Source organism: Stenotrophomonas sp. YJH_SMC_36 (assembly GCF_059369935.1).
The window spans coordinates 56,834-112,436 of sequence record NZ_JCAFTD010000010.1 but is presented as its reverse complement, the minus strand read 5'-3'; the positions used below and the strand labels follow the sequence as shown (position 1 = coordinate 112,436).

Annotated in this window: 54 protein-coding genes and 1 pseudogene (2 of these 55 cut by a window edge); 36 read left to right on the top strand and 19 right to left on the bottom strand. The window is 66.4% G+C overall.

The window, feature by feature from the left end; all coding sequences use genetic code 11:
* Together aceF and lpdA are read left to right on the top strand one after the other, a co-directional pair.
* Positions 1–475, top strand: partial view of a dihydrolipoyllysine-residue acetyltransferase gene (gene aceF / locus AC5P76_RS18020; protein WP_253120374.1) — the end only. The gene continues 1,232 nt to the left of window position 1, outside the view; only the last 475 of its 1,707 coding nucleotides appear in the window; its start codon lies off the left edge, out of view; its stop codon occupies positions 473–475.
* 107 nt (positions 476–582) lie between these two features.
* Positions 583–2,391, top strand: coding sequence for a dihydrolipoyl dehydrogenase (lpdA, locus tag AC5P76_RS18015; RefSeq protein WP_111186219.1), 1,809 nt, complete (start codon positions 583–585; stop codon positions 2,389–2,391).
* Positions 2,392–3,482: 1,091 nt separating this feature from the next.
* On the opposite strand, the gene AC5P76_RS18010 is transcribed toward lpdA, so the two are convergent.
* Entirely contained in the window at positions 3,483–4,301 is an 819-nt protein-coding gene (locus AC5P76_RS18010) for a hypothetical protein (RefSeq protein WP_053518741.1), read from the bottom strand.
* Positions 4,302–4,761: 460 nt separating this feature from the next.
* Here AC5P76_RS18010 and AC5P76_RS18005 point away from each other — a divergent pair, with 460 nt between their 5' ends.
* The 9 genes from AC5P76_RS18005 to AC5P76_RS17965 all read left to right on the top strand — a co-directional run bounded on the left by AC5P76_RS18005 (position 4,762) and on the right by AC5P76_RS17965 (position 11,962).
* Entirely contained in the window at positions 4,762–5,127 is a 366-nt protein-coding gene (locus AC5P76_RS18005) for a hypothetical protein (protein WP_180876808.1), read from the top strand.
* 30 nt (positions 5,128–5,157) lie between these two features.
* On the top strand, positions 5,158–5,958 hold the full coding sequence (atpB, locus tag AC5P76_RS18000) for a F0F1 ATP synthase subunit A (RefSeq protein WP_053518739.1): 801 nt from the start codon (positions 5,158–5,160) through the stop codon (positions 5,956–5,958).
* Between the two features lie 73 nt (positions 5,959–6,031).
* Positions 6,032–6,337 carry a F0F1 ATP synthase subunit C gene (gene atpE, locus AC5P76_RS17995; protein ID WP_005411133.1) on the top strand — a complete coding sequence of 102 codons (306 nt, stop codon included), beginning with the start codon at positions 6,032–6,034 and terminating at the stop codon, positions 6,335–6,337.
* Positions 6,338–6,443: 106 nt separating this feature from the next.
* The gene (locus AC5P76_RS17990) at positions 6,444–6,914 is read left to right on the top strand and encodes a F0F1 ATP synthase subunit B (RefSeq protein WP_053518738.1); all 471 of its coding nucleotides are present in this window, start codon (positions 6,444–6,446) and stop codon (positions 6,912–6,914) included.
* A gap of 2 nt (positions 6,915–6,916) precedes the next feature.
* On the top strand, positions 6,917–7,444 hold the full coding sequence (locus AC5P76_RS17985; RefSeq protein WP_053518737.1) for a F0F1 ATP synthase subunit delta: 528 nt from the start codon (positions 6,917–6,919) through the stop codon (positions 7,442–7,444).
* 44 nt (positions 7,445–7,488) lie between these two features.
* A complete protein-coding gene (gene atpA / locus AC5P76_RS17980; RefSeq protein WP_053518735.1) occupies positions 7,489–9,036 on the top strand; it encodes a F0F1 ATP synthase subunit alpha in 1,548 nt (515 codons plus the stop codon).
* An 81-nt stretch (positions 9,037–9,117) separates the two neighbouring features.
* Positions 9,118–9,981: a F0F1 ATP synthase subunit gamma gene (atpG, locus tag AC5P76_RS17975; protein WP_053518734.1), complete on the top strand. Its 864-nt coding sequence runs from the start codon at positions 9,118–9,120 to the stop codon at positions 9,979–9,981.
* Between the two features lie 38 nt (positions 9,982–10,019).
* Positions 10,020–11,426 (top strand): F0F1 ATP synthase subunit beta, encoded by a 1,407-nt coding sequence (atpD, locus tag AC5P76_RS17970; protein WP_049429233.1) that lies wholly within the window; start codon positions 10,020–10,022, stop codon positions 11,424–11,426.
* Between the two features lie 113 nt (positions 11,427–11,539).
* Positions 11,540–11,962, top strand: a complete 423-nt coding sequence (locus AC5P76_RS17965; protein WP_005419509.1) for a F0F1 ATP synthase subunit epsilon — start codon at positions 11,540–11,542, stop codon at positions 11,960–11,962.
* A 67-nt stretch (positions 11,963–12,029) separates the two neighbouring features.
* Here the strand turns inward: AC5P76_RS17965 and AC5P76_RS17960 are convergent, their stop codons facing one another.
* Entirely contained in the window at positions 12,030–12,413 is a 384-nt protein-coding gene (locus AC5P76_RS17960; protein ID WP_053518733.1) for a GtrA family protein, read from the bottom strand.
* Between the two features lie 80 nt (positions 12,414–12,493).
* On the opposite strand from AC5P76_RS17960, the gene glmU reads away from it, so the two are divergent.
* Complete coding sequence (gene glmU, locus AC5P76_RS17955; protein ID WP_065175197.1) at positions 12,494–13,861, top strand: bifunctional UDP-N-acetylglucosamine diphosphorylase/glucosamine-1-phosphate N-acetyltransferase GlmU; 1,368 nt, start codon at positions 12,494–12,496, stop codon at positions 13,859–13,861.
* Entirely contained in the window at positions 13,830–14,381 is a 552-nt protein-coding gene (locus AC5P76_RS17950; protein ID WP_253120372.1) for a GNAT family N-acetyltransferase, read from the top strand. Before glmU ends, AC5P76_RS17950 begins: the two co-directional genes overlap by 32 nt.
* Before the next feature lie 100 nt (positions 14,382–14,481).
* On the opposite strand, the gene AC5P76_RS17945 is transcribed toward AC5P76_RS17950, so the two are convergent.
* The 7 genes from AC5P76_RS17945 to AC5P76_RS17915 all read right to left on the bottom strand — a co-directional run bounded on the left by AC5P76_RS17945 (position 14,482) and on the right by AC5P76_RS17915 (position 22,274).
* Positions 14,482–15,834 carry a sensor histidine kinase gene (locus AC5P76_RS17945; protein WP_253120370.1) on the bottom strand — a complete coding sequence of 451 codons (1,353 nt, stop codon included), beginning with the start codon at positions 15,832–15,834 and terminating at the stop codon, positions 14,482–14,484.
* Positions 15,831–17,177 carry a sigma-54-dependent transcriptional regulator gene (locus tag AC5P76_RS17940; protein ID WP_253120368.1) on the bottom strand — a complete coding sequence of 449 codons (1,347 nt, stop codon included), beginning with the start codon at positions 17,175–17,177 and terminating at the stop codon, positions 15,831–15,833. Before AC5P76_RS17940 ends, AC5P76_RS17945 begins: the two co-directional genes overlap by 4 nt.
* A gap of 123 nt (positions 17,178–17,300) precedes the next feature.
* Positions 17,301–17,693, bottom strand: a complete 393-nt coding sequence (locus AC5P76_RS17935) for a PDZ domain-containing protein (RefSeq protein WP_180876814.1) — start codon at positions 17,691–17,693, stop codon at positions 17,301–17,303.
* A gap of 1 nt (position 17,694) precedes the next feature.
* Entirely contained in the window at positions 17,695–18,918 is a 1,224-nt protein-coding gene (locus AC5P76_RS17930) for an ABC transporter permease (RefSeq protein WP_053518725.1), read from the bottom strand.
* Positions 18,919–18,934: 16 nt separating this feature from the next.
* Positions 18,935–20,239 carry an ABC transporter permease gene (locus AC5P76_RS17925; protein WP_253120387.1) on the bottom strand — a complete coding sequence of 435 codons (1,305 nt, stop codon included), beginning with the start codon at positions 20,237–20,239 and terminating at the stop codon, positions 18,935–18,937.
* A 10-nt stretch (positions 20,240–20,249) separates the two neighbouring features.
* On the bottom strand, positions 20,250–20,972 hold the full coding sequence (locus AC5P76_RS17920) for an ABC transporter ATP-binding protein (protein WP_053518723.1): 723 nt from the start codon (positions 20,970–20,972) through the stop codon (positions 20,250–20,252).
* 24 nt (positions 20,973–20,996) lie between these two features.
* The gene (locus AC5P76_RS17915; protein WP_253120366.1) at positions 20,997–22,274 is read right to left on the bottom strand and encodes an efflux RND transporter periplasmic adaptor subunit; all 1,278 of its coding nucleotides are present in this window, start codon (positions 22,272–22,274) and stop codon (positions 20,997–20,999) included.
* A 203-nt stretch (positions 22,275–22,477) separates the two neighbouring features.
* Between AC5P76_RS17915 and glmS the strand changes: the two genes are divergently transcribed.
* The 4 genes from glmS (at position 22,478) to AC5P76_RS17895 (ending at position 27,708) form a co-directional block, all read left to right on the top strand.
* Entirely contained in the window at positions 22,478–24,316 is a 1,839-nt protein-coding gene (gene glmS / locus AC5P76_RS17910; protein ID WP_253120364.1) for a glutamine--fructose-6-phosphate transaminase (isomerizing), read from the top strand.
* A 250-nt stretch (positions 24,317–24,566) separates the two neighbouring features.
* Positions 24,567–25,028, top strand: a complete 462-nt coding sequence (locus AC5P76_RS17905; protein WP_053518720.1) for a DUF2846 domain-containing protein — start codon at positions 24,567–24,569, stop codon at positions 25,026–25,028.
* A 416-nt stretch (positions 25,029–25,444) separates the two neighbouring features.
* Entirely contained in the window at positions 25,445–25,876 is a 432-nt protein-coding gene (locus AC5P76_RS17900; RefSeq protein ID WP_053518718.1) for a CBS domain-containing protein, read from the top strand.
* A gap of 137 nt (positions 25,877–26,013) precedes the next feature.
* Complete coding sequence (locus AC5P76_RS17895) at positions 26,014–27,708, top strand: hypothetical protein (protein ID WP_253120362.1); 1,695 nt, start codon at positions 26,014–26,016, stop codon at positions 27,706–27,708.
* 64 nt (positions 27,709–27,772) lie between these two features.
* Here the strand turns inward: AC5P76_RS17895 and AC5P76_RS17890 are convergent, their stop codons facing one another.
* Together AC5P76_RS17890 and gloA are read right to left on the bottom strand one after the other, a co-directional pair.
* Entirely contained in the window at positions 27,773–28,201 is a 429-nt protein-coding gene (locus tag AC5P76_RS17890; RefSeq protein ID WP_065175190.1) for a VOC family protein, read from the bottom strand.
* Positions 28,202–28,281: 80 nt separating this feature from the next.
* Entirely contained in the window at positions 28,282–28,800 is a 519-nt protein-coding gene (gene gloA, locus AC5P76_RS17885; RefSeq protein WP_065175189.1) for a lactoylglutathione lyase, read from the bottom strand.
* 123 nt (positions 28,801–28,923) lie between these two features.
* Here gloA and AC5P76_RS17880 point away from each other — a divergent pair, with 123 nt between their 5' ends.
* Positions 28,924–30,036 (top strand): PLP-dependent cysteine synthase family protein, encoded by a 1,113-nt coding sequence (locus AC5P76_RS17880; RefSeq protein WP_253120138.1) that lies wholly within the window; start codon positions 28,924–28,926, stop codon positions 30,034–30,036.
* Between the two features lie 166 nt (positions 30,037–30,202).
* Here the strand turns inward: AC5P76_RS17880 and AC5P76_RS17875 are convergent, their stop codons facing one another.
* Entirely contained in the window at positions 30,203–30,607 is a 405-nt protein-coding gene (locus AC5P76_RS17875; protein ID WP_065175187.1) for a hypothetical protein, read from the bottom strand.
* A gap of 169 nt (positions 30,608–30,776) precedes the next feature.
* Here AC5P76_RS17875 and AC5P76_RS17870 point away from each other — a divergent pair, with 169 nt between their 5' ends.
* Positions 30,777–32,807, top strand: coding sequence for a M3 family metallopeptidase (locus tag AC5P76_RS17870; RefSeq protein ID WP_253120136.1), 2,031 nt, complete (start codon positions 30,777–30,779; stop codon positions 32,805–32,807).
* 83 nt (positions 32,808–32,890) lie between these two features.
* Here the strand turns inward: AC5P76_RS17870 and AC5P76_RS17865 are convergent, their stop codons facing one another.
* Entirely contained in the window at positions 32,891–33,694 is an 804-nt protein-coding gene (locus AC5P76_RS17865) for an SDR family oxidoreductase (RefSeq protein ID WP_053519823.1), read from the bottom strand.
* Positions 33,691–34,257 (bottom strand): DUF1415 domain-containing protein, encoded by a 567-nt coding sequence (locus AC5P76_RS17860; protein ID WP_053519826.1) that lies wholly within the window; start codon positions 34,255–34,257, stop codon positions 33,691–33,693. The genes AC5P76_RS17865 and AC5P76_RS17860 overlap by 4 nt, the downstream gene beginning before the upstream one ends.
* Before the next feature lie 193 nt (positions 34,258–34,450).
* On the opposite strand from AC5P76_RS17860, the gene AC5P76_RS17855 reads away from it, so the two are divergent.
* The 3 genes from AC5P76_RS17855 (at position 34,451) to AC5P76_RS17845 (ending at position 38,276) form a co-directional block, all read left to right on the top strand.
* Entirely contained in the window at positions 34,451–35,917 is a 1,467-nt protein-coding gene (locus tag AC5P76_RS17855) for a benzaldehyde dehydrogenase (RefSeq protein ID WP_253120134.1), read from the top strand.
* 17 nt (positions 35,918–35,934) lie between these two features.
* Positions 35,935–37,062 (top strand): NAD(P)-dependent alcohol dehydrogenase, encoded by a 1,128-nt coding sequence (locus tag AC5P76_RS17850; RefSeq protein ID WP_053519821.1) that lies wholly within the window; start codon positions 35,935–35,937, stop codon positions 37,060–37,062.
* A gap of 116 nt (positions 37,063–37,178) precedes the next feature.
* Positions 37,179–38,276, top strand: a complete 1,098-nt coding sequence (locus tag AC5P76_RS17845) for a helix-turn-helix domain-containing protein (protein ID WP_253120132.1) — start codon at positions 37,179–37,181, stop codon at positions 38,274–38,276.
* Between the two features lie 35 nt (positions 38,277–38,311).
* On the opposite strand, the gene AC5P76_RS17840 is transcribed toward AC5P76_RS17845, so the two are convergent.
* Positions 38,312–38,794: a YajQ family cyclic di-GMP-binding protein gene (locus tag AC5P76_RS17840; protein WP_053519819.1), complete on the bottom strand. Its 483-nt coding sequence runs from the start codon at positions 38,792–38,794 to the stop codon at positions 38,312–38,314.
* A 119-nt stretch (positions 38,795–38,913) separates the two neighbouring features.
* Here AC5P76_RS17840 and AC5P76_RS17835 point away from each other — a divergent pair, with 119 nt between their 5' ends.
* The 3 genes from AC5P76_RS17835 (at position 38,914) to AC5P76_RS17825 (ending at position 41,711) form a co-directional block, all read left to right on the top strand.
* Positions 38,914–39,810: a DMT family transporter gene (locus tag AC5P76_RS17835; protein ID WP_180876831.1), complete on the top strand. Its 897-nt coding sequence runs from the start codon at positions 38,914–38,916 to the stop codon at positions 39,808–39,810.
* A gap of 207 nt (positions 39,811–40,017) precedes the next feature.
* A complete protein-coding gene (locus AC5P76_RS17830) occupies positions 40,018–41,025 on the top strand; it encodes a methionine ABC transporter ATP-binding protein (protein ID WP_065181774.1) in 1,008 nt (335 codons plus the stop codon).
* A complete protein-coding gene (locus AC5P76_RS17825; protein WP_053519816.1) occupies positions 41,022–41,711 on the top strand; it encodes a methionine ABC transporter permease in 690 nt (229 codons plus the stop codon). The genes AC5P76_RS17830 and AC5P76_RS17825 overlap by 4 nt, the downstream gene beginning before the upstream one ends.
* An 84-nt stretch (positions 41,712–41,795) precedes the next feature.
* Here the strand turns inward: AC5P76_RS17825 and AC5P76_RS17820 are convergent, their stop codons facing one another.
* Positions 41,796–42,398, bottom strand: coding sequence for a lipocalin family protein (locus tag AC5P76_RS17820; protein WP_053519815.1), 603 nt, complete (start codon positions 42,396–42,398; stop codon positions 41,796–41,798).
* Between the two features lie 128 nt (positions 42,399–42,526).
* On the opposite strand from AC5P76_RS17820, the gene AC5P76_RS17815 reads away from it, so the two are divergent.
* Both AC5P76_RS17815 and AC5P76_RS17810 read left to right on the top strand, forming a co-directional pair.
* A complete protein-coding gene (locus AC5P76_RS17815; protein WP_253120129.1) occupies positions 42,527–42,847 on the top strand; it encodes a hypothetical protein in 321 nt (106 codons plus the stop codon).
* Between the two features lie 69 nt (positions 42,848–42,916).
* Positions 42,917–45,013 carry a prolyl oligopeptidase family serine peptidase gene (locus AC5P76_RS17810; protein ID WP_053519813.1) on the top strand — a complete coding sequence of 699 codons (2,097 nt, stop codon included), beginning with the start codon at positions 42,917–42,919 and terminating at the stop codon, positions 45,011–45,013.
* Between the two features lie 74 nt (positions 45,014–45,087).
* Here the strand turns inward: AC5P76_RS17810 and AC5P76_RS17805 are convergent, their stop codons facing one another.
* Entirely contained in the window at positions 45,088–46,272 is a 1,185-nt protein-coding gene (locus AC5P76_RS17805) for a pyridoxal phosphate-dependent aminotransferase (RefSeq protein ID WP_253120126.1), read from the bottom strand.
* Between the two features lie 145 nt (positions 46,273–46,417).
* Positions 46,418–46,483, bottom strand: a pseudogene (locus AC5P76_RS17800) (hypothetical protein); the annotation flags it as partial.
* On the opposite strand from AC5P76_RS17800, the gene AC5P76_RS17795 reads away from it, so the two are divergent.
* The 8 genes from AC5P76_RS17795 to hslU all read left to right on the top strand — a co-directional run bounded on the left by AC5P76_RS17795 (position 46,461) and on the right by hslU (position 53,914).
* On the top strand, positions 46,461–48,536 hold the full coding sequence (locus AC5P76_RS17795) for a S9 family peptidase (protein ID WP_428992939.1): 2,076 nt from the start codon (positions 46,461–46,463) through the stop codon (positions 48,534–48,536). The pseudogene AC5P76_RS17800 and the gene AC5P76_RS17795 sit on opposite strands and share 23 nt — an antisense overlap.
* 54 nt (positions 48,537–48,590) lie before the next feature.
* A complete protein-coding gene (locus AC5P76_RS17790) occupies positions 48,591–49,013 on the top strand; it encodes a YbaN family protein (RefSeq protein WP_053520181.1) in 423 nt (140 codons plus the stop codon).
* A gap of 84 nt (positions 49,014–49,097) precedes the next feature.
* Entirely contained in the window at positions 49,098–49,343 is a 246-nt protein-coding gene (gene lptM, locus AC5P76_RS17785) for an LPS translocon maturation chaperone LptM (RefSeq protein ID WP_053520180.1), read from the top strand.
* Positions 49,336–50,187: a diaminopimelate epimerase gene (dapF, locus tag AC5P76_RS17780; RefSeq protein WP_065175178.1), complete on the top strand. Its 852-nt coding sequence runs from the start codon at positions 49,336–49,338 to the stop codon at positions 50,185–50,187. Before lptM ends, dapF begins: the two co-directional genes overlap by 8 nt.
* Positions 50,184–50,858 (top strand): DUF484 family protein, encoded by a 675-nt coding sequence (locus AC5P76_RS17775; protein WP_053520178.1) that lies wholly within the window; start codon positions 50,184–50,186, stop codon positions 50,856–50,858. The genes dapF and AC5P76_RS17775 overlap by 4 nt, the downstream gene beginning before the upstream one ends.
* A 16-nt stretch (positions 50,859–50,874) precedes the next feature.
* A complete protein-coding gene (xerC, locus tag AC5P76_RS17770; RefSeq protein WP_053520177.1) occupies positions 50,875–51,747 on the top strand; it encodes a tyrosine recombinase XerC in 873 nt (290 codons plus the stop codon).
* A 153-nt stretch (positions 51,748–51,900) separates the two neighbouring features.
* Positions 51,901–52,452: an ATP-dependent protease subunit HslV gene (gene hslV / locus AC5P76_RS17765; RefSeq protein WP_053520176.1), complete on the top strand. Its 552-nt coding sequence runs from the start codon at positions 51,901–51,903 to the stop codon at positions 52,450–52,452.
* Positions 52,453–52,540: 88 nt separating this feature from the next.
* Positions 52,541–53,914 (top strand): ATP-dependent protease ATPase subunit HslU, encoded by a 1,374-nt coding sequence (gene hslU / locus AC5P76_RS17760; RefSeq protein WP_053520175.1) that lies wholly within the window; start codon positions 52,541–52,543, stop codon positions 53,912–53,914.
* A gap of 56 nt (positions 53,915–53,970) precedes the next feature.
* On the opposite strand, the gene AC5P76_RS17755 is transcribed toward hslU, so the two are convergent.
* The gene (locus AC5P76_RS17755; RefSeq protein WP_065175175.1) at positions 53,971–54,630 is read right to left on the bottom strand and encodes a TetR family transcriptional regulator; all 660 of its coding nucleotides are present in this window, start codon (positions 54,628–54,630) and stop codon (positions 53,971–53,973) included.
* 221 nt (positions 54,631–54,851) lie between these two features.
* Between AC5P76_RS17755 and smeD the strand changes: the two genes are divergently transcribed.
* A protein-coding gene (gene smeD / locus AC5P76_RS17750) for a multidrug efflux RND transporter periplasmic adaptor subunit SmeD (RefSeq protein WP_065175174.1) crosses the window boundary here: on the top strand, positions 54,852–55,603 show its 5' portion. The gene runs 430 nt beyond the window's last position; 752 of the gene's 1,182 nt are visible here — the first part of the coding sequence; its start codon is at positions 54,852–54,854; its stop codon lies off the right edge, out of view.

Sequence of the window (55,603 nt, the reverse complement as noted above, 5' to 3'; positions counted from 1 at the left end):
GTTCCCGGAGTTCAACGCCTCGCTGGACGCCAGCGGCGAGAACCTGACCCTGAAGAAGTACTTCAACATCGGGTTCGCCGCCGATACGCCGAACGGCCTGGTCGTGCCGGTGATCCGCGACGTCGACAAGAAGGGCGTGGTGCAGATCGCGCAGGAAACCGGCGAGCTGGCCAAGAAGGCGCGCGACGGCAAGCTGGGCCCGGCCGACATGAGTGGCGGCTGCTTCTCGATCAGCTCGCTGGGCGGGATCGGTGGCACCGCGTTCACCCCGATCGTCAATGCGCCGGAAGTGGCCATCCTGGGCGTGTCCAAGTCCTCCATCCAGCCGGTCTGGAATGGCAAGGAATTCGCACCGAAGCTGATGCTGCCGCTGTCGCTGAGCTACGACCACCGCGTCATCGATGGCGCCCTGGCCGCACGCTTCACCACGTACCTGTCGCAGGTACTGGCTGACATGCGTCGCGTGCTGCTGTAAGGCACCCGCTTCGCCCCCACCGTGTGGCCGTCGCCCTTGGCGCGGCCGCCTGACGAAACGCAGTGACAGCCCGCCGGCCACCCCGGCCGGGCATGAGGAAAACCACCATGGCCACGATTGAAGTCAAGGTTCCCGACATCGGCGATTACAGCGATGTGCCGGTGATCGAAGTGTTGGTCGCCGTCGGCGATACGGTGAAGAAGGACCAGGGCCTGGTGACCCTGGAATCGGACAAGGCCACGCTGGAAGTGCCGTCCTCGGCCGCCGGTGTGGTCAAGGAACTGAAGGTCAAGCTCGGCGATACGCTGTCCGAGGGGGCCGTGGTGGTCCTGCTGGACACCGAAGGAGCCGCCGAGGCCCCGGCCAAGGCGTCCGCACCTGCGCCGGCGGCCGCCGCCCCGGCCAGCAAGCCGCCGGTCACCCCGTCGCATCGTGCCCCGGCCGAACCGGCCGCACCGAAGCCGGCGCTGGCCAGCGGCAAGCCGGCCGACATCGAATGCGAGATGGTCGTGCTGGGCTCCGGCCCGGGCGGCTACACCGCCGCGTTCCGCGCAGCCGATGTCGGCCTGGATACGGTACTGGTCGAGCGCTACGCCAGCCTCGGCGGCGTCTGCCTCAACGTCGGCTGCATTCCGTCCAAGGCACTGCTGCATGCGGCGGCGGTCATCGATGAAGTCGCCCATGCCGGCGATTTCGGCGTGGAGTTCGGCAAGCCGACGATCACGCTGGACAAGCTGCGCCAGTACAAGGAAAAGGTCGTCAACCAGCTGACCAAGGGTCTGGCTGGCATGGCCAAGCAGCGCAAGGTGCGCAACGTGCAGGGTGTCGGCCGGTTCCTGTCGGCCAACGAGCTGGAGATCACCGCCGCTGACGGCAGCACGCAGCTGCTGCGCTTCCAGAAGTGCATCATCGCCGCCGGTTCGCAGGCGGTGAAGCTGCCGAACTTCCCGTGGGACGACAAGCGTGTGATGGATTCCACCGACGCGCTGGAGCTGGCCGAAGTGCCGGGTTCGCTGCTGGTTGTCGGTGGCGGCATCATCGGCCTGGAAATGGCGACCGTGTACGGTGCGCTGGGCAGCAAGGTCACCGTGGTCGAATTCATGGACCAGCTGATGCCGGGCGCCGACAAGGACCTGGTCAAGCCGCTGGCCGACCGCCTGAAGAAGCAGGGCATCGACGTTCACCTGAAGACCAAGGCGTCGGGCGTCACCGCCGATGCCAAGGGCATCACCGTGACCTTCGAGGCGGCCGAGGAAGGGCAGTCGCCGGCGCTGGCGCAGGGGACCTTCGATCGCGTGCTGGTCGCCGTGGGTCGTTCGCCGAATGGCAAGAAGATCGATGCCGAGAAGGCCGGCGTGCAGGTCACCGAGCGTGGCTTCATCCCGGTTGACCGGCAGATGCGTACCAACGTGCCGCACATCTTCGCCATTGGTGACATCGTCGGCAACCCGATGCTGGCCCACAAGGCCACGCACGAGGGCAAGCTGGCGGCTGAAGTGGCGGCCGGCCACAAGAAGGAGTGGGTGGCCCGCGTGATTCCGTCGGTGGCCTACACCAATCCGGAGATCGCCTGGGTGGGCGTGACCGAGACCGAGGCCAAGGCCAAGGGCCTGAAGGTCGGCGTGGCCAAGTTCCCGTGGGCGGCCAGTGGCCGCGCGATCGGCATCGGTCGCACCGAGGGCTTCACCAAGCTGATCTTCGACGAAGAGACCCACCGCATCATCGGGGGCGCGATCGTCGGTGTGCATGCCGGTGACCTGCTGGCCGAGATCGGTCTGGCCATCGAGATGGGCGCGGAAGCCGAAGACATCGGCCACACCATCCATGCCCATCCGACGCTGAGTGAATCGGTGGCGATGGCTTCGGAAATCTACGACGGCACGATCACCGATCTGTACATGCCGAAGAAGAAGTAAGGCGCTTGCGCCGGGCCATGCCCGGTGAAACGGAAAGCCCGGCTCAAGCCGGGTTTTTTGTTGGTGGCTTCTGTGGCTTCGGTGACTGTGGTCGCGAGCTTCCGGGCCGCTGCGCGGGTGGCAGGCATTTGGACACATGTCCCCCGTCGCCCGCCTGCGGCGGTCGCCTCCTCCTTTACTGTGTCCAAACGCCTGCCACCCACGCAGCGGCTCGGTGTACGGACGCTCCAGCAGAGCCAGTTCAACAGACGCGTGGAGGCCTGACACTCGGAGGGAGAGGGGGCTGCGTGCGAAGTAAAGGAGGAGGTGACGGCCGCAGGCTGGCGCCGGGGGACATTCGCATGCAGCTCCCTCTCCCTCCAGCGCGCCAGCGATCCTGCGAGTGCGGCCTATGTGATCGCGAGCTTCCGGGCCTCTGCGCAGGCGGCAGGCCTTTCGACACATGTCCCCCGCCGTCCGCCTGCGGCGGTCGCCTCCTCCTTTACTTTGTCCAAACGCCTGCCACTCACGCAGCGGCTCGGCTTGCGGAGGGTCCAGCCACAGCGCCACTTCATCAGACGCGTGGAGGCCTGACACTCGGAGGGAGAGGGGGCTGCGTGCGAAGTAAAGGAGGAGGTGACGGCCGCAGGCTGGCGCCGGGGGACATTCGCATGCAGCCTCCTTTTCCTCCTGCGCGCCCGCGAACCTGCGATTGCGGCATGTGCGATCGCGAGCGTCCGGGCCTCTGCGTGAGCGGCAGGCGCTTGGACAAATGTCCCCCGCCGTCCGCCTGCGGCGGTCGCCTCCTCCTTTACTTTGTCCAAACGCCTGCCACTCACGCAGCGGCTCGACTTGCGGACGGTCCAGCCACAGCGCCACTTCATCAGACGCGTGGAGGCCTGACACGCGGAGGGAGAGGGGGCTGCGTGCGAAGTAAAGGAGGAGGTGACGGCCGCAGGTCGGCGCCGGGGGACATTCGCATGCAGCCCCCTCTCCCTCCAGCGCTTCGACCATGCCGCTTTTACCCCGGCAGGACAAAGCAGCACAAAAAAACGCGGCCCCCGATGTTCCGGAGGCCGCGCCAGGAGAGAGTGCGATGGAAGGGGCAGGAATCAGAACACGAAGCTGACGCCGGCCACCGGGCCCTTGAATTCCTGCTTCAGACCGATGGTGCCGTCGCTGCCCTTCTTGTCCGCATCCAGCTTGAACCAGTCGTAGCCGGCGAACAGGCCGAAGTTCTTGGTCAGGCGGTAATCGACGATGGCATTGGCGCGGCTCAGGTCACCCTTGTAGTCGTCGAAGCTGCCCCAGCGGGTGTTGAGGTACTGACCCTGCAGGGTGATCATCCACTTCTCGGACGGGGTGAAGCTCAGGCGTGCACCGACCACCGGTGCCACACCGTCGGTCTTTTCGTCCAGGAACTGGCCTTCATACACGGTGCCCAGGTCCGCATAGCCCTTGGTGCTGACCTTGGCGTACTCCGCACCCAGCTGCAGGCCCAGATCGAAGGTGTCGGTGTCGACAACGGAGTAGTCGTAGACCAGGCTGGCCACCTGGTACTTCAGCTCGGCCTTGACGAAGCTGTCAGCCGGCACGTTGACGCCGCCGAAGGAGATGTCCTGGCCCAGCGTCTCGCGCCGGTCCTTGTCGTACTTGAAGTAGTTGAACAGGAAGCGCTGGCGGTCGCTGAGGCGGAACATACCGTCTACCCGCGGTTCCCATTCCTTGCCGCCGAGCTTGAAATCTTCCGAGAAACCGACGTCCTGGCCGGCGACAGTGGTGTTGCCGCGCAGCGTGTTGTCCGAATCGATGTTCATCGCACCCAGGCGCAGGGCGAAACGGTCATCGCCTTCGGCGGCATGGGCGGCGCTGGCGAACGATGCGCCGGCGGCAAGCAGGGAGAGGGCGAGCAGGGTGGGGACGGAGCGCATCGAAGAGTCCTTGCAGTGGTTCATCAGAATGAAGCCCACTGTGCAGGACGCACTCGTCCACCATGCGTGAACGTATGGTCGATGGCGTGTGCACGGTTCAGCGCTGTCACGACCATGAAAAAGGATGGCCCCGGAGCCGGGCTTCGGGGCCATCGTGGACCTGCGGGGCGAAGCGTCGACGAGGTTGCTGCAGGCAGGTCGGAAGGTCGGACCGGCAAGGTCGCGGAAAGTTCCCAGGCGTGCGACCAAAGTTCAATACGCTGCACCGCAGCATCATGTGGACGTCATTGTCCCTTGGGCGGCACGCAAAAATGTAACCGTTACCGCAACTTGCGCCCTTCCGGGATGAACAGGCAGCGGTTGTCTCGCAAATTGTCCCATTGCTATAATTTGGCGGCTCGATGAGGCCCCCCTGCTGTAGCCGCCTCAGCCCTCCACTTGCAACCACGCGGGACGTCCTGTGCTGAACTCCGTTGAAGCGGGTCGGCGACTGATGCTGCGCGCCGCGGTCTACCCGCTGGCCGCAGTGGCTGTCCTGGCCCTGGCCTTCCTGCTGGTAGGGCCGAAGTACGCGCTCGGTGCCCTGGCATCCGGCGTGGCGATCTCGGCCGGTGGCTGGGTCGCGGCACGGATGGCGCTGGGCGGGGGTGCCCTGGCTGCGGGGTCGGCAATGGCACGGCTGATCATTGCGATCGTGGCGAAGTGGGTAGTCGTTTTCGGCGTCCTGCTGGTGGGGTTCCTGGTCTTCAAGCTGCCTGCATTGGCGCTGTTGGCCGGTATCGCCGTCGGCTTGATGTTCCAGGTCCTGGCGATGGCCAGGCGTTGACAGAATTCAATTAACTAAGGTTCCGGACACATGGCGGGCGAGGCTCTAACCCCTACCAGCTACATCCAGCATCACCTGCAGAACCTGACCGCACCGGTCGGCAACGGCGACGGGATGTTCTGGCATATCCACGTCGATACCTTCCTCACCGCGGTCCTGATGGGCCTGGTGATCGTGGTCGCCTTCTGGCTGGGCACCCGCAAGGCCACGGCTGGCGTGCCGGGCAAGTGGCAGGCCTTCGTGGAGATCTGCCTGGAGTTCGTCGACCGCCAGGCCAAGGACACCTACCACGGCAAGAGCAAGTTGGTCACGCCGATCGCCATCACGATCTTCTTCTGGATCCTGATGATGAACCTCATCAAGATGATCCCGGCCGACTTCATCGCCAAGCCGCTGGAGCTGGCGGGCATCCATTACTGGAAGCCGGTGCCGACCGCCGACGTCAATGCCACCCTGGGCATGGCCATCAGCGTGTTCTTCCTGATGCTGTTCTTCGCGCTGAAGTCCAAGGGACTGGGCGGCTTCATCAAGGAGTTCCTGACGGCTCCGTTCGGCAAGTGGATGATGCCGTTCAACCTGATCCTCAACATCGTCGAGTGGCTGAGCAAGCCGATCTCCCTGGCGATGCGACTGTTCGGCAACATGTTCGGCGGCGAAATCGTGTTCCTGCTGATCTGGGTGCTGGGTGGTGCCGGTTTCTTCGGCGCCATTGCCGGTGGTGCGTTCGGCCTCGGCTGGATGCTGTTCCACCTGCTGGTGATCCCGCTGCAGGCCTTCATCTTCATGATGCTGTCGATCGTGTACCTGAGCCTGTCGGAAGACGCTCACTGAGTTTCAAGCTTCAACGCGTTTCAACCTTCATCCGTTTCATCACCCTTAGCAACTTAAGTTCCTGGAGATAACCATGTACTTCGCCGTCCTGACCAACTTCGCGCAGATTCAGAGCTCCACCGCCCTCGCCGTCGGCATCATGATCGGCCTGGCCGCGCTGGGCGCCGGTCTGGGTCTGGCCATCATGGCTGGTAAGTTCCTGGAGTCGGCCGCCCGCCAGCCGGAACTGATCCCGGTCCTGCAGGTCCGCATGTTCATCACCGCCGGCCTGATCGACGCCGCGTTCATCATCTCGGTCGCCGTCGGCCTGCTGCTGGCCTTCGCCAACCCGCTGTCGGCCGCCTTCGCCGGTGCCGTCACCAAGGCTCTGGCCGGCTGATACAGCGGTTTGAGACGACCGGGTGCTGATGCACCCGGTTTCGGATGAAGGCCGGATGCGCCGCCCCGGCGGCGCGTCCACCCCGAAACCAGCGATCGAGCTAACCATGAATATCAATTTCACCCTTCTTGCGCAGGCGCTCGCCTTCGCTGGTCTGATCTGGATCATCGCGACCAAGATCTGGCCGCCGCTGATGAACGCGATCGAAGAGCGCCAGCAGAAGATTGCTGAAGGCCTCGCTGCTGCCGACCGCAGCCAGAAAGATCTGGCCCAGGCGCAGGAGAAGGTCAACGAAGCGCTGAAGGAAGCCCGCACCAAGGCCAACGAGATCATCGACCAGGCCCACGCGCGCGCCAACCAGATCGTCGACGCAGCCCGTACCGAAGCGATCACCGAAGCCACCCGTCAGAAGGAACTGGCCCAGGCTGAGATCGACGCCGCCGCCAACCGTGCCCGTGAAGATCTGCGCAAGCAGGTGTCCGCGCTGGCCGTGACCGGTGCCGAAAAGCTGCTCAAGCGCGAAATCGACGCCAACGCCCACAAGGCGCTGCTCGACGAGCTGGCCTCGGAGATCTAAGGATGAGCCAGGCCCTCACGCTTGCCCGCCCGTACGCCCGCGCCGCGTTCGCGACCGCGCGCGACGAAGGCGCGTTCGCGCCGTGGTCGGACGCCCTGGCGTTCTCCGCCCACGTCGCCGCCGACCCGCGCGTGGCGGCCCTGCTCGCCAACCCGGAGCTCGGTCGTGACGACGCTGTCGCCCTGCTGGCGCCGGCGACCCACGGCGAAAGCTTCTCGCGCTTCCTGGCCATCCTGGCCGAATCGCATCGTCTGCCGCTGCTGCCGGAGATCTCCGGCATGTTCGACGCCCTGCGCGCCGAAGCCGAGCACGTGGTCAAGGCCACCGTGACCTCGGCCGCCGAACTGTCGGCCGGCGAGCTGGACGCGATCAAGGTCGCGCTGCGCAAGCGCTTCAACCGCGAGGTCGATGTGACCACCGCGGTCGATGCCTCGCTGATCGGCGGCGCCGTGATCGACGCCGGCGACGTGGTCATCGATGGTTCGCTGAAGGGCAAGCTGGCCCGCCTGCAGACCGCGCTCGCTAACTGAATTCATTTAACGTCCGGCCCCGCTGCCGGCACTAGGACTTGACGATGGCAACCACGCTCAACCCCTCCGAAATCAGCGAACTGATCAAGAACCGCATCGAGAAGGTCAAGCTGGCCGCGGAATCGCGCAACGAAGGCACCGTGACCAGCGTGTCCGACGGCATCGTGCGCATCTTCGGTCTGGCCGACGTGATGCAGGGCGAAATGATCGAACTGCCGAACAACACCTTCGCCCTGGCCCTGAACCTGGAGCGCGACTCGGTCGGCGCCGTGGTCCTGGGTGACTACGAGCACCTGCGCGAAGGCGACGTCGCCAAGACCACCGGCCGCATCCTGGAAGTGCCGGTCGGTCCGGAACTGCTGGGCCGCGTCGTCAACGCGCTCGGCGAGCCGATCGACGGCAAGGGCCCGCTGGGCACCGACGTGACCGCTCCGGTGGAGCGTGTTGCTCCGGGCGTGATCTGGCGCAAGTCGGTCGACCAGCCGGTGCAGACCGGTTACAAGTCGGTCGACTCGATGATCCCGATCGGCCGTGGCCAGCGCGAGCTGATCATCGGTGACCGCCAGACCGGCAAGACCGCCATGGCGATCGATGCGGTGATCAACCAGAAGGGCACCGGCATCAAGTGCGTGTACGTTGCGATCGGCCAGAAGGCATCGACCATCGCCAACATCGTGCGCAAGCTGGAAGAGAACGGCGCCCTGGCCCACACCATCGTCGTGGCCGCCACCGCGTCCGAATCGGCTGCGATGCAGTACATCAGCGCCTACTCGGGCTGCACCATGGGCGAGTACTTCATGGACCGCGGCGAAGACGCGCTGATCGTGTACGACGATCTGTCCAAGCAGGCCGTTGCCTACCGCCAGATCTCGCTGCTGCTGAAGCGCCCGCCGGGCCGTGAAGCCTACCCGGGCGACGTGTTCTACCTGCACTCGCGCCTGCTGGAACGCGCTGCCCGCGTGTCCGAGGAGTACGTCGAGAAGTTCACCGAGGGCAAGGTCACCGGCAAGACCGGTTCGCTGACCGCGCTGCCGATCATCGAAACCCAGGCCGGCGACGTGTCCGCCTTCGTTCCGACCAACGTGATCTCGATCACCGACGGCCAGATCTTCCTGGAAACCGACCTGTTCAACGCCGGCATCCGCCCGGCCGTGAACGCCGGTATCTCGGTGTCGCGCGTCGGTGGTTCGGCGCAGACCAAGATCATCAAGAAGCTGTCGGGCGGCATCCGCATCTCGCTGGCCCAGTACCGTGAGCTGGCTGCGTTCGCGCAGTTTGCTTCGGATCTGGACGAAGCCACCCGCAAGCAGCTGGAACGTGGCCAGCGCGTCACCGAGCTGATGAAGCAGAAGCAGTACGCGCCGATGTCGATCGCCAACCAGGCGCTGTCGATCTACGCCGTCAACGAGGGTTACCTCGACGACGTGCCGGTCAACAAGCTGCTGGCGTTCGAAGAGGGCCTGCACGCCCACTTCGCCAACACCCAGGGCGAGCTGATCAACAAGGTCAACGCCACCGGCGGCTGGGACAACGATATCGAAGGTGCCTTCAAGAAGGGCATCGCCGACTTCAAGACCACCGGCAGCTGGTAACAGCGCATGGGGAACGGGGCCTGGCCCCGTTCCACCGTTGAACAACGCGGGGCATCAGCCCCGCGCCACGGGAAACAAGAGATGGCAAGCGGACGCGAAATCAAAACCAAGATCAAGAGCGTGCAGAACACCCGCAAGGTGACGCGCGCCCTGGAGATGGTCTCGGCCTCCAAGATCCGCAAGGCGCAGGATCGGATGAAGACCTCGCGTCCGTACGCGCAGGCGATGAAGCAGGTGATCGGCCACCTGGCGCAGGCCAGCACCGATTACCAGCATCCGTTCCTGGTCGAGCGCGAGCAGGTCAAGCGGGTCGGTTTCATCGTGATCTCCTCCGATCGCGGCCTGGCCGGCGGCCTGAACAACAACCTGTTCCGCAAGATGCTGGGCGAAGCCAAGGCATGGCAGGACAAGGGTGCGGAAGTGGATCTGGTGACCATCGGCCAGAAGGCATCGACCTTCTTCCGCCGCGTCAAGGTCAACATGGTCGGCAGCGTGACCCACATCGGCGACGTGCCGAAGCTGGAATCGCTGATCGGTGTGATCAAGGTCATGCTCGACGCCTTCACTGAAGGCAAGGTCGACCGCGTGTACCTGGTCTACAACCGCTTCGTGAACACCATGACGCAGAAGGCCAGCTTCGATCAGCTGCTGCCGCTGCCGGCGGCCGAGAAGCAGGTCGCGCACCACGACTGGGATTACCTGTACGAACCCGATGCCGCGACCGTGCTCGAGCACGTGATGACGCGTTACATCGAGTCGCTGGTGTACCAGGCATTGCTGGAAAACGTCGCCTCCGAACATGCCGCACGCATGGTCGCGATGAAGGCGGCGAGCGACAACGCCAACAAGCTGATCGGTACGCTGCAGCTCGTCTACAACAAGGCGCGCCAGGCAGCGATCACCCAGGAAATCTCCGAAATCGTCGGCGGCGCGGCAGCAGTCTGACCGCGTTCGTTCAAAGCACACATTTAGAGGATGCAGCAATGAGTCAGGGCAAGATCGTTCAGATCATCGGCGCGGTCGTCGACGTCGAATTCCCGCGTGAGTCGGTGCCGAAGGTGTACGACGCACTGAAGGTCGACAACACCGAAATCACCCTTGAAGTCCAGCAGCAGCTGGGCGACGGCGTGGTGCGTACCATCGCCCTCGGTTCCACCGATGGCCTGAAGCGCAACCTGGTCGCCACCAACACCGGTCGTGGCATCTCGGTGCCGGTCGGCGCCGGCACCCTGGGCCGCATCATGGACGTGCTGGGCCGTCCGATCGACGAAGCCGGCCCGGTCGCTGCCAGCGACAACTGGGAAATCCACCGTGCGGCACCGTCGTACGAAGACCAGTCCCCGGCCACCGAGCTGCTGGAAACCGGCATCAAGGTCATCGACCTGATGTGCCCGTTCGCCAAGGGCGGCAAGGTCGGCCTGTTCGGCGGCGCCGGCGTCGGCAAGACCGTCAACATGATGGAACTGATCAACAACATCGCCAAGGCGCACAGCGGTCTGTCCGTGTTCGCCGGCGTGGGTGAGCGTACCCGTGAGGGCAACGACTTCTACCACGAAATGAAGGACTCCAACGTCCTCGACAAGGTGGCGATGGTGTACGGCCAGATGAACGAGCCGCCGGGCAACCGCCTGCGCGTCGCGCTGACCGGCCTGACCATGGCCGAGTACTTCCGCGACGAGAAGGACGAGAACGGCAAGGGCAAGGACGTGCTGCTGTTCGTCGACAACATCTACCGCTACACCCTGGCCGGTACCGAAGTGTCGGCACTGCTGGGTCGTATGCCGTCCGCCGTGGGTTACCAGCCGACCCTGGCCGAGGAAATGGGCGTCCTGCAGGAGCGCATCACCTCGACCAAGAACGGTTCGATCACCTCGATCCAGGCCGTCTACGTTCCCGCGGACGACCTGACCGACCCGTCGCCGGCGACCACCTTCGCCCACCTGGACTCGACCGTGACCCTGTCGCGTTCGATCGCCTCGCTGGGTATCTACCCGGCCGTCGATCCGCTGGACTCCACCAGCCGCCAGATGGACCCGCTGGTCATCGGCCACGAGCACTACGACACCGCCCAGCGCGTCCAGCAGACCCTGCAGAAGTACAAGGAACTGAAGGACATCATCGCCATCCTGGGCATGGACGAACTGTCCGAAGAAGACAAGCAGGCCGTGTCGCGCGCCCGCAAGATCGAGCGCTTCTTCAGCCAGCCGTTCCACGTGGCCGAAGTGTTCACCGGTTCGCCGGGCAAGTACGTGCCGCTGAAGGACACCATCCGTGGCTTCAAGGCCATCGTCGATGGCGAGTACGACCACCTGCCGGAGCAGGCGTTCTACATGGTCGGCGGCATCGAAGAAGCGGTCGAGAAGGCCAAGAAGATGGCCGAGAAGGCCTGATCCGGGAGGGGCGGGAGCGATCCTGCCCGACCTGACGCCGGCGCCGGGCAGCCGCCCGGGCCGGTGGACCTCCACGGTGGCATCGCGCCACCGCGAACAGCGAAGAGATTTGCATGAGCACGATCCGTTGCGACATCGTCAGCGCCGAGCAGGAAATCTTCCGTGGCGAAGCGACCCTGGTCGTGGCCACCGGTGAGCTGGGCGAACTGGGCATCGCGCCCAAGCACGCACCGCTGATCACCCGCCTGAAGCCGGGCAAGGTGGTGGTGACCACGCCGAACGGCGAGCAGCTGGATTTCGCCATTTCCGGCGGCATCCTGGAGGTTCAGCCGCAGGTGGTGACCGTGCTGGCCGACACCGCGATCCGCGCGCAGGACATCGACGAAGCCTCGGTCCGCAAGGCCAAGGAAGAAGCCGAGCGCATCCTGGCCAACCGTGGTGAAGCCATGGAAGTGGCCGAAGCGCAGCAGAAGCTGGCCGAAGCCGTGGTCCAGTTGCAGGCGCTGGAGCGCCTGCGCAAGAACCTCAAGCACTGAGGCTCGCCACACCCACAGGAACGCCGGCCTCGTGCCGGCGTTTTTGTTTGTGCGCCATCACCGCCGGTCAGCGGTAGACCACGTGGCGCATCAGCAGGAACGACACCGCCGCCAGTCCGCCCTCGACCAGCGGCTTGGCCAGCCACGCGTAGCGCAGGCCCAGAGCCTGGTCGACCAGGCTGACCAGCAGCGTGCTGGCCGCCGTCAGCAGCAGCCACAGCGCGCAGAAGCGCGCAAAGCGCTTCCAGCCCAGCTTGTGCGTGCCCGGCTCGGCGAACGTGTAGCGACCGTTGAGCCAGAAGCCCAGCAGCATCCCCGCCAGCCGGCCCGTGACGTTGGCCGGTGCAACCGGCAACCCCAGTGCGGTGGCCGCCACGAAGACCACCCAGTCGACCAGCAGCTGCACGAGCCCGATGACGAGGTAGGTGCTTCCCTGGCGGATGAGGCTCATCGGCATGCTGAAGAAGGAGGGGCATCCATGTTAACGGGCCACGCTCTAGAATCGGTGTCATCGAACCACGGATTCCCCCCATGACCCAACCCCTGCACGTGATCATCCTGGCCGCAGGTGCCGGCAAGCGCATGAAGTCGGTGCTGCCGAAGGTGCTGCAGCCGATCGCCGGGCAGCCGATGCTCGCGCATGTCATCGCTGCCGCCCGCGAGCTGGACCCCGCTGCGATCCACGTGGTGTATGGCCATGGTGGCGAGGCAGTGCGGCGCCACTTCGCCGACCAGACCGACCTGCAATGGGCCGAGCAGGCACAGCAGCTGGGGACCGGCCACGCGGTCGCGCAGGCGATGCCGCAGGTGCCCGACGCCGCGCAGGTGCTGGTGCTGTACGGCGATGTGCCGTTGATCCGCGCGCAGACGCTGCGCGACCTGCTGGCGCAGCCGGGCCGGCTGGCCGTGCTTGTGGCCGATGTCGATGACCCGACCGGTTATGGCCGCGTGCTGCGCGACGCCGAGGGACGGGTCGGCGCCATCGTCGAACAGAAGGACGCCAGCGATGACCAGCTGCGCGTGCGCACGATCAATACCGGCATCATCACCGCCGAATCGACCGCGCTGCGCCGGTGGCTCTCGCAGCTGTCCAACAGCAACGCGCAGGGCGAGTACTACCTGACCGACGTATTTGCCTTTGCAGCCCGTGAGTTCACCCCGGCCGAGATGGCTCTGGTGGCCGATGTGCAGGAAGCAGAAGGGGCGAACGATCCCTGGCAGCTGGCGCAGCTCGAGCGCGCGTGGCAGCGCCGCGCAGTACGTGCGCTGTGCGCGCAGGGCGCGCGCGTGCTGGACCCGTCACGGCTGGATATCCGCGGCAGCGTGACGGTCGGCAGCGATGTGCTCATCGATGTCGATGTCATTCTCGAGGGCAAGGTGGTGCTGGGAGATGGCGTGACCATCGGCCCGTTCAATCGACTCAAGGACGTGACGCTCGGGCCGGGCACCGAAGTGCGCGCGCACTGCGACCTGGAAGGGGTGGTCACCGAAGGTGCCGCATCCGTCGGTCCGTTCGCCCGGCTGCGCCCGGGCACGGTGCTCGCCGATGGCGTCCACGTAGGCAACTTCGTGGAGACCAAGAAAGTGACCCTCGGCGTGGGCAGCAAGGCCAACCACCTGACCTATCTGGGCGATGCGGTGATCGGCAGCAAGGTGAACATCGGCGCCGGCACCATCACCTGCAACTACGACGGCGTGAACAAGTCGACCACGACCATCGGCGACAATGCCTTCATCGGTTCCAACAGCTCGCTGGTGGCGCCGGTGCTGATCGGCGAGGGCGCCACCATCGCCGCCGGTTCGGTCATCACCCGCACCGCGCCGGACGGCAAGCTGACGCTGGCACGCGCACGGCAGGAAACCATCGATGGCTGGAAGCGGCCGGTCAAGAAATCCTGAGCCACGGGTTCCGCATGCCGACGAGCTCGGCGTGCTGCCGGCGATCGAACAGCGTGCCGGCGAACTGCTGAAGGGCCACGAAGCCTATCCGGTGTTCGCCGGCCACGGCCTGGATCTGCAGGCGCTGCGGGACGGCCTCCGGCGTGGGCAGCTGTGGGTGGTGGATGACGCCGACGGCGGCGGCATCGCCGGTTACCTGCTGGCAGGCGGGCTGTGCGGCGAATTCCATGTGCTGCAGATGGATGTGGACCCGGCGCATGCGCGTCGTGGCCATGGTCGTGCTTTGCTGCGGCACGCGTTGGCAATGGCCAGGACCCAGGGCTATCGCTCTGCGGTGCTGACGACGCTGGCAGACGTGCCGTGGAATGCGCCGTTCTATGCCGGCGAGGGATTCGTGGGGCTTGCGCAGGAGGAATGGGGTGACGGGCTGCAGGCCGTGATGGCGGAGGAAGCCGCATTGGGGTTTCCGATGCATCTACGGGTGGCGATGCGGCGTGTCCTGTCTTCGATGGAGGGCTGAAGGTCGTTCCGGGGTGCCTTCGCCAATGATGTCGGGCAGCGCCGGGTCATGCCCGGCGAGCGGAGCGGCCGCTCCTGCTTCCGATCACCCGTGCGTCACCTCACCCCGCCGGCAGCAGGATCGAGACACACAACCCACCCTCACTGCGGTTCTGCAGCGACACCCGTCCACCGTGCGCCTCCACGATCTCCCGGGTCAGCGCCAGTCCCAGCCCGGTACCGTTGCGCTTGGTCGAATAGAACGGCATCAACGCATTCTGCAGTACCTGCTCGTTCATGCCTTTGCCGCGATCAAGCACATCCAGACGCAGCCACTGGGGCAGGCGGGTCAACTGCACCTGCACGTCATCGTTGGGCGGATCGGCTTCCGCGCAGGCTTCGTGCGCGTTCTTCAGCAGGTTCAGCAGCGCCTGCCCGAACTGCGCGATATCGATGCGGCTGCTCATCTCCTCGTCCGGCTCCTGCTCCATGCCGAACGGAATCTGCTGGCGCAGGCTGGACAGGAACGGGGCCCAGTGCACGGTCTGCAGCTGGGGCTGTGGCAGCTTGGCGAAGCGTGCGTATCCGCGGATGAACCCCTCCAGGTGGCGGGCGCGATCTTCGATGGTGGTGAAGATCTCCGGCAGGCGGTCGAACCGCTCACGCTTGACCAGTTCCCCTCCGGAATGCGCCAGCGAGGCAATCGGTGCCAGCGAATTGTTCAGCTCGTGGCTGATCACCCGGATCACCTTCTTCCAGGTCTGGACTTCCTGCCTGCGCAGCTCGGCGGTGAGCAGACGCACCAGCAGCAGATCATGGGGCCGTCCATTGAGATGGAACGCGCGCCGCGACAGGTGGTAGACCTGCTCGTCATCCTCGTCGCCGTCCTCGCCTTCGGCCTGCACCGCGAACAGGCTGTCGCCGCCGCGGGCGATGGCGTCGCGCAGTTCCACCGGCACCTGCTCCAGCACCTCCTCCAGGCGCTGGCCCTCCAGCTTCCAGCCACCATGCAGCAGCTTGCGCGCAGCCAGGTTGGAGAACACCACACGGGCGATGCCATCACCGCCTGATGCGATCAGCAGCATCGCCACGGGCGTGTTCTGCACCATCGTGTCCAGCAGCAGTTCGCGTTGCACCAGACCCTGGCGCTGCTCGCGCAGCACGTCGCCCAGCTCGCGATGTGCCTTCACCAGGTCACCCAGTTCGTCGTTGCCTTCCCAGTGAACGCCGAAGTTGTACTCGCCATCGCGGTAGCTGCTGGTCGTGCCGGACAACGCACGCATCAGCGAGCGGACCGGTGCGCTGGCGCGGCGCAGCGCCCACCACATCAGGGCAAGCAGGATCACCGTGGATACGATGGCCACCGCCCAGCCGTGGTCGAGCCAGTAGGCCAGCAGCCAGGGCAGCGCGGCAGCCAGCGCCAGCACCGGCAGCAGGCGCAGGAACAGGCGGAAGGTGAACGAGCGTCGCTTCATTCGCGCGGAATGCCGTGGCGGTCCATGCGCCGGTACAGTGCCTGGCGGCTGAGACCGAGTTCGGCGGCCGCCTGCGCGATGACCCCATGATTGCGCGCCAGTACCTCCTCGATGCGCGTGCGGTCCGGATCGTTGCCGGCGCTCGGCGCCGGGCGTGGCGCAGCCGGAGCGCGTGGCAGGTTGAGATCGGTCACTTCGATGCGGTTGCCGGTGGCCAGCAGCTCGGCGCGCTGGATCACGTTGCGCAGTTCGCGCACGTTGCCCGGCCATGGGTGCCGTTGCAGCGCGGCCGCGGCGGCGCTGGACAACGGCTTGCCGTCCGCCAGGAAGCGCTCGGCCAGCGGCAGGATGTCGCCGGGCCGCTCGGCCAGCGGCGGCAGCACCAGCTCCACGGTGTTGAGGCGGTAGTACAGGTCCTCGCGGAACGTGCCGTCGCGGATCATCGCCGGCAGGTCGGCATTGGTGGCGCTGACCACGCGTACCTTGACCTGGCGTTCGCGGTTGGAGCCCAGCCGTTCGAAGCGACCGGTCTCCAGCACGCGCAGCAGCTTCATCTGCCCGCCCAGCGACAGGTTGCCGATCTCATCCAGGAACAGGGTGCCTCCATCGGCCGCCTCGAACTTGCCTTCGCGCGCCTTGTTGGCACCGGTGTAGGCACCTGCCTCGGCGCCGAACAGCTCGGCTTCGATCAGCTCGGACGGCAGCGCACCACAGTTGACCGTGACGAACGGTCCCTTTGCCACCAGCGAATTGGCCTGGATGATCTGCGCGATCTTCTCCTTGCCGGCGCCATTGGGTCCGGTGATCAGGACCGGCAGTTCGGAGCGTGCGACCTGGCAGGCCAGGGCGATCACGCGTTCACTGGCAGGATCGGCGAAGACGGCACCACTGAGGTCGTACTTCTGTTCCAGCGCGGTGCGCTGACGCTGCTCGCGTTCGCGCCGACGGTCCAGTTCGCGACGTGCCTCGGACAGTTCCAGCAGGTTGTTGACCGTGGTCAGCAGCTTGCGGTCGTCCCAGGGCTTGGCCAGGTAATCGGCCGCGCCGGCCTTGACCAGGTCCACCGCGCTGCTCAGATGGGTCCAGGCGGTCAGCAGGATCACCGGCAGGTCGGGGTGGCGTGCGCGGATCTGCGCGAACAGGGCTTCGCCTTCCTCGCCGGAGGTGGTGTCCTCGCTGAAGTTCATGTCCTGGATCACCAGGTCCACCGGCTGCGATTCGAGCAGGGCCAGGCCTTCGGCCGGGCTCTGTGCCTGCAGCGTGTCGATGTCGTGCAGGGAGAACAGCACGTCCAGCGCGGTGCCCACGCTGGCGTTGTCGTCGATGATGAGGATCGCGGGCATGGACCGGTTCTGGAAAAAGGGATGGGCAGCGCCGGAGAGAGCTGTAGGTTCCAGGGCGCCGGCAGGAGCCGGCGCCACCCATCAAGCATAGCTAAAAGCTGCCGCCCTGCAGCCGGTGCCGGATCACCGTCGTGGCGGCGGCGGAGCCGGCGGCGGTGGTGGTGCGGTGGGCGGTGACAGCAGGGGCCGCCAGCCAGCCAGGGACACCGGCACGGTCAGCGTCTTTCCATCGCGCTGCAGCAGCAGCCGTACGCTGGATGCGTCGGTGGCCTGCATCGCGGCTGTCAGCTGGTCGACCTGCTGCACGGCGGTATCGTCCACGCGCAGGATGCGGTCGCCACGGCGCACGCCGAAGCGCGCCTCCGGATGCGCCGCATCGACCCGCACGTGGCCGCCCGAGGACGCCAGCGCCACATGGGCGCCGTCGTCCTGCCAGCTCATGGTCTGCTGGTTGCTGCTGCCGGCAAGGGCCGGCAGCGGCAGCATCAGCATCATCGCCAGGAAAGGTGCGCGCATGTCAGGCCCCCCGCGTGGCGACGGCCGGAGGCACGGCGGCCGCCCGGCGCGCAGGGCCGAACACGGCGATCTGGCCCAGTGCCCACAGCAGCACCGCACCCAGCGGCAGGTACAGCAGCGGCATGCGAGGCAGCTCGTACATGTTCATCAACCACAGATTGATGGCGTAGGCCGCCAGCATGCCCAGCACGATGCCCAGCGAGGCCAGCAGGAAGTTCTCGGTCTGGAAGTAGCGCAGCACCTGGCCGCGGGTGGCACCGAGGGCACGGCGGATGCCGATCTGCTTGCTGCGCTGCTGCACCCAGAAGCTGGCCAGGCCGACGATGCCCAGCGCCGTCACCACCAGCAGGGCGATGCATACGGTGACCAGCAGCCCGACCATCGCCCGGTCGTTCTTGAAGTAGTCGTTGCGCTGGTCCTCATAGCTGAGCTTCTCGCGCACCAGGCGGTTGGGATCGTTGCGTTCCAGAGCCGCCAGGGCACCCTTCAGCACTTCATCGCGGCGTTCGGGCGTGGTGCGCAGCATGTACGGGCCGCCGCTGGCGAAGTCGGTGCGCACCGGCAGGATCATCGACAGGGTGGTGTTGTTGTTCCAGTCCGTCGGCGGCGCGAGGTGGGCAACCACGCCCACCACGTGCAGCGCCTGCCGACCCATGTAGAAGGTCTTGCCCAGCGGGTTCTGGCCCGGGAACATCTTCTCGGCCACGGCCTGGTTGAGGATCACCGCCGATGCCTTGTCCGGCGTGGTGCTGGCCGACTTGCGTGCGTCCTCGAAGTCGATGTACTCGCCGGGCAGGAAGTCACGGCCGGCCACCAGCTGCAGGCCCAAGGTGGACAACGCACCTTCGTTGAACATGTACAGCGTCGCCGAGGTCGTCGGCCGTTCCTGGTCGCGCTCGCGCGAGATGCTGGTATTGGACGAGCTGGGGCGGAACGGCAGCTGGTTGACCTTGGTCACGCTGGTCGCACCGGGAACGGCGCGCAGCGCGGCCAGGTCTTCCTGGGTACGCGCCATGGCATTGGTCTGGGTACCGATGCCACTGGTACGGACGATCACCAGTTCGTTCTCGGCCAGGCCGCTGGGCTGGGTGATCTTCTCCACGCGCTGGCTGACCAGGAACAACGCGTTGCAGACGATGGCGCAGGTCAGCGCGATTTCCAGCACGATCAGGGCAGCGGCGGTCTTGTGCCGGCGCAGCGTGCTGAGGATGGGGCGGATATCCATGGCAGTGTCCTTGTGCTTACTGCGACTTGAGCTGGATGGCGGGGGTGACCTGCATGGCACGCCAGGCCGGAAGGAATCCGGCGGCCAGGCTGGCCAGCAGGGTCAGGCCGAGGGCGAGCAGCAGCATGCTGCCGTCCAGATGGGCCAGCTGGGCGTACTCCACCGGCTGCCTGCGCACTGCGGCCAGACCGATCAGGGCCAGGCCGATGCCGAGCACACCGCCGACCACACCGATGGCACCGGCTTCGACCAGGCACTGCAGGAAGATCTGCCCACGGCTGGCACCCAGCGCACGCCGCACGCCGATCTCACCGCTGCGGCGCAGGAACTTGGCCAGCAGCAGACCGACCGTATTGACCAGGCACACGCCCAGGAAGCCCAGCGCCAGCCACATCTGCAGGCGCACGTCGCTGGGCACCGCACCGTTGAAGTCCAGCCACTCCATGACGCTGCGCACACGCACGTTGGCGGGACGCTCGAAGCGGCCTGCAGCGCGCTGCTGGTCGGAGTAGTTCACCAGATAGCGGCGGTAGTCATCGACCTTGCCCGGCTCCAGCTCGACCCAGTACTGGATCCAGGTGCAGGCCGCACTGAGCGAGTGGCTGTCGCCGCCCGGGCCGCCGTCGCGGAAGCAGTTCATGTTGCCGTTGTTGCCGAAATCCAGATCCATGGCAGTGGAGAACGGCACCAGCAGGTCCTCGTCCTTGCCGTAGGAACCGGTGGTCAGGTCGAAGAACTGCGGTTCGGGATTCCATTCCTTCATCACGCCGATCACGCGCAGCGACTGGCTGTTCACGCGGATCTCGCGGCCCACGCTGTTGGCGCCCTGGAACAGCTTTTCATTGATGGCCTTGGACAGCACCACCACGCGGCTGTGTGCATCGTCGTCGCTGGCAGACCAGGCGCGGCCGTACTGCATCGGCACGTTGAACATCGGGAAGAAGTCCGCCGAGGTCCAGCGCGTATCCACCGAGAACGGCTTGAGGGTGCTGCCCTCCGGCTCGACGATGGCACTGCCGCCACTCATCATCGCCTGGTGCACGGCGCGCTTCTCGCGCAGCAGGGCTTCGGCGTCGAACCGCGTCATCTGGCCTTCCGGCTCCTCGTCCGTCAGGTAGCCGGAGCGCGGCCGCGGATCGAGCTGCGCGTAGAACAGGCGGTCGCTCTTCTCCGGAATCGGATCGCCGGACAGGACATGGAACACGGTCAGAGTGGTCATCGAGGCACCGATGCCCAGTGCGATGGCCACCACCATCAGCGAGGTCAGTACCTTGTTGCGGCGGAAGCTGCGTACCGCCAGTCGAGCGTAGTAGGCGAACATGGGCATGCCCTCACTCGTTGACGGCGACGATGCGGCGCGGGGTGGCCAGCACCGGCTCGCGCACCAGGTCGGTGACCTGGCCATCGACGATGTGCACGTTGCGCTGCGCACGCGCGGCCAGTTCCGGATCATGGGTGACCATGACGATGGTGGTGCCGGCCGCGTTGATTTCCTCCAGCAGCTCCATCACGCCACGTGCCATCTGCGTATCCAGGTTGCCGGTCGGTTCGTCGGCCAGCAGCAGGCGCGGGCTGCCGGCGAGGGCACGGGCAATCGCCGCGCGCTGCTGCTGGCCGCCGGACAGTTCGTTCGGGTAGTGCTTCATGCGTGAGCCCAGGCCGACCTGGGTCAGCGCCTTCTCGATGCGCTCACGGCGCTCACCGGCACTCATCTTGCGGTAGCGAAGCGGCACGTCGACGTTGTCGAACAGGTTCAGGTCCGGAATCAGGTTGAAGCCCTGGAAGATGAAGCCGATCTTCTGGTTGCGCAGGCGGCTGCGCGCATCATCACCGAGCTGGCTGACATCCTCGCCATCAAGCAGGTAGGTGCCGCTGGTGAAGGTCTCCAGCAGGCCGGCGATGTTGAGGAAGGTGGTCTTGCCGGAGCCGGAGGGACCGGTGACGGCGACGAACTCGCCCTCCTTGACCTGCAGTTCCAGCGAGCGCAGTGCATGGGTTTCCACCTGTTCAGTGCGGAAGACCTTGGCGACCGAACGCATTTCGAGCATGTACATGGGGTGTCCTCTCTCCAGGATGTATCAGTTGACGGAGACGCGTTCGGCGTCCTTGAACAGGTCGCTGCCGGAGACCACGATACGGTCGCCCGGCTGCACACCCGACTTGATTTCCACTTCGCCCAGGCTGCTGACGCCCAGTTCCACCGGACGGCGCACCGCTGTGCGGCCATCCATCACGTAGGCCACGCCGTTGCCCTGTTCGACGAACGGGCCGCGCTCGACCTTCAGCACGTTCTTGCGGGTATCCAGCAGCACCCGGACCGACATGCGCTGGCTCTGGCGCAGGCCTTCGGGCTGCTTGTCGGCGAAGCGCACGCGGGCATTGACCTCGCCGTTCACCACTTCCGGCGACACCGCGCTGATCTCGCCCGGGAGCGGCTGGCCGTTGCCGCCGGTGAGCTGTGCGGGCATGCCGATGGCCAGATCACGAGCGAAGCTTTCCGGAACCTTGATCTCGACTTCGAACTTGGACAGGTCCACCACGCCCAGCACCGGCGCATTGGCCGCCAGGTTGGTGGACTGGGTGGCCTGTACCTGGCCCACCTGGCCATCGAACGGCGCGCGCAGGGTCAGCGCATCGACCTGGCGCTGCACTTCGGCCACCACCGCCTTCTGGCGATCGGCCAGCAACCGCTTGTTGCGTGCATCCAGGTCGGCGCCCTGGCTCTGCAGGCGGGCATCGGTGGTGGCGTTGGCAAGGCTGATGTCGGCCTTCTTCAGGCTGTCCTGGGCCTTGGCCAGGTCGATCTGCGGCACGGCACCGCCGTCGAAGCCGCGCTGGTAGCGTTGCAGGTCGCGATCGGCAGCCTGGCGCTCGATGGTGGCCTGATCGGTTTCCTTGCGCGACTTGGCGCGGGCCAGCGTTGCGTCCAGCGCGGCGCGGCTGGCCTCGGCTTCCAGGCCAGCCAGGGTGGCCTGTTCCTGGGCCAGCTTGCTGCGCAGTTCCGGGCTGTCGATGATCGCCAGCTCCTGTCCCTTCTTGACCACGTCGCCGGCCACGACCTTCAGGTCCACGGTACCGGCGGAGATCGCATACAGCACCGGGCTGTTGGCGGCGATCACACGGCCGTCGGCAGCGATGTCACGCACCAGGTCGCCACGTTGCACTTCGGCGATGCGCACCCGGCTGCTGTCGAACGAGCGGCTGGCGTTTGCCCAGGCGTACACGGCCCAGCCGATGCCGGCGAGCAGGGCGATGCTGCCCAGTGCCGGCCAACGGTAGCGATGCCAGGCGGCGGCGGTTGGGCGGGCCGGGGTGGAGGAAACGATCTGGTCCTGGGCGGAAGTGTCGCGGATCATCGGGTTCGTGCCTGACGGTGGTGATCCATACCAAGCACGTTGCGTGCCAACTTTATTTCCTTTCCTATCAATAAGTTGCAATTCGAGTGGCGGTGTCCGGGTGTCCGCGGACACCTGTGCGGACACATTCATTAAGCGGACAGGAGGGGGAAACCGGACACGCACGCTAGAATGCCGCGACCGTCTTCAAGGAAATGCGTGACATGTGTGGAATCGTGGGAGCGATCGCTGATCGCGACGTGGTGCCGGTGCTGATCGAAGGTCTGAAGCGACTGGAGTACCGCGGCTACGATTCTTCAGGCATCGCGGTGATCGACGCGACCGATCGCCCTGACGTGCACCGCGTCCGCCGCACCGGCCGGGTCGCCGAGATGGCCGCTGCCGCCGCCGCCGAGGGGTTCAATGCGCAGCTGGGTATCGGCCATACGCGTTGGGCCACCCATGGCGGCGTCACCGAGGCCAATGCGCATCCGCACATCAGCCAGGGCGTGGCCCTGGTCCACAACGGCATCATCGAGAACCATGAAGAACAGCGCGAGCGGCTGCGCGCGCTGGGCTACACCTTCGAGTCGCAGACCGACACCGAAGTGATCGCCCACCTGATCCATCATCATCTGCAGAGCGGTGACGATCTGCTGGTGGCGCTGCAGCGCACCGTGAAGGAACTCACCGGCGCCTATGCACTGGCCGTGGTCAGCCGTGCCGAGCCGGAGCGCTTCGTCTGCGCACGCATGGGCTGCCCGCTGCTGGTCGGCCTGGGCGAGGGCGAGAATTTCGTTGCCTCCGATGTCTCGGCGGTGATCTCGGCCACCCGCAAGGTGATCTTCCTGGAGGAGGGCGACACGGCCGAGGTGCGCCGCGAGGGCGTGCGCATCTTCGATGAGCACGATCAGCCGGTACAGCGCGAGGTGCACCTGTCCGACGTGTCGCTGGCCTCGCTGGAACTCGGCCCTTACCGCCATTTCATGCAGAAGGAAATCCACGAGCAGCCGCGCGCGCTGGGTGACACCATCGAGGCGGCGATCGACGCCGGTGGCTTCCCGGCCGAGCTGTTCGGCAGGAATGCCGAGGCGGTGCTGGCGGGCATCGAAGGCGTGCAGATCCTGGCGTGTGGCACCAGCTACTACGCCGGCCTGACCGCGCGCTACTGGATCGAGTCCATCGCCGGCCTGCCGTGCAGCGTGGAGATCGCCAGCGAGTACCGCTACCGCGCGGCGTATGCGAACCCGAAGCACCTGGTGGTGACGATCTCCCAGTCCGGCGAAACGCTGGACACGATGGAGGCGCTGAAGTACGCCAAGTCGCTCGGCCACCAGCACACGCTGTCGATCTGCAACGTGCCGGAAAGCGCGATTCCACGCGCCAGTGAACTGGTCTGCTATACCCGTGCCGGGGCCGAGATCGGCGTGGCTTCGACCAAGGCGTTCACTACCCAGCTGGCCGCGCTGTTCCAGCTGACCGTGGTGCTGGGCAAGCTGCATGGGCGCGTCGATACCGCACAGGAAGCCGACTATCTGGAGCAGCTGCGCTTCCTGCCGGGCAGCGTGCAGCACGCGTTGAACCTGGAGCCGCAGATCGCGGCCTGGGCCGAGCGCTTCGCGCGCAAATCCAACGCGCTGTTCCTGGGCCGTGGACTGCACTATCCGATCGCACTGGAAGGTTCGCTCAAGCTCAAGGAGATCTCCTATATCCATGCCGAGGCGTATCCGGCGGGCGAGCTCAAGCACGGTCCGCTGGCGCTGGTGGACGAGGACATGCCGGTGGTGGTGATCGCCCCCAACGACAGCCTGCTGGAGAAGGTGAAGTCCAACATGCAGGAAGTCCGCGCGCGGGGAGGCGAGCTGTTCGTGTTCGCCGACCAGGACAGCAACTTCTCCGAAAGCGAAGGCGTGCATGTGATCCGTACGCCGCGCCACGCGGGCGTGCTCAGTCCGGTGGTGCATACCATTCCGGTGCAGCTGCTGGCCTACCACACCGCACTGGCGCGTGGCACCGACGTGGACAAGCCACGCAACCTGGCCAAGAGCGTGACGGTGGAGTAAGGCTTGGCCGATCTGCTGGCAGTACCGACGAGGGCGGCCCGATGGGCCGCCCTTTTTTCATGCCGGCATGGCATTCTCTGCGTCCGAACCCGCGCATCACGGAGGACGCCTGTGCAGGCGGCCATGCGACGATCCATGCCCTGCACAGTGATGCCGGAGCTTCATTTCACTATTGGCAGTGCACACCCGCAAAGGGTGTGCCTGGCCATGTCCATTCCGCGCGCGATGGCGCGCATTACAGGGGCTGTAGATGAAAAAGCTGCATGGAGTCGCGTTGGCGGTGGCAATCAGTGCGCTGTCCGGTTGCGCGAGCGTTCCGATGACCGAGAAGAGCGTGGTGGACACGGCCAAGACCTTCCCGGCACCGCAGGACGGCAAGTCCGGGGTGTATGTGTTCCGCAACAGTTTCGTCGGCAAGGCACTGAAGAAGGACGTGCTGATCGATGGGCAGTGCCTGGGCGAAACCGCCGACAAGGTGTTCTTCTATACCCAGGTTGCCGGTGACCAGGAACATGTGATCTCCACCGAGTCGGAGTTCTCGCCCAACGACCTCAAGCTGTTTACCGAAGCCGGTCGCAACTACTTCATCCAGCAGTCGATCAAGATGGGCGTGTTCGTTGGCGGCGCGAAGCTGACCGTTGTTCCGGAAGCGGAAGGCCGCAGCCAGGTGATGCAGCTGAAGATGGCCCAGAACGGGCGTTGCTCGAAGTAACCCCGGTGGCCGGCGGGAGGCTGCGCCTTTCGCCGGCCCACCCGAAGTGGGACGGCGCAGGGCCGTTCTGTCCGTGCCCGGCCGCGGAAGATCAATCTTGAGTGCGCGGAGCCGCCGGTGTTCAGCCTCGGTTTCAGCGGCGGTGCCATTCTCTGGATCGTCGGTGGGTTCCCACGACGAACTGTCCCATCGGTGCCGGTAGTGGCCGTGGTCGGCAGTCGTAGAATCGATCCGACCGAGATACGGGTTGCGCTGCCGGACCCGCCTCGTTGGCGTTGCAGCACGTGGTCTGCCGGTCCGGTCCAGGAGCGCGCAGCCGGTGCGCCAGACGTGCGCTGAAAGGTCTGTTCCCGGGGAGGGGGCGTATCGGAAGAGCACACTTTTTTGACTTCAGTGACCTGCACCAGGAAACAAGAATGAACGTCCGCGAACTCCTGCAATCCAAGAAAGAAGCTGTCATCACCATCGATGCGGAAGACACCATCGGTGCCGCCGCCCACAAGATGAGCGCGAACAGGATCGCTGCCCTGGTGGTGATGAAGGATGATGCGCCGGTCGGCATCATCTCCGAGAAAGACATCGTGCGTACCCTGGCTGACGATGGCCCGCAGGCCGGCCGCCGGGTGATTTCCACCCTGCCGTCCACGGGACTGGAAGGCATCGCACCGGAGGCCACCCTGAAGCAGGCCATGTCGTTGATGACGTACTCGCGGCGCCGTCATCTGATGGTCACCGATGGCACGCGCCTGGTCGGCATCCTCAGCCTGGGCGACATCGTGAAGAATCTGCTGGGCGAGCTGGAGCTGGAAAAGGCCGTGCTGCAGGACATCTACATGGCCGCGCATTGACGCTGCAACAGAAGCCTCGCTGGTAGCAGAACAACGGCCGGGTGCGGATGCACCTGGCCGTTCTCCTGTGCGCGCTTTGATTCGGCTAGTCTGATCAGGCGTGAACGTGCACGTTGCAGACAGCGAGAGGAAATGGAATGTTCCAGAATGCGAGAAGGGAATTACTGGGCCCGCTGCACAGCCTGCTGAAGCGGCCGCTGGAGTTCCGCGCGGTGGACAGCATTGAAAAGTATCTGCGCCGGTTGCTTGAAACACGCCCGGACTACGACGCCCTGTGTGAGCTTGCGCGCTGGTACGACGCGCAGCGGGCTGCCGTATTGCCGCTGTTGCCGGCACTGCATGCGAAGTTGCAGGATCAGCTCTCCATCATCCTGCCTGCCGGTGCCTGTGTAGAGCGCATCGCGACCAGCGTGCGGCACGGGCAGGGCGGCGCCGAGCCGTTCCCGCAATGTGCGCAGGCATCGGCGCAGATCCAGCTGGAGCGCCTCTCCGACCTGTTGGAGCTTGCCCAGTGCGGAGCGGGCGATCCATCGCAGGACGACGTTGTATGCCAGACCCTGCAGGTCATGCTGCTGAGCGAGGCGCTTGCGCTGGTGCTTTCCGGATTGGCGTGCGCCTCCCGGCAGAGTGACGGATCGCTGCTGCTTGAACCCGGCGATGACCATAGCCTGGGTCTGCTGAAGCAGGTCTGGTTCGCGCGGTGGCTGGACAGCAACAGCGAGATGGCGTTGATGGTCCGTATTGCCGAGTGCTCCGCTCAGGCCGCAGGTCGTTCCACGCAACTGGATGAGTTGCTGACCCATGCGGTACTGGACCGGGCACTGACCGTTACCTGGGCGTTTCTGGAATCGGATGCCACCTCGCACAGAAGCATGGCCTTTGCCCATGACGCTGCTCGTCTGGTCGTTTTCATGCTTTCCCGCCATGGAGCAGGAGAGATGTTCATTGGACGAGCACAGCTGCGCGAAGCGGACCTGGATGATGTCCTGCAGACCATCCTGGCGTGGCAGTCAAAAGGATTGAGAACCGATTGGATGGTGGTGCCGGGGCCGACGGGCTACATGCTGGCCGGTGGCTGGGACAAGGCGCTGCGCTGTGTGCTGGTGCAGTTCGCGCAGTCGACCGGTGAGACCGAGCTGCTGCGCAGGCTGATCGGCGGTGATGGATTCGAACGGAACTACATCCGAAGCCGCCTGGAACGCCAGCTGATCCAGCCGCAGCGCTATTCCGTCCACGAGGGAATCCAGAAGCACCATGTATTGAAGGATCCGCCAGCCGATCTGGATGTGGAATACATCCTTCACGACTCGCTGTTGCAGCATCACTACTTCATTCAGGCCAAGCACGCCGCCAGGGGCGAGGTGGGGTATCTGGACAGCGTGGTAGCGGCGCTGCAGAAGGATCTCAGCGATGGCCTGCGGCAGCTGCGAGGGGCCAAGGCCTGCCTGGAAGATGGCCGGCTGGAGCCCCTGTGGGCGTCACGCGGGTTGTCGGGCGTGACCGCCGCCAACAGCAGTTTCCTGCTGGTCCACAACATCGCGCATGTTGACCTGCAGGTGACCCACGATGGTATCGCGCTTTATGACTGGCGCACGCTGCGGAATCTACTGGATGACGCGGCCGTCACTGTCAGAAGGCCTGGGGAGCCGGAGGTCCTTCGGCGCGCTGCTTCACCACTGAGCGTCTCCAATCCAATGGATGTGGTGCAGACGTTGCTGTCCGAACACGGCATCTATGCGGGAGCCGGACAGGCCGCGTGGGCACCCTTGGCGGTCACCAGTTCGATGGAGCTGGTGGCCGGCCGTGTGCATATGCGCGCATTGGGGATCTGAGGGCGCCGCGCGCATCCAAGCGGACACCGCGTCGGCACCGGGTAGCTCCGATCGCAGCCAGGGCCTAGAACGTCACCTTGACCGATTCCGCGCTGTAGTTCGCCGGGCCGTGGTAGACCACCTCGATGTTGTTGCCATCCGGGTCCAGCACGAACGCCCCGTAGTAGCCCGGATGGTAGGGACGCTCGCCCGGCGCGCCGTTGTCGGTGCCGCCGGCGGCGATCGCGGCGGTGTGGAAGGCATCCACGGTGGCGGCATCGCGGGCCTGGAAGGCCAGGTGGTGGCGACCGGTCAACTGGCCGGCCGCAGCCTCGCTGCTGGCGCTGGAAATGAACAGCTCGTCGGCCCAGAAGTAGTCATCGCCTTCGCCGGCGATCGGGATGCCGATGGTGTCGAACACCGCCTGGTAGAAGCGGCGGCTGGCGGCCAGATCACGCACCACCAGCTGGATGTGGTCGATCAGGCGACCACGGTGCAGTTCCATCGTTTCCATACGAACCTCGCAAAAAAAGGGGACGGAGTCGGTAGCGCCGGGCATGGCCCGGCGCTACCGGAATTGTGCCCCTTTCCGGGTCAGGCGTTGGCGATGATCTCGACCCAGTAGCCGTCCGGGTCCTTGATGAAGGCCAGGTTCTTCATGCGGCCGTCGGTCAGGCGCTTCTGGAAGGTGACGCCGAGGGCCTCGAAGCGCTGGCAGGCGGCCTCGATGTCCGGCACCGACACGCAGATGTGGCCGAAGCCGCGCGGGTCGCTGTTGCCGTCGTGGTAGGCCGCGCCGTCCTGGTTCTCGGTGCCGTGGTTGTGGGTCAGTTCCAGCACGCCCGGAAGGCCGGCCATCCACCGGCGGCGCTGGCTGTCGTCTTCCGGTACCAGCGCGCCGGCCGGCACGTAAGCCAGGAAGTACAGGCTGAACTGGGCCTCCGGGAAGTCACGCTTGTCGATCAGCTGGTAGCCGAGAACGCGGGTGTAGAAGTCCAGCGAGGCAGTGATGTCCTTGACCCGCAGCATGGTGTGGTTGAACACGAAGCCGGTGGTTTCGGCCGGGGCCTGGGCGGCGACGCCGGGAACATCGCGCAGGGCGGGAATGGTCATGGGGAGTCCTTCAGACAGGGCCGTTGCCGGCCGGATGGCCTCATTCTACCGGCCAGCACCTGACGGCACCGCGACGTACAATGGCCGGATCGCACCGTTCCGTCCTGACAACGATTGCCCGCCATGTCGCAGCGTGAATGGGTGGCCGCCGCCATCCGCAAGATCGAAGCCGATTTCAACCGGTCCGCCGATACCCACCTGATCCCGATGGCGCTGCCCGGGTTCGAAGGCATCGATGTCTACCTGAAGGATGAATCCAGCCACCCCACCGGCAGCCTCAAGCACCGCTTGGCGCGTTCGCTGTTCCTGTACGCGCTGGCCAACGGCTGGCTGCGCGAAGGGCGGCCGGTGATCGAGGCGTCGAGCGGCTCGACCGCGGTGTCCGAAGCGTATTTCGCACGCCTGCTGGGGCTGCCCTTCATCGCGGTGATTCCGGCCACGACCTCGCCGGAAAAGATCGCTGCCATCGAATTCCATGGTGGCCGCTGCCACCTGGTCGAGCGCGCCTGTGATCTCAACTGCGAATCGGAACGGCTGGCGCGCGAAACCGGCGGTCACTTCATGGACCAGTTCACCTACGCCGAACGGGCCACCGACTGGCGCGCCAACAACAACATCGCCGAGTCCATCTTCAAGCAGATGGCCGAAGAGCCCAGCCCGGTACCCGAGTGGATCGTGTGCAGCCCAGGCACCGGCGGCACTGCGGCCACGCTGGGCCGCTACGTCAGCTACCGGCGGCACGACACCCGCATCCTCTGCGCGGATCCGGAGATCTCGGTGTTCTTCGAGGGCTACCAGGCGGCGGTGGCGGGCGAGCAGCAGTGGCGTAACCTGACCTGCAGCGGTGGCTCCCGTGTGGAAGGCATCGGCCGACCGAGGGTGGAGCCGAGCTTCATTCCAACCAGCGTCGATGCGATGGTGAAGGTGCCGGATGCATTGAGCCTGGCAGCCATGCGCCACGTCAGCCGGCAGCTCGGTCGGCGCGTGGGAGGCTCCACCGGCACCAACTTCATCGGTGTGCTGCAGGCGGCGCAGTGGATGCGCGAAGCCGGCCGCCACGGCAGCATCGTCAGCATCCTGTGCGACAGTGGCGAGCGCTACGCGCAGAGCTATTACGACCCGGCGTGGTACGCACGACAGGGCATCGATGTGGACGGTGCCGATGCGCAGCTGGCCGCGGCCGTGGCGGGTCAGGGCCTGCCTGCGCTGCCGTGCTGCAGCCTGGAAGCGCTGTAAGTCTGCGGTGCCTCCGCCGGGCCATGCCCGGCGAGCGCAGCGGCGTATCAGAGCCCGTCGATCCCGGTAGCGCCGGGCCACGCCCGGCGAGCGCAGCGGCGTATCAGAGCCCGTCGATCCCGGTAGCGCCGGGGCCACGCCCGGCGAGCGCAGCGGCGCATCCCGATCAGTACCCCGCCGCAGTGAACGCGTCGAGCACCGCATCGCGCAGCGCATCAGGCAGCGCCTCGATGTCCATCGCGCGATCATCCAGGTGCAGCCGTGGGTCCAGGCTGCTGATGCGGTCCTGGGCCAGCGCCTGCAGCCACAGCAGCACGCAGATCACGAACTCACGCTCGTGCCCCGGGTGCAGGTGGCGGGCACCGCGTTCGATCACCTCGAACGGGTACCACTCCTGCTCATCGTTGAGGATGCCGCCCTGCTGCATGAGCACCTGCAGCTCCTGCAGATGGCGCCGGGCATCATCGCCGGGATCGCACAATGTGGCGATCCAGGACAACTCCTCCGCGCTGGCAGACAGCGCCAGCGACCGGGCCGGCAACGCGGTTGCAACCTGAGCCAGACCTTCCATGTGGGGCCTCTATCGGCATGTTCCGCTGCGGACTCCCCCGCAGCCAGAGCTTCCGCGCGACACCGTAAGGCCGACGTGAATGATCGGCAGGCACCCCTTGTCTGCGGCCCCGGCCAGCGCCATATCCACTGGGCTGCCCGCCCCTCGGGCCCGTAACTGGAGATCTGCCGTGACCGCTGCCAACCCCCTGCTCGATTTCTCCGGCCTGCCGCGCTTCGAGGCGATCCGCCCCGAGCACGTGGCGCCGGCGCTGGACGTGCTGCTGGCCGAGGCCGAGGCCGCCGTCAACGCAGCCGAGCAGGTGCAGCCGGTCCGCTGGGACACCTTCGTGGTCCCGCTGGACGATGCCACCGAGCGGCTGTGGCGCGCCTGGGGCCTGGTCGGCCACCTGCAGGGCGTGGTCAATACGCCGGAACTGCGCGAGGCCTACAACAGCAACCTGCCGCGGGTGACCCGCTTCGCCAGTGCGCTGGGCCAGAACCTGGCGCTGTACCGCCAGTACCAGGCACTGGCCACCGGCCCGGAGGCGGGGACCTTCGATGAGGCCCGGCGCAAGGTGCTGGACAATACGCTGCGCGACTTCCGCCTGGGGGGCGCGGAGCTGGCGCCGGACGCCCAGCAGCGGTTCGCTGCGATCAAGGAAGAACTGTCGGCGCTGTCCGCGAAGTTCTCGCAGAATGTGCTGGACGCCACCGATGCGTGGTCGTTGATCGTGGAAGACGAAGCACGCCTTGCTGGCGTGCCGGACGACGTGAAGGCTGCCGCGCGTGCGGCAGCGGCGAACGATGGCAGGGACGGTTGGAAGTTGACGCTGCAGATGCCGTGTTACCTGCCGATACAGACATGGGCCGAAGATCGTGACCTGCGCGAGATCCTGTACCGGGCCAGCGCGCAGCGCGCTTCCGAATTCGGCGATGACGCGTTGGACAACAGCGGCAACATCGACCGCATCCTGGCCCTGCGTGCCGAACTGGCCGCACTGCTCGGCTTTGATTCCTACGCCGACTACTCGGTGGCCACCAAGATGGTGCAGGACCCGGCCGAAGTGCTGGGCTTCCTGCGTGACCTGGCGTCGCGCGCCAAGCCGTTCGCGGCCAGGGACCGTGCCGAACTGGAGCAGTTCGCGCGTGACCACCTGGGCATCGACAGCCTGCAGGCCTGGGACCTGGCGTTCGCGGCCGACCGCCTGAAGCAGGCGCGCTACAGCTATTCCGAGCAGGAGGTGAAACAGTACTTCACCGAGCCGAAGGTGCTGGGTGGATTGTTCTCGGTGATCGAGCAGCTGTATGGACTGCGCGTGCAGGAGGACAGCGCGCCGGTCTGGCACGAGGACGTACGCTTCTTCCGCCTGGTCGATGCGCAGGACGCGCTGGTAGGCCAGTTCTACCTGGATCTGTACGCCCGTGAGGGCAAGCGCGGCGGTGCGTGGATGGACGATTGCCGCAACCGGCGCGAGCGTGCCGATGGCAGCGTGCAGACGCCGCTGGTGTACCTGGTGTGCAACTTCGGTCGCGGCGCCAACGGCAGGCCTGCTACGTTCAGCCACAATGAAGTGACCACGCTGTTCCATGAAATGGGCCATGGCCTGCACCAGCTGCTGACCCGGATTGGTGAGCTGGGCGTGGCCGGCATCAATGGCGTGGAATGGGATGCGGTGGAGCTCCCCAGCCAGTTCATGGAGAACTTCTGCTGGGAATGGGACCACCTGCAGCGCATGACCGCGCACGTGGAGACGGGTGAACCGCTGCCACGTGCGCTGTATGAGCGCATGCTGGCCGCGCGCAATTTCCACAGCGGCATGGCGACTGTCCGCCAGCTGGAGTTCGGTCTGTTCGACATGCTGCTGCACAGCCAGTTCGAGCCCACGCAGGACAGTGTGCTGGCACTGCTGGAGCGCGTGCGCGGCGAAGTGGCGGTGAATCATCCGCCAGCCTGGAACCGCTTCCCGCATCAGTTCAGCCACATCTTCGCCGGTGGCTATGCGGCCGGCTACTACAGTTACAAATGGGCCGAGGTGCTCAGTGCCGATGCCTATGCGGCGTTCGAGGAAGCACCGCAGGCGTTGGCCGCGACCGGTGCACGTTTCCGCGACGAGATCCTCTCGCGCGGGGGCAGCCGTCCAGCGGCCGAGAACTTCAAGGCCTTCCGTGGCCGTGCGCCGCAGATCGATGCGCTGCTGCGCCATTCGGGCATGGCGTAAGCCGCTCTGGTAGGTGCCAACCTTGGTTGGCACTTCCTGGCAATGGTGCGGACCAAGGTCCGCACCCACCGGAAAGCGGTGCTCTATTCGGCGTAGATCATCCTGCGGGTCATGCCGCCGTCGACGATGAAATCCTGGCCGGTGGTGAATCCGGACAGCGGCGACAACAGGTACACCGCCAGCGCGCCGATGTCTTCCGGGCGGCCGACGCGGCCGACCGGATGCTGTGCGTGGTCGATGGCCGAATACTCGGGCGCATGGCGCCGGGAGGGCGCCTGCCACTCGCTGGTGCCGATCCAGCCCGGACTGATGCTGTTCACCCGTACCGCCGGTCCGGCGCTGATTGCCAGCGCGTGGGTGAAGGCCACCAGTCCGCCCTTGGCCGCGGCATAGGCTTCGCTATGGGCTTCGGACTGCCGGGCGCGGGTCGAGGCGATGTTGATGATGGCGCCGGCGCCACCGGATGACAGTGCCGGCAGGGCATGCCGGCTGCACAGGAAAGCGCCATGCAGCGATGACAGGCGGCGCTGCCATTCGTCCCACGCCATGTCCTGCAGTGGCGTACCGTGCGCACCGGCGATGCCGGCATTGTTGACCAGGCCATCGATGCCGCCAAACCGCTGCACCGCCGTGGCGATGAACGCGCGCACGCTGGCTTCGTCGGTGATGTCCAGGGGCTGGAACGCCGCATCGTCATCGCGCTGCCATTCGGCCAGGCAGGCGTGGCCGGCTTCCGTATCCAGATCACCGATCAGCACGCGGCCGCCGGCACCGAGCACGGCCTGGGCGATGCCGCGGCCGATGCCATTGGCGCCACCGGTGACCAGCACCACCTTGCCCGCCAGCGGCGCGGCAGGCCAGGCAGCGATCGGCGGAGCCGCGCTCATGACAGGTCTTCGCCACGCAGGCGGCGATGCCAGCCGTCCACGCCGATGCGGTCCAGCGTCTGGATGTTGCGCTCGACGATCACGTCCGGATCGGGGAAGGCGTCCACCGCGCGTGCCACGCTGTCCTCGCGCAGCAGGTGCAGCGTGGGATAGGGCGCGCGGTTGGTGTAATTGCTGGCGTCGTTGGCGGCCACGCCTTCGAACTGGTAGTCCGGATGGAAGCTGGCCACCTGCAGTATGCCCTGCAGATCGAGCGCCTCGATCGCCGCGTCGGCGTTGTCGAGGAAGTCGTTGTAGTCCAGGAAATCCGTCAGCACCTGCGGGTGCACGATCAGGGTGGTGTCGATCTGCTCGGCCGGCGTGTCCCGCAGCAGCACCAGTTCCTCGGCCAGCTGTTCGACCAGTGCTTCGGGGGTGGTGGCATCACTGAGCACGAAGCGGACCTGGTCCTTCACATATACGGCCTTGGCGAAGGGACACAGGTTCAGGCCGATGACGATGCGCTCCAGCCACAGGCGGGTGGCGGCGATCGGGTCGTCGGTGGGCAGGGCGATATCGGTCATGGCGGGCACATCGGCGGGCGAGGTCGCCATTGTAGGCAGTGTGCCGCCGCTGCGCTGTTCACTGTGCAGGAACTGGACAGTCGCCATGCTGCAAATCCCCGCCGATTCAAGCCTTTGCAGGCCACCGGCAGATGGCCGATTGCCTGCTGCGGGCGGTAGGCGTGGAATGGACGCACGACACAGGAGGACACCCATGACTGCATCTTCTCCGTGGCTGCCGGACGCCCTTTGGGCCGGCGCCCTCTTCGATGGCCGGTGGCAGGCGGCCGCGCAACGGCAGCCGGTGATCGAGCCGGCCACCGGTAACACGCTCGGCCAGATCGGCCTGGCCGACCCGGCGCAGGTGGAGCGCTCGGCGGCGGCCGCTGCGCAGGCGCAGCAGGCGTGGGCGGCGGCTCCGTACGAACAGCGCGCTGAAGTGCTGCGCAAAGCGGCACGCCTGGCCGAAGAACACATCGACACCCTGGTCGAATGGCTGGTACGCGAAAGCGGCTCCACCCGCCTGAAGGCAGGTTTTGAGGCCAAGGTGACCATCAAGGCACTGCACGAGGCTGCGGCGCTGCCGTCGCGCAGCACCGGCGAGATTCTGCCTTCCGAGCCGGGCCGGCTGAATCTGGCGCGGCGCCGACCGCTGGGTGTGGTAGGGGTCATCTCGCCTTTCAACTTTCCGCTGTATCTGGCCATGCGCGCGGTGGCGCCGGCCATCGCGCTGGGCAACGCGGTGGTACTCAAACCTGACCCGCGCACAGCGGTGTGCGGCGGGGCGGTGATCGCACGCCTGTTCGAGCAGGCCGGCCTGCCGGCAGGCGTTCTGCACATGCTGCCCGGTGATGGCGCGGCCGGCGCTGCGCTGACCAGCGATCCGCACGTGGCGATGATCCAGTTCACCGGCTCCACCGCCGCCGGGCGCAAGGTCGGAGAGGCGGCGGGCAAGCATCTGAAGAAGGTCTCGTTGGAGCTGGGCGGCAAGAACTCGTTGATCATCCTCGATGATGCCGACCTCGACCTGGCGGTGGCCAACACCGCGTGGGGGGTCTACCTGCATCAGGGCCAGATCTGCATGGCGACCGGCCGCGTGCTGGTGCAGCGGAAGATCCACTCCGCGTTCCTGCAGAAGCTGGTGGCCAAGGCCAATTCATTGAAGGTGGGCGATCCGGCGCGCGAAGACGTGGCGATCGGTCCGCTGATCAATGCCGGCCAGCGCGACCACGCCACGCGCGTGGTCGAGCAGGCAGTGCAGGCCGGTGCCTCGCTGGAGGCCGGAGGTACCTATCGCGATCTGTTCTTCGCGCCGACCGTGCTTGGCAACGTCGCTGCTGACAATCCGGCGTTCAACGAAGAAATCTTCGCGCCGGTGGCGGTGGTGGTGCCGTTCGACGATGACGACGATGCCGTGCGCCTGGCCAACGACAGCGAGTACGGCCTGTCGATGGCCATCGTTTCCAGCAATGTCGGCCGCGCACTGAAGCTCGGCGAGCGCCTGCGCACCGGGCTGCTGCACATAAACGATCAGACCGTGAACGACGAGGTGATCAATCCCTTTGGCGGCGTCGGAGCATCCGGCAATGGCACCAGTATCGGCGGCCCCGCCAACTGGGAGGAGTTCACGCAGTGGCAGTGGTTGACCGTCAAGGGCGAGGCGCCCGCTTACCCGATCTGATCGAAGGAGCCATCACGATGAACGACAATACGGCAACACGCGAGATCACCGCCGCAGTGGTCCGCGGCAAGGAACAACCCTTCGTCATCGAGCAGGCCCGGCTGCGCGGCCCGCAGGAGGATGAGGTCCTGGTGAAGGTGGTAGCCACCGGCCTGTGCCACACCGACCTGATCGTGCGCGATCAGTACTACCCGGTGCCGTTGCCCGCGGTGCTGGGTCACGAAGGCGCCGGTGTCGTGGAGGCGGTCGGCCCCAACGTAAAGGAACTGAAAGCAGGGGATCACGTGGTGCTGACCTATGGCGCCTGCGGCCACTGCAATCCGTGCCGGGGCGGTCATGGCGCCTACTGCAGGGATTTCTTCGCGCTGAACTTCGGGGGCGATGATGGCCACGGCCATACCGCCATCACCGATGCGCAGGGTCAGCCGTTGCACGACCATTTCTTCGCGCAGTCTTCGTTTGCCACCTATGCGCTGGCGCGCGAGATCAATGCGATCAAAGTGCCCGACGATGCGCCTCTGGAACTGCTGGGCCCGCTGGGCTGCGGCATCCAGACCGGTGCCGGCGCGGTACTCAATTCGCTGAAGGTACGCTCGGGCAGCAGTTTTGCCAGCTACGGTGCCGGCGCAGTCGGTCTGAGTGCGGTGATGGCGGCCAAGGTCGCCGGTGCCACGACCATCATCGCCATCGATGTGGTGCCGTCGCGGCTGGCACTCGCGCTGGAGCTGGGCGCCACCCACGTGGTCAACAGCCGCGAGACCGATGTGGTCGAGGCCGTGCGCGCCATCACCGGCGGTGGCGCTGATTTCGCGCTGGAATCGACCGGTCGCCCGGAGGTGCTCTCTGCGGGTATCGAGGCCTTGGGGGGCTTGGGCATGATGGGCGTGGTCGGTGCACCAAAGCTGGGCACCACCGCCAGTTTCGACGTGAACAACCTGCTGCTGGGTGGCCGCAGCATCCGTGGCATCGTGGAAGGCGACAGTGTGCCGCAGGTGTTCATTCCGCAGCTGGTCACGCTGTTCCAGCAGGGCCGCTTCCCGTTCGACAGGCTGGTGAAGTTCTACCCGCTGGAGCAGATCAACCAGGCGGCCGAGGACAGCACCCGGGGCATCACCCTGAAGCCGATCCTGCGCATCGCGGCGTGATCTGAGGGCAGGGCTGCAGGGCTTCGCCCTGCACCTGCCGGATGGGCGGCAACCGCAGGCAAACACCTCATCGGAGCGTAACGTGGCGTTGCCGCTGGCCGGTGTACGCTGCGCCCATGATCGCAACCTCCGTCGGGCAACAGCAGCTGGTAGCGGTACGCGCGGCCTTTGCCGAGGGCGATGCGCGCTCATTGAACGTGTTGCCGCAGCCGTTGCAGCAGTCGTGGATGCGCTCGCGCGCGGCTGGCCTGCAGCCCGGGCAGGAACCGGTCTACCTGCCGCTGCAGAGCGATGGCCGGCATCTGCCACAGCGCGACGACCGTCGCCTGGCACGCTGCGTGCAACCGGAGCTGGAACAGCTGTGGGCCGCTTTCGGCGGACGTGGCTGGACGATGTTCTGCGCCAACCGCGAGGGCATGGTGATCGCGCAGCAGGCGCATGGCCTGGAAGACTCGCCCCTGCTGCGGCCGATCCAGGTCGGGCGGCGGCTGGGCGAAAGCGAGATCGGCACCACCGCGCCGGCGGTCAGCCTGGCCGACGACCTGCCAGCGCTGGTGCGCGGCAATGAACATTACCTGCAGCGTTTCGCTCCGGTGTTCTGCCTCAGTGAACCCCTGCACGATCTCGACGGGCGGGTATGCGGAGTGATCGATATCACCGGGCTGGGTGAGCGCGATCCTTCGGTGCTGCAGGGCTATTTCCGGCAGGCCGCACTGGCCAGCGAGAATCGCCTGTTCCACACGCTTGCCGATGTGCACCTGCTGGCGCTGCAGCATGATCCGCGCTGGCTGGCGTCACCCTTGCAGGGGCTGCTGGCGGTGCAGGAGGATGGCCAGCTGCGCGCCGCCAACCGTGTGGCCCGGCGTCTGTTGGGCCTGCCGCGGCGCGGGCCACTGCCGTTGCTGGATATTGCAGCGGTGTTTGCCGGCGCCAGTGCCGCACAGCGGCGGCGCCTGCTGCAGCCGGGGGCGCCGCATCGGGTCCGGTTGGGCGAGGGCAGTGCGGTCTACCTGCAGCATCTGCAGGCGCCGCGCAAGGTCGCTGGCAACAGCGTGCGACGGTCTTCACCGGCGACGATGGCGGCGCCGGCGCTGCGCGATCAGCAGCGTGAAGCGGCGCGCCGGGCGGCGCAGGCGGCGGACGGCAATCTCAGTCTGGCCGCACGCCAGCTGGGCATCTCGCGCACCACGCTGTACAAGCTGCTGCGTGATTGATCGAGCGCGGTGCCGGGCCACGCCCGGCGGAGCAGTCAGTCGCGGAAATTGTTGAACTGCAGCGGCAGCTCGAACTTGCCGGCCTTCAGTACTGCGATCGCGTCCTGCAGATCGTCGCGCTTCTTGCCCTGCACGCGCAGCTTGTCGCCATTGATCTGGCTTTCCACCTTCAGCTTGGCGTCCTTCAGTGCGGCGGCGATCTTCTTGGCCACCTTCTGCTCGATGCCCTGCTTGACGGTGATCTTCTGCCGCGCCTGCGCCAGATTGGTCTCGATGTCGCCGAACTCCAGGCTCAGCACGTCGATGCCGCGCGCTGCCAGACGCGCACGCAGGATGTCGTTCATCTGCTTGAGCTGGAACTCGGTCGGCGCGAACTGGTTGATGACATCGCCATCACGCTCGAACTTGGCGTCCACGCCCTTGAAATCGAAGCGGGTGCTCAGTTCGCGGTTGGCCTGATCGATGGCGTTGGTCAGCTCGTGGGTGTCGACTTCGGAGACGACGTCGAAGGAAGGCATGGGCGATGCTCCACAGAATTCAGTGCGGACATTCTATCGCGCCGGCCAGCCTGCCCGCTTTCCGTGGCGCTGGGCATCGCTGCAACGGCATCCCGCCGCCGGCTCGGCGATAATGGGCCATGAACGTGCAACGCTCCCCCTCGCACGCGGTGGCCTGGATGGTCGCCGCGGTCGCCTGCTTCTCCCTGATGGACGCCGGCATGAAGCAGCTGGCGGCCAGCTATCCCACCCTGCAGGTGACCTTCCTGCGCGGCGCGGCGTCGTTGCCGTTCGTGCTGGTCTGGGTGCTGGTCAGCGCGGGCCCGCGTTCGCTGGTGCCACGTCGCTGGGGCCTGCATCTGCTGCGTGGCGCGCTGGGCATGGCGATGATCGGCTGCTTCGTGTTCGCGTTGCGCGATCTGCCACTGTCCACCGCCTACACCATCTACTTCGTCGCGCCGCTGCTGATCGCGGCCCTGTCGGTGCCGCTGCTGGGCGAACGGGTCGGACCGCGTCGCTGGGTGGCCATCGGCATCGGCCTGGTCGGCGTGCTGGTGGTGCTGCGGCCCGGCGTGGATGGCTTCATCTCGGTGCCGGGCCTGATGGTGCTGGCCGCGGCCACCGCCTACGCCGTTGCGGCGATCACGGTCAGCCTGCTGACCCGTACCGACACCTCGCAGTCGATGGTGGTCTGGTTCCTGGTCATCATGGCGATCGGCGCGGGCCTGCTGGCGATTCCCGGCTGGAGGCCGCTGCTGCTGGCGCACGCGCCGCTGATCGCGGGCATGGGGCTGGCCGGTGCGCTGGGTCAGATCGCCCTGACCAAGGCCTTCCAGCTGGGCGAGGCATCCATGATCGCGCCCCTGGAGTACAGCGGCCTGGTCTGGGTGATCGGATGGGATCTGGCTTTCTGGGGGCAGTTGCCGGATGGCTACACCTGGGTGGGGGCGGCGATCATCGTGGCGTCGGGCCTGTACCTGCTGCACCGCGAGCGGGTGAACCGCCAGCAGCCGCCGAAGCCGCTGGATCATCCCTGAACCGGTTTGGCCGGGGAGCGGGGTCAGAGCCCCTGCGGGGATCCGACCCCGGGGTCAGATCCCACAGGGGCTCTGACCCCGGAACCCGGCCGGAGCAGGCGTCTTAGAACCAAAAGGAATAACATTCTGGCCCATGGCGCGGGCGCGCGACCGCCGGCGCTGGTAGGCTGCACGCCCCCTTCTGTCGCCTGCCGGTGAGCCGCTCCCGTGATCGAGTTCCAGCGCCTGCACAAATCCTATGCCGTTGCCGGCCGCGCGGTCAGCGCGCTGCAACCGCTGGACCTGACCATCGAGGCCGGCGAGGTCTTCGGCATCATCGGTCATTCCGGTGCCGGCAAATCGACGCTGATCCGCATGATCAACCGCCTGGAAGAGCCTTCCGGTGGCCGATTGCTGATCGGCGGCGAGGACATCACCGCGCTGGATGCCGACGGCCTGCGCTCGCTGCGCCGGCGAATCGGCATGATCTTCCAGCACTTCAACCTGCTGTCCTCGCGCACGGTGGCGGGCAACGTCGCCTTCCCGCTGGAGCTGGCCGGTACACCGAAGGCGGAGATCGACAGCCGGGTGGCCGAACTGCTGCAGACCGTCGGCCTGCAGGCACACGCACAGAAGTACCCGGCGCAGCTGTCCGGAGGCCAGAAGCAGCGCGTGGGCATCGCCCGTGCCCTGGCCACCCGCCCGCAGATCCTGCTGTGCGACGAGGCCACCAGTGCTCTCGACCCGCAGACCACCGCGTCGGTGCTGGCGCTGCTGTCGAAGATCAACCGCGAGCTGGGCCTGACCATCGTGCTGATCACCCACGAGATGGATGTGATCCGCCGCGTCTGCGACCGGGTGGCGGTGCTCGATGCCGGCCAGCTGGTGGAGACCGGTCCGGTCACCCAGGTGTTCCTGCATCCGCAGCATCCCACCACCCGCCGTTTCGTCAGCGAATCGGAGCATGTGGACGAAGGAACGCTGCACCGTGATTTCGACGCCGTGAGTGGGCGCATCGTGCGCTTGACCTTCCTCGGTGGCGATACCTACGAACCCCTGCTGGGCAGCATCGCGCGCCAGACCGGGGTCGATTACAACATCCTGTCCGGGCGTATCGACCGGATCAAGGACACACCGTATGGCCAACTGGTCGTGGCCCTGGTCGGTGGCGATCACGCCGCCGCGCAGGCCGCGTTCGTGGCCGCTGGCGTGCATGTCGAGGAACTGCGTCGATGATCATTGCTGCTGCGGACGGATTCTTCCGCCACCTGGACGCCGGCAAGTGGGCCGATATCGGCCAGGCCACCATCGACACCCTGCTGATGCTGGCCGGTTCGCTGCCCTTGACCCTGGCCATCGGGCTGCCGCTGGGCGTGCTGCTGTACCTGTTCGGTGCGCCGCAGATGAAGCGTCGTCCGTTCGCCTATGGCGTGCTGGCGCTGGTGGTCAACCTGCTGCGCTCGGTGCCCTTCATCATCCTGATGATCGTGCTGATTCCGGTGACGCTGTTCATGATGGGGACGTCGCTGGGTGTTCGCGGTGCGATCGTGCCCCTGGTGATCGGCGCCGCACCGTTCTATGCGCGGCTTGTGGAAACCGCGCTGCGCGAAGTGGACCGTGGGGTGATCGAGGCGACCCAGGCGATGGGCGCAACCACCTGGCAGCTGGTCACCCGTGTGCTGCTGCCGGAAGCGCGGCCGGGCCTGATCGCAGGTGCCACGGTCACCACCGTTGCGCTGATCGGCTTCACCGCCATGGGCGGTGCGATCGGCTCGGGCGGCCTGGGCGATCTGGCGTTCCGTGATGGCTACCAGCGTTCGCACACCGACGTCGCCCTGGTGACCGTGGTGCTGCTGCTGGTGCTGGTGCAGCTGCTGCAGATGCTCGGCGACCGTCTGGTCGCACATTACACCCGCAGGTAACCGGCACGTCCGCCGGGCATGGCCCGGCGCTACCCCGCCACGCGGACGTTCCAGTAGCGCCGGGCCATGCCCGGCGGCGTCGTCTCACCGCGCGTTGGGCACTTCATAGCCCAGTTTGCCGACCTGGTCCGGGCGCTGCGGCACCCGCTTGAGCTTGTCGGTATTCACTCCGTACTCGTCGCGCAGGCGCTCGGCCAGCTCCTTGTACAGCGTCTTGTCCATGTCAGGCCGACGGGCAAAGATCCACGCCATCTCGCGGCCCGGATAGCCGATCAGTGCCCAGGAGTAATCCGGCGCCACTTCCAGAACGCGCGAATGGGTCGGCACCACGCGGTAGAACCAGGTCCGCCAGCCATGGTTGCCGCTGTCCGGGTCGACGCTGGCACGGGCGCGGATCTCCTGTTGCGGTTCGCTGAAGCCGTTGCGGTAGCGGTAGGTGATGGCAACCTTGTGATCGTCGCGCAGCGCGTACTCGTTGACGCTGGCAACGTGACCGCGCTCGACGAAGTTCGGCACGCGGCCGATCACGTACCAGGTGCCCATGAAACGTTGCAGGTCGATCGGCGCGTTCGGATCGGGGGCGCGGGGCGCCGCGGCACGCGGCGACGGCGGATCGCTGGCAGCCAGCGCCGGGCCCGCCAGGGACAGGGCCAGCAGCACGGCGCAGAGCGGGCGGATCGAAGTCATGCGGGAGCGGGCTCCAGTGGGCTTGCACGCGCATGGTCGACTGTGTGCACGCGGTCCGTCAATGGTGTCGCAGCGTATGAGAAGGCCCTTGCCCAAGCTGTGTTGCATTGTCCACCGGAGAAACCCGCATGAGCGCACGCCTCACACGCCGCCCCTCGACTGAACGCGTCAGCGAACGCGCCGATCCGCACCTACTGCGGGGTGTACAGCACCTGGCACTGGCCGGCGTCGCACTGGTCCTGGTGTGGCCGGCCGCCCGTGGCAGCAGTGCCTGGCTGGGTTGGCTGCCCCTGTGGCTGATCGGCATGCCGCTGGTGGCCTGGTGGGCGTTGCTGCGCTGCCCATTGCCGTCGCTGCGGCGGCGGTCGTCGCGTCGTACCGGTGGACAGGCGCGCCGCCGGAGGGCAGCCGGCGCGCGCGGCCGGCGCGGCGCGACGGCGGCGGCCTGACCTTCGACACGGGGGGCGGTGTCCGGATCCGTGCTAGCGTTCCACGGCTTATGACTGCCTGGAGCTGCAATGTCACGACTCGCTTCCGCCTGCCTGCTGGCTGGCATGATGACCGCTGCCTCGGTGGGGACCGCCGTGGCTGCTGAAGATACCGACCGTTATGCCTGGCTGGAGGACGTCACCGGCGACAAGCCGCTGTCCTGGGTCAAGGAACAGAACGCCAAGGCCGAGGCGCGCCTGGCGCAGACTCCGGCCTTCAGGCAGATGGAGGCCAGCATCCGTGAGGTGCTCGATTCGGATGCCAAGATTCCCGGCGTGCAGAAGATCGGCGACTACTACTACAACTTCTGGAAGGACAAGCAGCACGAACGTGGCCTGTGGCGGCGCACCACCCTGGCCGAGTACCGCAAGGCCTCGCCGCAGTGGGAAACCGTGCTTGACCTGGACGCACTGAACAAGGCCGAGGGCGAGAACTGGGTCTGGCACGGCGCCGACTGCCTGCGCCCGGACTACAGCCGCTGCTTGATCGCGCTGTCACGCGGCGGCGCGGATGCCGATGTCACCCGCGAGTTCGATCTGTCGACGAAGCGCTGGATCGAGGATGGCTTCTTCCGTCCCGAGTCGAAGGGCGGCCTGAACTGGATCGATCGCGATACCGTGTTCGTCTACACCGATTTCGGTGCCGGCACCATGACCACCTCCGGCTACCCGCGCGTGGCCAAGCTGTGGAAGCGTGGGACGCCGATGTCGTCGGCCAGCGTGGTGTACGAAGGCAAGCCGGAGGACATGTACATCGCGGCGATGCACGATGACACCCCGGGCTTCGAGCGCAACCTGGTCAGCCGCACGCTGGCGTTCTACAACAATGAGGTCTACCTGCGCGGAGACGATGGCACGCTGACCAAGATCGATGCGCCGAACTCCGCCGAGAAGGGCCTGCACAAGCAGTGGCTGACCCTGGAGCTGCGCGACGCCTGGACCGTGGGCGGCAAGACCTACGCGTCCGGCTCGCTGCTGGCGACCCGGCTCGATGACTTCCTGGCCGGCAAGCGTGACTTCGAGGTCCTGTTCACTCCGACCGCGACCACCTCGCTGGCCGGTGCGACCTGGACCAAGAACCACCTCGTCCTGAACGTACTGGACGATGTGAAGAATCGCCTGTCCGTGCTGACCCCGGGCGCCAATGGCTGGCAGAAGAGCGCGTTTGTCGGCGCGCCGGCATTCGGCACTCTGGCCGTGGGCGCAGTGGACAGCGACGACAGCGATGCGGTCTGGCTGACCGCCACCGACTATCTGACGCCGACCACCCTGGCTTTGGCCGAGATCGGCAAGGCACCGGAAACGCTGAAGACCATGCCGGCCTTCTTCAATGCCGAGGGCAAGGTGATCGAGCAGCACTTCGCCACCAGCAAGGATGGCACCCGTGTGCCGTACTTCGTGGTGCATGCCAAGGACATGAAGCTGGACGGCTCCAATCCGACCCTGCTGTACGGCTACGGCGGTTTCGAGATTTCGCTGACACCCAGCTATTCCGGTGGCATGGGCCGCGCCTGGCTGGAGAAGGGCGGTGTGTACGTGGTCGCCAACATCCGTGGTGGTGGTGAGTACGGCCCACGCTGGCACCAGGCGGCGCTGAAGCAGAATCGTCACAAGGCCTACGAGGACATGGCCGCGGTGGCACAGGATCTGGTCAAGCGCAGGATCACCAGTGCCAGGCACCTGGGCGTGCAGGGCGGCAGCAACGGCGGCCTGCTGACCGGCAACATGCTGACGCAGTACCCGGAGCTGTTCGGTGCGGTGGTGGTGCAGGTTCCGCTGCTGGACATGAAGCGCTACAGCCACCTGCTGGCCGGCGCGTCGTGGATGGCCGAGTACGGCAACCCCGATACCAGCGACTGGGAGTTCATCAAGACCTTCTCGCCGTACCACCTGTTCGACGCGAAGAAGAACTACCCGCCGGTGCTGTTCACCACCTCCACCCGCGATGACCGCGTGCACCCGGCCCATGCCCGCAAGATGGCGGCGAAGATGATCGATGCCGGCAAGGATGTGACCTACTACGAGAACATCGAAGGTGGTCATGGCGGCGCAGCCAACAACGCGCAGGCCGCGCACATGGCGGCCCTGGCCTACAGCTTCCTGTGGGAGCGCCTGGGCGGTAAATGACGAAATGAAAAACGCCGCCCCCGGGCGGCGTTTTTCATGGGCGGCGCTGCGCGCTCGCCGGGCATGGCTCGGCGCTAGCGGAAATGTTGCAGCCCGCGCGCGATGCGCTCCACCGCTTCCTGCAGCCGCGGTATTTCCTGGGTATAGGCCAGGCGCACATGCTGGTTGGCGCGGTGGACGCCGAAATCCAGGCCCGGGGTGAACGCCACATGCTCGGTTTCGAGGAAGTGTGCGCAGAACGCCTGGGCATCATCGGTGAACGCACTGACATCGGCATACAGATAAAACGCGCCCTGCGGCTCCACCTCGATGCGGAAGCCCAGCTCGCGCAGCGCCGGCAACAGGAAATCGCGACGCTGGCGGAAGGCCTCCCGTCGCTGTTCGAAGATCGCCATCGATTCATCGGTGAAACAGGCCAGGGCTGCATGCTGGGCGATGCTCGACGCACTGATGTACAGGTTCTGCGCCAGCTTCTCCAGTTCGGGCACCGCTGCGGGCGGCGCCACCAGCCAGCCCAGGCGCCAGCCGGTCATGCCGAAGTACTTCGAGAAACTGTTCAGCACGAACGCGCTGTCATCGACCTGCAATACGCTGGCCGCGTCCACGCCGTAGGTCAGGCCGTGATAGATCTCGTCCACCACCAGGTGCCCGCCGCGTGCGTGCAGTGTGCGTGACAGCGCCGCAAGTTCATCGGCCGACAGCACCGTGCCGGTGGGGTTGGCCGGCGAGGCGACGAGTGCGCCGACGCTGTCCGTGTTCCAGTGCTGTTGCACCAGCGAGGGTGTGAGCTGGTAGGCGGTCTGTGGACCGACCGGGACCAGCTGTGCGGCACCTTCCACCAGGCGCAGGAAATGCCGGTTGCAGGGATAGCCGGGATCGGCCAGCAGCCAGTGCCGGCCCGGGTCGACCAGCAGGCTGCTGGCCAGCAGCAGCGCGCCGGAGCCGCCAGGAGTGACCAGGATGCGTTCCGGATCCACATCCAGCCGGTAACGGCTGCGATAGAAACCGCTGATCGCCTGGCGCAGCGCAGGCAGGCCGCGTGCGGCGGTGTAGCGCGTGTGCCCGGCGGCCAGGGCCGCCTGGCCGGCACGCACCACCGGCCCGGCCGTGGTGAAGTCCGGTTCGCCGATCTCCAGGTGGATGACATCGTGGCCGGCCTGTTCCAGCGCCTGCGCGCGGGCCAGCAGGGACATCACGTGGAACGGAGCGATTTCATGGCTGCGCCGGCTGTAGACCGGCGGGTGGGGCAGGGTACTCATGCGCCCATGGTACGCCGACCGCTGCCGGCGGGTCCGCACCGTGACGACCTGCAGGGTTGTGGTGCCGACGGGATTGGGGTCAGATCGCTGTTCGGGGAAGGGAACCGATCCCGTCGAAGACCATTGCATTGAAGCGCCTGGAGCCTTATCTCATGAAGTCCACCCTCTGCCTGTTGCTCGCCAGCCTGATGACCAGCACCGCTACCGCCGCCCCCCTGCCTGTTCCGCCGGACGCCGCCCGGCATCCGCACGAGGTCAAGGCCCCGTTCGGCGCGACCCGCAACGACGACTATTACTGGCTGCGTGACGACAAGCGCGCGAACAAGGACATGCTGGCCTACCTGCAGGCCGAGAACGCCTATGCCGACCAGGTGCTGGCGCCATTGAAGCCGCTGGAAGACGCGCTGTACAAGGAAATCGTCGGCCGCATCAAGCAGGATGATTCCAGCGTGCCGGCGCGCGAGCGCGGCTACTGGTACTACAGCCGCTTCGAGACCGGGCAGGACTACCCGATCCACGCACGCCGCAAGGGCAGCATGGATGCCGCCGAAGAAGTGCTGCTGGATGTCAACGCAATGGCCGCCGGCAAGGGCTACTTCAATGTCGGCTCGATGGAAGTCAGCCAGGACAACCAGCTGCTGGCCTGGGCCGACGATGACGTGGGCCGTCGCCAGTACACGATCCGCTTCAAGGACCTGCGGACCGGGCAGGTGCTGCCCGACGTGATCACCGGCAGTTCCGGCGACCTGGTCTGGGCCGACGACAACCGCACCGTGCTGTACGTCGAGAACGATCCGGAAACGCTGCTGACCGTGCGCGTGAAGAAGCACGTGCTGGGCACCCCGGCCAGCGCCGACACCGTCGTCTACGAAGAGAAGGACGACAGCTTCTACATGGGCATCGGCCGCACCCGCGACGACCGCTTCATCACCATCGGCGTGCACAGTACCGTGTCGTCGGAAGAGCGCTACGCGCCGGCCAGCGACCCGACCACGTTCACCGTGCTGGCGCCACGCCAGCGCGACGTGGAGTACGACGCCGACCACTACGATGGCCGCTGGGTGATACGTACCAACGACAGTGCAAAGAACTTCAAACTGGTCACCGCACCGACCGATGCCACCTCGCGTGCGCAGTGGAAGGACTGGATCGCGCATGACGATGCGGTGTTCATCGAAGGCTTCGAGCTGTTTGATGGCTTCACCGCCATTGCCGAGCGTTCCGAAGGCCTGGAGCGCATCCGCCTGCTGTTCAAGGATGGCCGCAGCGACTACGTGAAGGCCGATGAGCCGGCGTACTCGATGGGCCTGGGCGATAACACCGAGGCCGATACGCCATGGCTGCGCTACGTCTACACCTCGATGACCACCCCGACCACCGTGTTCGAGCTGAACACCGCCACCGGCGAGCGCCGCCAGCTGAAGGTGCAGCCGGTGATCGGCTATGACGCATCGAAGTACGAAACCGAACGCGTCTGGATCACTGCGCGCGATGGCGTGAAGGTGCCGGTGTCGCTGGTCTACCGCAAGGGCTACCAGAAGGACGGCAAGGGCGCGCTGTTCCAGTACGCCTACGGCAGCTACGGCATGTCGATGGACCCGTACTTCAACCAGACGGCAGTGAGCCTGCTCGATCGCGGCGTGGTGTATGCCATCGCCCACATCCGCGGTGGCCAGGAGATGGGCCGCGACTGGTACGAGAACGGCAAGCTGCTGCACAAGCAGAACACCTTCAACGACTTCATCGACGTTACCCGTGGACTGGTGGCGCAGGGCTGGGCGGCGAAGGATCGCGTGGCCGCGTCCGGTGGCAGTGCCGGTGGCCTGCTGATGGGGGCGGTGGCCAACCAGGCGCCGCAGGACTACCGGGTGATGGTGGCGCAGGTGCCGTTCGTGGACGTGGTCACCACCATGCTGGATCCGACCATCCCGCTGACCACCAACGAGTACGACGAGTGGGGCAACCCGGAGCAGAAGCAGTACTACGACTACATGCTCTCGTACTCGCCCTACGACAATGTCAGGAAGCAGGATTATCCGGCGCTGTTCGTCGGTACCGGCCTGTGGGATTCGCAGGTGCAGTACTGGGAACCGGCCAAGTGGGTGGCCAGGCTGCGCGACGACAACACTGGCCATTACCCGATCCTGTTCCGCACCAACATGGAGGCCGGCCATGGCGGCAAGTCGGGTCGCTTCCAGCGTTACCGCGAGCTGTCCGAATCGTATGCCTTCGTGCTGCAGCAGCTGGGTATCGCAGCACCGTGATTGCGGCGGGGTGCCGGGCGTTGCCGGGCACCCCGAACCGTTATCCTTGCGAGCATGAGCCTGCCTGAACCGCCTGCCGCCCAGGACGCAGCCCCGACCCGCCGGCCGGTGCGTTTCCGCTGGGCATGGTGGCTGCTCGCCTATGTCAGTCTCGGCACCGGCATTGTCGGCATCTTCGTGCCGGGGCTGCCAACAACCGTATTCATCCTGATCTCGGCATGGGCCGCCTCGCGCGGCTCCGAGCGGCTGCATGCCTGGCTGCTGCAGCATCCGCGCTTCGGGCCGGCCATCAGCAACTGGCAGGCGCATGGCGCGGTCAGCCGCTACGGCAAATGGATGGCCACGATCACCATGGCGGTCTGCGCCGGGATCATGCTGTGGTGCGTGCCGATCGCCTGGGTGAAATGGTTTTCCATCGGCAGCATGACCGTGGTGGCGATCTGGCTGTGGACGCGGCCGCTGCCGCCGCAGGACTGATCCTTCCGCCGGGCATGGCCCGGCGCTGCCATGGGGGCCGTACCCTCCACCAACCGCTCAGCCGGCAGTGGCTATACTCGGGGCATGAAGATTCCCCATCGAAACGCCATCCTGATTCCGCTGGCAGCGGCCTCGCTGCTGTTCCTGTCCGCCTGCGGCAACAAGGGCCCGCTGGTGCTGCCGCAGAAGCCGGTGCCGGTGGAAGAGACCGTCGAGCCGGCCACCGATGCCGACGGCGAAGCCACCCCGCCTGCCACCCAGGACACGGGTGACGGCAGTCCGTCGGTGACCCCGGACCCGGTGAAGAAGGTGGACGACGGGAATGAGTAAGACCGGTTCCACCGCGCTGCGTTTCAGCAAGATGCACGGCGCGGGTAACGATTTCGTAGTGATCGACCTGCGCGACGGCACCGCGCCGCCCACGCCACAGCTGGCCGCGCGCCTGGCCGACCGCCACACCGGCGTGGGCTGCGACCAGATCCTGACCATCGAGGCCCCGCGCGTCGAAGGCTCGGTCGCCTCGTACCGGATCTGGAACGCCGATGGCTCCAATTCCGAGCAGTGCGGCAACGGCGCGCGCTGCATCGCGGCCTGGCTGGTGCGCGAGGGCAGTGCCCAGGGCGATGCATTCGTCATCGACAGCCCACTGGCCAGCCATGCGGTGCAGGTGCTGGGCCAGGGCCAGTATGCGGTGACCATGGGCGTACCCGCATTCGAACCTGCGAGCGTGCCGCTGGTCGGCTTTGCCCACCCGCGCGAGGAGTATCTGCTGCCGCTGCAGGGCGAGAGCGTGCGGTTTGCTGCGGTGTCGATGGGCAATCCGCATGCCGTGATCGAGGTGGGCCTGATCGATGCGGCGCCGGTCGAGCGGGTCGGCGCGCTGCTGCAGCAGCATGCCTCGTTCCCGAAGTCGGTGAACGTGGGGTTCACCCAGGTCATTGCGCCGGACCACGCGCGGTTGCGCGTGTTCGAGCGGGGCGTCGGCGAGACCCTCGCCTGCGGCAGCGGCGCCTGTGCAGCCGCAGTCACCCTCATGCAGCGCGGTCGCCTGCAGCGCGATGCACGCATCAGCCTGCCCGGCGGCGAACTGCGCATCCAGTGGCCGGGCGAGGGGCAGCCCGTGGTGATGGCCGGCCCCACCGCATTCGTCTTCGAAGGGGAGTGGATCGCATGACTGAGACCGTCGACAAGCTCGGGGCCCATGAAGTCGCTGCCTGGTTGCGGCGCCATCCGGCCTTCCTCAAGCAGTTTCCGGACTTGGCGCTGACCCTGGTGGTGCCGCGCGATGACGGCCCGACCGCATCGCTGGCCAGCTACCAGCTGGAGCTGCTGCGGGAAAAGAACCGCGAGCTGGCGCGACGGTTGGCCGATCTGGGCGCGACCGCCCAGGTCAACGAACGGCTGGCGGTGCGCACCCACCAGCTGACGCTGGCACTGATGAAGCAGGGCAGTGCCGCCGATACCCTGCGTGCGATGGCCGCCTCGCTGCAGGAGGATTTCGCGGGTGATCTGGTGCGGCTGGTCGTGCACATGCCGGTGGCCGGGCTGGAACAGGCCGAATGGCTGCAGGTCATCGCGGCCGACGATCCACGACTGGGCCCCTTCCGTGATTGCCTGAAGGACGGTGAGCCGATCTGCGGCCGCCTGCAGCCGGAAAAGAACGCGGTGCTGTATGGCGCGCGCAGTGAGGAGGTGCAGACCACCGCCCTGCTGCCGCTGCCGGGTGTCGGCCTGATCGCGGTCGGCAGCCATGACCCGAACCGCTTCTACCCGGGCATGGGCACGCTGTTCCTGCGCATGATGGGCGAGGCCCTGGCCACCGGCCTCAAGCGCTTCCAGGACTGAGCGGAGCGCGGCGGCGATGAGCGCGGTCATGGCGTTCCTGCAGCACCTGCAGGTGGAACGGCGGATGTCGGCGCATACGCTGGACGCCTACCGTCGCGACCTGGATGCGCTGGCGGCATGGGCCGAGCCGCGGGGCGTGCCGGTGGAGGCGCTGGATGCTGACGCCGTGCGACAGTTCGTCGCCGATGAACATCGCCGGGGCCTGTCGGCCAAGAGCCTGCAGCGGCGGCTGTCTGCCTGCCGCAGCTTTTATGCGTGGCTGCTCAGGCATGGCCGCATCGAGGTCAGTCCAGCGGCCACGCTGAAGGCACCGCGAGCGCCGCGCAGGCTGCCGCAGGTGCTCGACGCCGATGAAGCCGTGCAACTGGTCGAACTGGAACCGGAAGGCGAGCTGGGGCGACGCGACCGCGCGCTGCTGGAGCTGTTCTATTCCTCCGGCCTGCGCCTGAGCGAGGTCTGCGCATTGACCTGGCGTGACCTGGATTTTGCCAGCGGACTGGTCAACGTGATGGGCAAAGGCAACCGCCAGCGTCGGGTACCGTTCGGCAAGCCGGCGCGCGAGGCACTGCTCGCCTGGCGCAGCGAAAGCGGCGGCGCCCCGGCCACCCCGGTGTTTCCGGGCCGCAACGGGCCGATCAGCCAGCGCGCGGTACAGATCCGCATCCGCCAGCTGGCGCAGCGGCAAGGGCTGTTCAAGCACGTGCATCCGCACATGCTGCGGCACAGCTTCGCCAGCCACATCCTCGAATCGTCCGGCGACCTGCGCGGCGTGCAGGAACTGCTGGGGCACGCCGACATCGCCACCACGCAGATCTACACCCATCTGGATTTCCAGCACCTGGCCAAGGTCTACGACGCTGCGCATCCGCGCGCCAAGCGCCGCCGGTAGCGCCAAGTCATGCCCTGATGCGGTGGTAGCGCCGGGCCATGCCCGGCGGATGCAGCGGCCGCTGGCGCCCGAGCCCTGAACGGCAGCCATCCGCGCAGGCTTGATCGGCCCCGGCGCTGTCCCCATGTCCCGGGAACAGCTATCGGAGGCCGCATGGACCCCAGTCAGAACCCCAACGTTTTCCACGCCACCACCATCGTCTGCGTGCGTCGCGGCGAGCATGTGGCCATTGCCGGCGACGGCCAGGTCACGCTCGGCCACACCGTGATGAAGGGCAATGCGCGCAAGGTGCGCCGGCTGGGTCGCGATGGCCAGGTGCTGGCCGGTTTCGCCGGCGCGGCCGCCGATGCCTTCACCCTGTTCGAGCTGTTCGAGGCCAAGCTGGAAAAGCACGGCCAGCTGCAGCGTGCCGCCGTCGAGCTGGCCAAGGACTGGCGCACCGAGCGTCGCCTGGGCAAGCTGGAAGCACTGTTGGCCGTGGCCGACAAGGAAACCTCGCTGATCATCAGCGGTACCGGCGACGTGATCGAGCCGGAAGACGGCATCATCGCCATCGGTTCCGGCGGTTCCTACGCGCTGTCGGCGGCCCGCGCGCTGATGGCGCACACGGCGCTGGATGCGCGCACCATCGCCAGTGAAGCGATCAACATCGCGGGCGACATCTGCATCTACACCAACCGCAACGTGGTGGTCGAGGAGCTGTGACGCTCCCTGATCCGCCGGGCATGGCCCGGCGCTACCGGCCGGGCCGTCTGGTTCCGGTGTCATCGACAACGCATTCGTGAGCCCATCCATGTCGAAGATCGAAGTTTCCTCCGCCACCATGACGCCGCGCGAGATCGTGCAGGAGCTGGACCGGCACATCGTTGGCCAGCATGACGCCAAGCGCGCCGTGGCCATCGCCCTGCGCAACCGCTGGCGCCGCATGCAGCTGCCGGCCGAGCTGCGCAACGAGGTCATGCCGAAGAACATCCTGATGATCGGCCCGACCGGCGTCGGCAAGACCGAGATCGCGCGTCGCCTGGCCACGCTGGCCAATGCGCCGTTCGTGAAGGTCGAAGCGACCCGTTTCACCGAGGTCGGCTACGTCGGCAAGGACGTCGAACAGATCATCCGCGATCTGGCCGATACCGCGGTCAAGCTGTACCGCGAGCAGGCCAAGGTGCGCGTGCGCACCCAGGCCGAAGAACGTGCCGAAGACCGCATTCTCGATGCGCTGCTGCCACGCCGCAGCGGCGGCATCGGTTTCGACCCGGAAGTGGCGCGCAACGAGCCGTCGGCACAGGACAACGAAACCCGCATCAAGTTCCGCAAGATGCTGCGCAATGGTGAGCTTGACGAGCGCGAGATTGAACTGGATCTGGCCGCCAACGTCAGCATGGACATCATGACGCCGCCGGGCATGGAGGAGATGGGCCAGCAGCTGAAGTCCATGTTCGCCAATCTCGGTGGTGGTGCCAAGGCGCACAAGCGCACCTTGACCATCAAGGCGGCACGCCCGCTGCTGCTGGAGGAAGAAGCCGGCAAGCTGGTCAACGAGGACGATATCCGCACTGCGGCGATCGAAGCCTGCGAGCAGCATGGCATCGTCTTCATCGACGAGATCGACAAGGTTGCCAAGCGCGGTGACAACGTGGGGGGGGGCGACGTCTCGCGTGAAGGCGTGCAGCGCGATCTGCTGCCGCTGGTGGAAGGCTCGAACGTGTCGACCAAGTACGGCACGATCAAGACCGACCATATCCTGTTCATCGCTTCCGGTGCCTTCCATCTGGCCAAGCCGAGCGATCTGATTCCGGAGCTGCAGGGTCGTTTCCCGATCCGCGTGGAACTGGGCGCGCTGAGCAAGGGTGATTTCGTGCGCATCCTGACCGAGCCGAAGGCGGCGCTGACCAAGCAGTACGAAGCGCTGCTGGCCACCGAAGGCGTCAAGGTCAGCTTCACTGCCGACGCCATCGACCGCCTGGCCGAGATCGCCTTCCAGGTGAACGAGCGCCAGGAGAACATCGGTGCCCGCCGCCTGCATACGGTACTGGAGCGCCTGCTGGATTCGCTCAGCTACGAAGCGCCTGACCGCGATGGCGAGACCCTGGCCATCGACAGCGCTTACGTCGATGCGCATCTGGGTGAACTGGTGCAGGATCCGGACCTGAGCCGCTACATCCTGTAACGCAGAAGGCCGCCGAAAGGCGGCCTTCTTGTTTGAGGGATCCGACCCCTGTGCGCTCAGGCCTCCGGCAACGGCGCAGGTACGGTGCCCGGCTCGAACACGCCTTCCTTCACGTAGGCGGCCAGGGTCATGTCCAGCGCGAGCATGCCGTCGCGCTGGAGATCCATCAGATCCGGCTCGACCATCGCGCCATGCAGCACCCCCAGCACGGTCGCGTGCAGCATGCGCGCGGCGATCTTCGGGTCGGCGCCTTCGCGCAGCTGGCCCAGCGCCTGCGCGCGTCGCAGCGCACGCTCCATCCGGTCCAGCGCGTCGCGGAAACCGGCCTGCTGGAGTTCGGTCAGCACCTTGGTGTCGGCCGAAGCATCGCTGCGCAGCATGATCTCCATGGTCTTGCGCAGGCGCTCGTCTTCGGACAGCTCGATGAAGGAATGGATCATCACCGCGCGCAGATCATGCACCGGCGTATCGCGCTGCTCGGTGGAGGTGCGCTCCAGTTCCTGCATGAAAGGCAGGTGCACCCGTTCGATGATCGCGGCCAGCACCTCGCCCTTGTTCTTGAAGTGCCAGTACACGGCGCCGCGGGTATAGCCGGCGCGGGCACCGATCATCTCCAGCGTGGTACGGGCCACGCCATGTTCATGGAAGCAGGCTTCGGCGGCGTCAAGGATGCCTTCCCGGGTTGCCTGGGTGTCCTCTTTGGTCTTGCGGGCCATGGGTACGAGTACAGGTGAAACGTGGCTGAATTGTACCTGTTTACAAACAAACAAGCATGTATGTATATTTCACCTCCATCGTTCCCGTCGTGTGCGTGGCTGTCCTGTTCCGGCACCCATGCCTGCCCGGGTGGGCGTTGTACGTGAGGCCTCAACCCTTTCCCGGGAGGTGTCCGCCGTATCAGCGCCTGCTGAGATTCTTCCTTCCAAGAGCCTTCCCCATGTTGCTGAGCCGAATCCGACCCTTTGCGCTGTCGCTGGCCATCGCCACGACCGTCGCCGCCTGTGGCGGCGAACCCCAGGCCCCCGAACAGGGGCCCGGCCAGGTCAGCGTGGTCACGCTGAAGTCCGAGACCGTGGGCCTGACCCGCGAGTTGCCGGGCCGGACCAATGCCTTCCTGGTGGCCGAAGTCCGTCCGCAGGTCAGCGGCATCGTGGCCAAGCGCCTGTTTACCGAGGGCGGCATGGTCAAGGCCGGCGAGCCGTTGTACCAGCTGGATGACGCCAGCTACCGCGCCCAGGCCAACAGTGCCCGCGCACAGCTGGCCCGCGCCGAAGCCACGGCCAACGCCGCGCGCCTGAGTGCCAAGCGCATCACCGAGCTGGCCAAGGTCGATGCGGTCAGCCAGCAGGATCTGGAAAACGCCGTAGCCGCGCAGAAGCAGGCCGAGGCCGACGTCGGCGCCGCCCGGGCTTCGCTGGATTCGGCCAACGTCACGCTGGGCTACGCCCGCATCACCGCGCCCATCAGCGGCCGCATCGGCAAGTCCAGCGTCACCCAGGGTGCGCTGGTGAACGCCGGCCAGGCCGACGCCCTGGCCACAGTGCAGCAGCTGGATCCGATCTATGTCGACCTCACCCAGTCCTCGGCCGAGCTGCTGCAGCTGCGCCGCGAGCTGGCCGCCGGCCGCCTGCAGGACAACCAGCAGACGCCGGTCAGCATCCTGCTGGAAGACGGCAGCGCTTTCGAGCA

Coding starts and splice junctions, on each gene's coding strand:
- lpdA (WP_111186219.1), top strand. CDS start 583: ATGGCCACGATTGAAGTCAAGGTTCCCGACATCGGCGATTACAGCGAT.
- AC5P76_RS18010 (WP_053518741.1), bottom strand. CDS start 4,301: ATGCGCTCCGTCCCCACCCTGCTCGCCCTCTCCCTGCTTGCCGCCGGC.
- atpB (WP_053518739.1), top strand. CDS start 5,158: ATGGCGGGCGAGGCTCTAACCCCTACCAGCTACATCCAGCATCACCTG.
- atpE (WP_005411133.1), top strand. CDS start 6,032: ATGTACTTCGCCGTCCTGACCAACTTCGCGCAGATTCAGAGCTCCACC.
- AC5P76_RS17990 (WP_053518738.1), top strand. CDS start 6,444: ATGAATATCAATTTCACCCTTCTTGCGCAGGCGCTCGCCTTCGCTGGT.
- AC5P76_RS17985 (WP_053518737.1), top strand. CDS start 6,917: ATGAGCCAGGCCCTCACGCTTGCCCGCCCGTACGCCCGCGCCGCGTTC.
- atpA (WP_053518735.1), top strand. CDS start 7,489: ATGGCAACCACGCTCAACCCCTCCGAAATCAGCGAACTGATCAAGAAC.
- atpG (WP_053518734.1), top strand. CDS start 9,118: ATGGCAAGCGGACGCGAAATCAAAACCAAGATCAAGAGCGTGCAGAAC.
- atpD (WP_049429233.1), top strand. CDS start 10,020: ATGAGTCAGGGCAAGATCGTTCAGATCATCGGCGCGGTCGTCGACGTC.
- AC5P76_RS17965 (WP_005419509.1), top strand. CDS start 11,540: ATGAGCACGATCCGTTGCGACATCGTCAGCGCCGAGCAGGAAATCTTC.
- AC5P76_RS17960 (WP_053518733.1), bottom strand. CDS start 12,413: ATGAGCCTCATCCGCCAGGGAAGCACCTACCTCGTCATCGGGCTCGTG.
- glmU (WP_065175197.1), top strand. CDS start 12,494: ATGACCCAACCCCTGCACGTGATCATCCTGGCCGCAGGTGCCGGCAAG.
- AC5P76_RS17950 (WP_253120372.1), top strand. CDS start 13,830: ATGGCTGGAAGCGGCCGGTCAAGAAATCCTGAGCCACGGGTTCCGCAT.
- AC5P76_RS17945 (WP_253120370.1), bottom strand. CDS start 15,834: ATGAAGCGACGCTCGTTCACCTTCCGCCTGTTCCTGCGCCTGCTGCCG.
- AC5P76_RS17940 (WP_253120368.1), bottom strand. CDS start 17,177: ATGCCCGCGATCCTCATCATCGACGACAACGCCAGCGTGGGCACCGCG.
- AC5P76_RS17935 (WP_180876814.1), bottom strand. CDS start 17,693: ATGCGCGCACCTTTCCTGGCGATGATGCTGATGCTGCCGCTGCCGGCC.
- AC5P76_RS17930 (WP_053518725.1), bottom strand. CDS start 18,918: ATGGATATCCGCCCCATCCTCAGCACGCTGCGCCGGCACAAGACCGCC.
- AC5P76_RS17925 (WP_253120387.1), bottom strand. CDS start 20,239: ATGTTCGCCTACTACGCTCGACTGGCGGTACGCAGCTTCCGCCGCAAC.
- AC5P76_RS17920 (WP_053518723.1), bottom strand. CDS start 20,972: ATGTACATGCTCGAAATGCGTTCGGTCGCCAAGGTCTTCCGCACTGAA.
- AC5P76_RS17915 (WP_253120366.1), bottom strand. CDS start 22,274: ATGATCCGCGACACTTCCGCCCAGGACCAGATCGTTTCCTCCACCCCG.
- glmS (WP_253120364.1), top strand. CDS start 22,478: ATGTGTGGAATCGTGGGAGCGATCGCTGATCGCGACGTGGTGCCGGTG.
- AC5P76_RS17905 (WP_053518720.1), top strand. CDS start 24,567: ATGAAAAAGCTGCATGGAGTCGCGTTGGCGGTGGCAATCAGTGCGCTG.
- AC5P76_RS17900 (WP_053518718.1), top strand. CDS start 25,445: ATGAACGTCCGCGAACTCCTGCAATCCAAGAAAGAAGCTGTCATCACC.
- AC5P76_RS17895 (WP_253120362.1), top strand. CDS start 26,014: ATGTTCCAGAATGCGAGAAGGGAATTACTGGGCCCGCTGCACAGCCTG.
- AC5P76_RS17890 (WP_065175190.1), bottom strand. CDS start 28,201: ATGGAAACGATGGAACTGCACCGTGGTCGCCTGATCGACCACATCCAG.
- gloA (WP_065175189.1), bottom strand. CDS start 28,800: ATGACCATTCCCGCCCTGCGCGATGTTCCCGGCGTCGCCGCCCAGGCC.
- AC5P76_RS17880 (WP_253120138.1), top strand. CDS start 28,924: ATGTCGCAGCGTGAATGGGTGGCCGCCGCCATCCGCAAGATCGAAGCC.
- AC5P76_RS17875 (WP_065175187.1), bottom strand. CDS start 30,607: ATGGAAGGTCTGGCTCAGGTTGCAACCGCGTTGCCGGCCCGGTCGCTG.
- AC5P76_RS17865 (WP_053519823.1), bottom strand. CDS start 33,694: ATGAGCGCGGCTCCGCCGATCGCTGCCTGGCCTGCCGCGCCGCTGGCG.
- AC5P76_RS17860 (WP_053519826.1), bottom strand. CDS start 34,257: ATGACCGATATCGCCCTGCCCACCGACGACCCGATCGCCGCCACCCGC.
- AC5P76_RS17855 (WP_253120134.1), top strand. CDS start 34,451: ATGACTGCATCTTCTCCGTGGCTGCCGGACGCCCTTTGGGCCGGCGCC.
- AC5P76_RS17850 (WP_053519821.1), top strand. CDS start 35,935: ATGAACGACAATACGGCAACACGCGAGATCACCGCCGCAGTGGTCCGC.
- AC5P76_RS17845 (WP_253120132.1), top strand. CDS start 37,179: ATGATCGCAACCTCCGTCGGGCAACAGCAGCTGGTAGCGGTACGCGCG.
- AC5P76_RS17840 (WP_053519819.1), bottom strand. CDS start 38,794: ATGCCTTCCTTCGACGTCGTCTCCGAAGTCGACACCCACGAGCTGACC.
- AC5P76_RS17835 (WP_180876831.1), top strand. CDS start 38,914: ATGAACGTGCAACGCTCCCCCTCGCACGCGGTGGCCTGGATGGTCGCC.
- AC5P76_RS17825 (WP_053519816.1), top strand. CDS start 41,022: ATGATCATTGCTGCTGCGGACGGATTCTTCCGCCACCTGGACGCCGGC.
- AC5P76_RS17820 (WP_053519815.1), bottom strand. CDS start 42,398: ATGACTTCGATCCGCCCGCTCTGCGCCGTGCTGCTGGCCCTGTCCCTG.
- AC5P76_RS17815 (WP_253120129.1), top strand. CDS start 42,527: ATGAGCGCACGCCTCACACGCCGCCCCTCGACTGAACGCGTCAGCGAA.
- AC5P76_RS17810 (WP_053519813.1), top strand. CDS start 42,917: ATGTCACGACTCGCTTCCGCCTGCCTGCTGGCTGGCATGATGACCGCT.
- AC5P76_RS17805 (WP_253120126.1), bottom strand. CDS start 46,272: ATGAGTACCCTGCCCCACCCGCCGGTCTACAGCCGGCGCAGCCATGAA.
- AC5P76_RS17795 (WP_428992939.1), top strand. CDS start 46,461: ATGACCAGCACCGCTACCGCCGCCCCCCTGCCTGTTCCGCCGGACGCC.
- AC5P76_RS17790 (WP_053520181.1), top strand. CDS start 48,591: ATGAGCCTGCCTGAACCGCCTGCCGCCCAGGACGCAGCCCCGACCCGC.
- lptM (WP_053520180.1), top strand. CDS start 49,098: ATGAAGATTCCCCATCGAAACGCCATCCTGATTCCGCTGGCAGCGGCC.
- dapF (WP_065175178.1), top strand. CDS start 49,336: ATGAGTAAGACCGGTTCCACCGCGCTGCGTTTCAGCAAGATGCACGGC.
- AC5P76_RS17775 (WP_053520178.1), top strand. CDS start 50,184: ATGACTGAGACCGTCGACAAGCTCGGGGCCCATGAAGTCGCTGCCTGG.
- xerC (WP_053520177.1), top strand. CDS start 50,875: ATGAGCGCGGTCATGGCGTTCCTGCAGCACCTGCAGGTGGAACGGCGG.
- hslV (WP_053520176.1), top strand. CDS start 51,901: ATGGACCCCAGTCAGAACCCCAACGTTTTCCACGCCACCACCATCGTC.
- hslU (WP_053520175.1), top strand. CDS start 52,541: ATGTCGAAGATCGAAGTTTCCTCCGCCACCATGACGCCGCGCGAGATC.
- AC5P76_RS17755 (WP_065175175.1), bottom strand. CDS start 54,630: ATGGCCCGCAAGACCAAAGAGGACACCCAGGCAACCCGGGAAGGCATC.